This window comes from Bradyrhizobium sp. MOS002, assembly GCF_003020115.1.
Lineage (GTDB): Bacteria > Pseudomonadota > Alphaproteobacteria > Rhizobiales > Xanthobacteraceae > Bradyrhizobium.
Map to the genome: position 1 here is coordinate 1 of NZ_PYFX01000023.1, position 56776 is coordinate 56776.

Here is a 56776-nt window from a genome sequence, read left to right on the forward strand (position 1 = left end):
CACTCACTCTCATCAACATGGGACATTCGTGGGCTGGATTGCAGAGGCGTACGCACAGACATCTCCCGCGTAAAGGTCGGCACAAAAGCTTGACTCGTTGTTCTCTATTTGTTCTAGTGGAAAAAATCCCAGGTTGCCAATGCCCACACTCGAATATCTCCGCTCGGAAATCGAGCGCATGCGCTCGCAGGTAAGTCGCCAGCGCAAGGAAATCCTACAGCTTAATCGGGCTGGGTTATCGACCGCCTCGGCTGAGACCTTGCTTCAAAGGATGCTGAGTAAGGTTGATGACCTGTGCGCTGAGCGAGACCGGCAGGTGCAGGCGGCGAAGGAAAGCCCGACCTATGCGTCCGGCAAGCCGATAAGGGGCACTCCGGCGAACCGAAGGATGTGATGGATAACCTTCGGCGGTTTCCGGCGCCGTGGGTGATGGTGGAGGAGGAGCAATGTTTCCGCGTGAAGGACGCAAACGGCTTCTCCGTCTGCTCTGTGCCCCACCGAGAAGACCTTCACCGGCGCCCGTACCAGTACGCCGAGCAATTCCTAACCCGCGACGAGGCGAGAAGGATTGCAAAGGCAATCTCCCCGGCTGCCGGAGCTTTTGAAGAGGCCCCAGTACTGAGAGCGTTCCTCCTGAAGAACGCTGTATCACACCGCGTTCGCTAACCGTTCGGCGGCCGTTCTCTTTGACGTTGAAAATACAACCTGGAATCGCGACTGCGGTTGTATGAGAGAACGCGCGGGAACGCCGCGTGGGCTTCGCGGTTGGAGAGTCCTAGTAAGGTAGGTAGACTGCCCCGCCGTCGGCTCCCCCCCCACCGACGGCGGGCTTTTTGTGAGTTGCGTTAGTGGCAAAGCGTACCCGAGCATCGGCCAAGAAGCCGCGAGCTTCCATGCCGGGCTTTATCAGCCCCCAGCTTGCGACCCTGAAGATGAAAGCTCCTTCGGGGGCTCAATGGATTCACGAAGTCAAATACGACGGCTACCGTATCCAGCTCCACATCGACGGCAACAGCCGGAAGGCCTTCACCAGGAGCGGCCATAACTGGGTCGACCGGTTTTCGGTCATTGCGGGCGCCTTCGACATCGAAGGGCAAGCCATTGTCGATGGTGAGGTGGTCGTCATCCACGAAGGCCGCACCAACTTCTCCGAACTTCAGGCAGACCTCGGCAGAGGCGACCAGGACCGCCTCATTTTCTTCGCCTTCGATCTCCTGTGGCGGGACGGCGTTGACCTCCGCAAACACGCCCAGCTTGCCCGCAAGGAGCTGCTGAAGCGGCTGATCGAAGAGAACGGGCTGGAAGCACCGATCTTCTACAGCGAGCACCATGAAGGCGACGGTCAGGCGTTGTTCGAGGCGGCGAGCAAGCTGAACTACGAGGGCATCGTGTCCAAGCGGGTAGATGCGCCGTACAGATCTGACCGGGTGGAAGCCTGGCAGAAGATCAAGACGGTGCAGCGCGAGAAATTCCCTGTTGTTGGTTTCGTCAAGGACCCCTCAGGCGTCGCCGCGCTCTACCTCGGCAAGCAGGAAGGGAAGGAGCTGCGCTATAGGGGCAAGGTCGGGACCGGCTGGAGCCGGACGAAATCGGCGGAGATCCGCAAGGCTCTCGATACCGTCGTCAGCCCGAAGCAGAAGCTCACCAAGCCCGTCAAGAAACCGAAGGCGACGTGGGTCGAGCCGAAGTTCTACGCCGACATCGAATACCGTGACATCACCTCCGAAGGCCTGCTGAGAGCCAGCTCTTTCAAGGGGCTGAGCAAGGGAACGGGGCGTTCCTGACGGCGTTTTCTCCACCAGTGAGTGGAGTACCGGTATGCCGGATCGCGTAACCCGAGCGGTAAAAGAAGCCCAGGCCATCCTGGCTCGCTATGTCGAGCCGGGCCCGAGGGACGCCGAAAACACGATCAATGACCTGCTGGCCGTTCTCGATCATGAGCGGCTTGTACAGGCGATGGAGGAGGAGATGAGCGACAGTCTCACCAAACGGGACCAGCGCGACCGTAGCAAGATCAACATGCATGAAGACTTCGAGGTCAAGTATTGGACCAAGGCGCTTGGTGTCTCGAAGGACGAGTTGCAAAAGGCCGTCGACAAGGTAGGCAATTCGGCCGCCGCCGTTCGCAAACAATTGGCGGTGTAACCGAGGCGCGCGGTATGCTTGCGATCTCTGGAGCAAGGCCCGCGCGCTTTTCATGGAACGCCCAGTCCCGACTGTCCATCTTGCCTCGGCTTCTGCTGAGCGGGGCAAGTCGTGTTGTGGGACAACCGCGATCGGACGATACCAGAGGTCAGAATACCGATCCAGCGCGGTGAATTCCTGCCGCTCGATGTCGATGTCGAGCTGGTAGATCTCGGTTCTGAGGAAATGCAGCTCTGCGTCCAATTCCCCCTCGTCGAGGTCCAGGTACCAAGACTTCGCACGGCCGTCGGCACCGTCGCTCCAACGGTAGTTGCGGCGTTTCAGGGTGTCCTTCATCTGGAAGGGGAGACTGCAATGCCCAGATTGTCAATCGGCGTTCGACTGGGACCCCCTGGCGGCATCCAAAAGGGGCTCTGACGCAAGTTTGGTGCAGCGCCGGCTATTCTGCACCGATTAGTCTGGCTTGAAGCAGATCGAGTTTGCCGCGACCGTACATTTGACGTCGAACGAGCTTGAGGCGCGTAATCTGACCTTCGGTCTGTCCGTTCGACCAAGGTGAAGTGATTGCCGCCCGTACCGCATCCTCATCCTTCGCGACGCCACTGGCGAACGAGGCGACAAGGCTGGCGCGAGCGCGCTCGATCCATGGGATGAAGCCCGCCTCGGTCTTGCGCCGGATCATCAGGTGGAATTCGGCGATGATCTCGCGTGCCTCGACCAGAGTTGGCACGCCAGCTTCGATCGCCGCGACCGTGACGGTCTCCGCTTTCGTGAGCAGGTCCCGCCCGATGGTCACGAGGCGAGCGATTGTTCTGGCTGAAGGAATCCGCTGCAGGTTCTGTGCATCGGCCTTTTCGGCCTGTCGTCTGCGGGTCGCCCACTCGCTGACGACGCGGAGCGAGCCGCGGAAGCCGCGTGATGCTAGGCGGCGCCAGAGTTCAGCCCCGTTTCGACAACCGGACACCCATTGATTATCGAGCCATGGCAAATGCAGATCCAACGAACTTTGCCGGGTCCGAAAAACATCGGTGCGTTCGCCGCGGATCACCTGCCGTACCAGCTTCCTGCTATGGCCAGTCTGGCGCACGATCTGCTTGATGGGTAGGCCGCTCTTCGACAGAGCCAGGATGGCCGCATTGGTCTCCTCTCGGCGCAGGTAGCCTTCATACTGGAGGCGCTCGGCCGCTGTGAGCAGCGCGGGATCGATCGCGGTTGCACCGATGACGGTGCGAATCTGGCGCATCGATTTGCGGACGGCGTCAAGAAAGGCCCGACTGGCGTTCTCCATCAGATGCCAGCGGTCGGCGACTTGCACCGCGTGTGGCAAGGCTTTGGCTGCCGCTTCGCCATATCCGCCGCCACGATCGCGGGCGACGATTGCGATCGTGGGATGCGCAGCGAGCCAGGCTCGGGCGGTCGCGGGCTCACGATCCGGCAGCAGGGTGACTACCCGGCGCCTTTCCAGGTTGCAGACGATGCTGGCGTATCGGTGATTGCGACGCCAGGCCCAGTCATCGATGCCGATAACCTTGAGCGGCTCAGCCGGCGGACGGTGACGGCGTCGGACCACGCGCAGAAGCGTGTCCTTGCTCACCGGTAACATCAGCCGTTTTGCGAAGCCTGCCGCCGGTCGGCCGCCACGCGCCAGACCTAGGTGATGGACGATAGAGTCTAGCCTCGCCGTGCGTCGCGCTGATGGAGCCAATATCCCGTCGGAGAAACGCTCAGTGAAGATATGGCGCCCGCACAGGACGGCGTCGCAACGGAAGCGGCGGGCACTCACCGAGAGCTCTACGATCCGCCCCGAAAGCGGCAGATCAGTCACACGGCGCCGATAGCGGCTGTGGACACGGCGGGAAGCCGTTCCGCACGATGGACACACGCCGAAACTTCCGGACGCCCGGACCGTGATGACGGCCTTATCATCCTCGTAGCACGCACTCTCTACAACAAACCCACGCGGCACCAGACTGGAGCGGTGGAGTGCTTGCTGCATGGCGCTGATTCTCCTCCAATCAAAACGCCAGACATCCCTCGAACTGCATCAAAAGTGATGGTGTGGAACGGCCTTCGAACCGGCATCAAAAGTGCCTAACGTGGTCGCGTAGAGAGGCGCCACAAAGGAGGGACCGTTCCATGGAGAAAATTATCACAGTGGGTTTGGATTTGGCCAAGTCGATCTTTCAAGTTCACGGCACCGCCGAAAACGGGACAGTCTTGGTTCGTCGCACATTGCGGCGATCGCAGGTTCTACCCTTCTTTCGGAACCTTCCAGCTTGCTTGGTAGGTATGGAGGCCTGTGCGAGTGCCCATCACTGGGCGCGGGAGATAGCGGCGCTGGGCCACTCTGTCCGCATGATGCCGCCAGCCTGCGTGAAGCCTTACGTCAAACGTAACAAGACCGACGTGGCGGATGCTGAAGCCATTTGTGAGGCGGTCACCCGCCCGACAATGCGGTTCGTACCGGTGAAGACTGCCGAACAACAAGCAGCCAACATGATTTTGCGAACGCGAGAGATGCTAATGAGGCAGCGCAGCCAGACTGCAAATGCTCTGCGGGCTCATATGGCCGAATTGGGCATTATCGCTGGCACAGGCATGGCAAGCATCGCAAAACTCTTGGTGCTTCTCCGGGACGAAAAAGACACAAGGATCCCCGGCGCCGCCCGCTTTGCCCTGATCCTATTTGCCGAACAGATTGAGCTGCTGACAACCCGCATAGAGAAGCTCGACAGAGAGATTTTGGTTGCCGTCAAAAAGGATCCCGATGCAAGGCGTCTGATGAGCATTCCGGGTGTCGGTCCTCTCATCGCCGCTACCGTTCGGACATCGGTTTTGGATGCTCGCAATTTTGCGACTGCACGAGATTTTGCGGCTTGGACCGGGCTCACACCGAGGGCACAGTCGAGCGGCGGAAAAGAAAGGCTCGGCGCGATATCAAAGCGTGGAAATCGGCAACTACGGACGCTCTTGATCGTTGGCGCGACCTCTATCATCAAGCTTGCTAAACGAGGCTTGAAAGTCCCACTCTGGATTCGGACCATGCTGCAAAGACGGCCGGTCAAGGTCGTATCGGTCGCGCTCGCCAATAAGATTGCGCGCACGATCTGGGCCTTGCTGGTCAGAGGCGGCATCTATCAGGCGCCGGCCGCAATGCTGAAATCCTAATCTCAAGAGCTCTCCGGCGGAAGAAGAACGCTGCCGAGGAGGCAAGGTGCAAATCTGGATGAACCCCGAATGACGTCATTCCCGGTAGCAATCAGACCGCCTGACTCACTGCGCTTCGAGCGCGAGAAATTGATTGGGCGATTGCTTCCGCGGATATCATCGTGGCCAGCGGCCAGGCGCCGCTTCACAGGCCGAACATATGACCGCACCGTCATCCCTTGTTCTACCAGAAAAAAGATCTTGCAGCCCGGGCCGTTCCACATATGAGTCAGAGCCAATATTGCAAGCCGAATGACAGGAAAACTGGGGCGATGCCGCTTTGAAAGTGATGATTGCTCGATTGTACATTCGTCCGAATGCCGGCCGGCTGTCACTGGTGGCTCGGCCGGAAGCCTACCGGCTTCCGTGCGCATCCTGCACGGCAAGTGAGCGACAGAAACGTACGACCGCAATTAGCGAAGCGCAGAAACAACTCCGACGATTTGTCCGACAAACACCATGCCGTCTTGTCGACGTGCCGCCGCGGCTGCAAGTTGTTTTCCGTGATCGGTCTTAGCGTCTGCAATCACGAGGGTGTCGCCAGCTATCGCTGCGTACACAGCCGAGAACACCTCCTGCACGGAAGTGTCAACGATAAGGCGGTCGCCTAGAGAGAGAGAAAATCCGTTTGTCTGTGCTCGATTCGGAACGACGACCATGACGCAGCCCTTTGGCACCGCACGAAGAATCCCCTCAAGAAAGGCATGCGGCATGGACCAGCCAGGCAATAACGTCGGTCGTGTCGCCGTTCCGCTATCCGTAAGCAATTTCGCGAGGCCTGCGATCTCGAACTCCGGAATTTCGACGCCGCCGACCATGGACTGCGTTGAAAGCTCAGGTTGCGAGACGTCCGTGCTTGTAAGCGGCGGCGGTTGATATGATGGCAACCGCGCCGCCGCATCGTCCTCGTCGAGATTGTGATAATTAAGGTACTGTCCGATCAGTTTTTCGATTTCCGCGGGATAGCCGCTTGGTAGCGATCCCTCGATCAACCAAACGGGCTCACACCCGAACGCCTTCGCGTACTTCCTGGCGGAGACGAGATCGAAGCCATCGACGCCGCGTTCATGGGCATTGACGGTCGAGCGATGAAGCTTCGCAGCGGCTCCTCCGGCCGCGGCAGAACGAAAACCGGCAAGTCTTCGGGCGAAGCGAAGTCGTCGGCCCCGGTCTATGTCTTCCGTTTCTGCCGGCTGACGCTGTGCCTCCAAACGCAATTCAAGTTCTTGCACCCGAAGAGGGTCAACCTCGATGAACTTGTCCCGGAACGGCGGAAATGCGCCGACAGTTCCGTCTCGAAGCCACTCTTCTGAAACCGAGAACGCCTGCGCGTAATGACGCAGCACAGTTTCGTTCATGCCTCGAGCGGCACCTTCGTGAGAGCGAAGTCGAGCCACACTCCAGCCGAAGCGTTGGGCGGCATCAACGGCGGTTGCGAAGCCGGCCGCCGTGCGCGCGGCTAAAAGCCGAGCAGCCTGACCCGCATCACCGGAATAGCGCCAAGTCTCCGACATACGGTCGACCATCCTTGTAGGGTAGATTATCTGATTCACGTGGTGGGCCGACACCCAAAAATTGAATATTCTTAGAAGGTTAGGCGATCGTTAACCTTGAGCGGAAGGTTCGATGGACACGCTCGGGATCGTCCCGTAGAAAGGTTCCGTAGGGTCGAACGCCGCCCTACGGCCTGGATCTCCGGATCTTGATGGGGTCGGTGAGCGCGCAGCCGGAAGCGGAAGTTCACCAAAAGGCCTCCACCACTGATCCTGAGGTTCCGCGCCTTCTCATCGTTGGGGGCGCAAGTCGACTGAGGTTTCTTTCGTTTAACCCCGCGACTTACTCTCGTAAGCCGCACGTACCGTAGAAAATGACGGTACAGAAAGGAGAAGACTCCAATGAGGTTCCGCAAGCAGGGCCAGCCCTTCAAGTCGGTGACCGCCCGGAACACGGGCATCTCCCACTCCGACCAGGGGCGCTATCCGCTCCGCGGCGGAGACCCGTGGATGCGCACGCAGATCCGCGAAGCTCGCGAACGCGTTCGCCGCCCGGTGTCGCAGAAGTGGACCTGGCCGCCGGCGCAGCCGGATGTGTCCGAAGCGGGTCAGAGCGGCGTGGACACCGATCAGACGATGCCGAGCAACGGCTAGTCGGCGCACCCGAACCGACCGGGAGCCAATATGGCTCCCGGTCACTCCAGAAGAGAGATCGTCATGCAGAAGCACGCACCAGACCGGCGCCACCACCGTTGCGCGCCGAAGGACATGTCCACCTTCGAAACCACACCGTCGGAAGTGACGCCGGAGATCGAAGAGTTCCTCGCAACGGTCGGTAAAGGCGCTCCGCGGCTCGTTGATGTCGACGCGCCGCCTGACGCCCGCGCGGGGTGGTGCTTCCTCAATGTCGCCACTGAGGTCGCAGCCAAAGGAGGACGCCCGCTGCATGGCTGGATCATCTGGTTGGCTCGCGGCCTGTGGCTCAACGCGGAATTCCACGTCGTCCGGCAGAAGGATAACGGAGACCTGGTCGACGTCACGCCGAAGACGGACGGGGAGCACAAAGTGCTCTTCTCGCCTGACCCGCGTGATCCGGACTTCGATTTCTTCCAACGGCCGGCCAGCATCCGGATGCGGATCTACGACCATGACAAACGCCGCGATACCGTCGCCGACCTGCTCGCGAACTTCAGCGAAATACGTCTCTCCTATGAGACGCAGAAGGCCGCGAAGAAGGGGTTGACGCTCGTTCAGTCGTTGGGAATGGACGTCAAGCGCGACCGGCTCGCAAAGCTCATCGATGATTTGCTCGAAAACGTCGGCGTCCTCGAATCCATGCACGTGCCCACCTGGAAGGGCATGATCTGCAGGGATCCGCGGTGCGAACGTGATGTCGCCCGCCGCGTCCGCATCTTCGAGCGGCAGAAAGCGAAGCTGCACCGGATGATGGTCGCGGCAAAGGTGCACGGCACGAGCCGGGACATGTGGAGGGACTGACCGATGCGCGCCATCCTTATCGAGTCATCGGAACGCATCATCTCAGAGGCGGATCTCCCCGAGTTCAAGAGCGTCATCCGTCGCCGGTTTGACGGCGCCAAATTGATCCGTGTCGGTACGCTTCCGTCAGGAGATGGAGTGTACGTCGTGCCGTCCGAAAGCCGCGACCACTTCTTCACGATCGGCGGCTCGGGCCCGCACTACGGAACCGGACTGATCCTCGGAAAAAGCGGATGCTTCGGCGTGCTGGCGAAAGCGCTGACCGATTTCGAGGCCTTGGCCTCGATCGTGACCTTCGGTCCGCCGCCGTCCGGGGACCATGTGATCGAACGAGAGACAGAGCGATGATCATCATGATGCCCCCTCACAAAGTGAGGGGTGCCGCGAAACGGCTGCGCAGGTTCCTGCGTGAGCGCGGAATCAAGATCCGGCGCGTCGCAAGCCTCAACATCGCCGCTCGTCTGTGCGGTTTCGAACGCTGGGAGCACTATCTGGTTCGGGACATCCGACAACCGCTAAGCCCGTTCGACCATGACTTGGCCGAAGGGCGTTGGCGGAAAGGCGCGCCTTCCAGTTCGCCGTCATCGCGGCGGCTGGTTTGGAGCGCTTCGCGCAAGAGATTCTGAAGCAAGTTAATCCAACCGCCTCCTGGAAGACGGGGGCGGCGACGAGAAAGCATGAGCGGGATAGCAACGACGCCGATGGCGTCTGATGTTGCTTCTCTCACGCAAAGGAATGGCAGAGAGTTAATGGGTTCCGAGAAAGACACCGCGAAGAGCGCAGCGAGCGTTGCATCTTTAGACGCGGGCGTAGCGCCGAACTCCGCTCGGCGCAAAAGAGGCGGTCCGTCCGCAGGGAGCTTGCGGCGCGCAAAAAAGCGCGCGCATAGCGCAAATACTCATCGCTGGAGTCCGGCGGCTCTGCAGGCCGAAGAGGCTCGGCTGTTAAAATACCTCGATGACCGCAAGGCACAGGGGCTCGGTGTGCCCTCGTCGCCCACTAGGCCGGACGAACCGCACACGAGTCTGATCGCGGATCAGGCGGAAGTGCGGCGTCGCGCGATCTCTCTCGAGTCCGGTCACCTCAAGGCGGTCTTGCACGAATATATCGCGACGATGAAGTTGCAGCCGTGCGAAGTGACTGCAGGCTATCGCTTCGACCAATCCGAGGCCACGCGCAAAGCATTGGTCGGCTATATCGCGAGCCTTAAGGCTTCCGGCTCGGGACTGCCGTCGCGCAACGGTCGCCCCAATATGGCGGCGATTGCACGCGGCGCCGAAATCTGCGTCGATACCTTGCTCAAGGTGACGCACCGCAATCACACATTGATTAAGGAAGAATTCGAACTCATGGGGCCCGCCACGGAGGCTCCCAAGCGCGAAGCCGGACTAGTTCTCTCGGAGTTGCTCGAAGAGCTGTCGAGCGACAGAAGAGAGGTCCGCCCGTACCGGAAGAGCCTGACGCAATTGCGAAGCGCCGCTATTTTCGCTTCGTCTAGGCATTCGCTCGCCGACGAAGCGCCAGCGGTGGAGGCTCTTACGGACGCGCGCGATGCGGCGGAACGTGCTGATCTTAAGAGCCGACTGTCGAGCCTCATCGCCATTGCCACGAACATCGAGTCGAACGGCATCATCCCCGAAAGCTTCGCCGACGCCATCGCGTTCGGCTGTCGGCGGGCCAACATCCAGCTCCATGACCTGGTGCGGCCTCAGGACGAGGATGATCGCGAACGTAGGCATCCGAAGCGACCCTGCATCGGATGGAAGCTGCACGACTGGGTTCGCGGACGCTCGGTACCGGATCGCTTCACCTCGTTCGGCGACGTCATGGCGCTCGAGGACTCGCTTGAGTTCGATCGGGGCACGCTATGGACTCGGGTGCGCTTCCGGTCGTGCGCGTTAGGGACGATTCCGAAATCCTACTGGCCGGAGGAGATCCCCCAGGACCCCGTAATCAAGAAGGAGGTCAAGTTCTACCTCCCGGACGAGATCCTGACCTTGCCGCCATCCGAGCGCCACGAGCTCATGATGACGGCCTACGGCGTCGTCATGATCAAGCGCGCGAAGCACGTCGACGAGAACCACATCGCAAATTGCGCGGATCGTTACCGGCACAAGGCGCCGGCGTGGAGCCCGATGCTTGCGGAGGACATGGACGGGCTGATCGCGTTCCACAGCTTCAAGCCTGACATCGATGATGAGAGCGAGGACAATGACACGCTCTGGGTAAAGGGCACGCAGGAACGTAGCCTGACCTACGTCGAGAAGACCATGGGCGCCCTGCTCAGGACCAGGCCGACCTTTAGGGCCGAGGACCTCACGCTGGCTTTGTTCGCGATCCCGCAGGTGGGCAAGGATACGATCGAATTCGCTCGCTCTCGCCGGAGCCCGAAATCGTTCGAACTACATCCAGAACCGATCAAGCCTTATAGTGCCGAGGACATTCAGCTTTGCGTCTTCGCGAAGATGATGCTGGCGGAGGGCGGGTTCCTGCGGCAGCGACCGGAGTTCTTCGAAAAGTTGAACGCCGATGCGCGCGAAATGCTGGCGGTCAAGTTCAAACAGGCGCCCGACAATTGGGCGGAGATTTGCGCGGCCGGCGACTGGACGGCGATCTGCACCGCCGCCGAAGCATACTACGCCGCCCGAATCAAGAAGATCGACAAATGGATTACCGAGGTCGGCCCGCAGCTCAGTCGTCCGAAGGAGCGTATCTTCGAGGTCCTCGATGGCGACCTGCACGACTTCCGTGCGGCGTTCGGCAACATTCTCAAGAACCGCCTGGCGAAATGCGAGCCCGGATACCGCGCCTGGGCGTACGCGGTTCAGAACGTGGTCTATCACGAGATGATCGCTCAGTTTCCGCATCGCTCGAGGGCGATCGTGGAGACGACGTACGCGCCCGACCGGTCCGGCACGGTGCGGTACGTCGACGGTACGTGGTACTGGTACGTCCACTGGACATCCGTGAAGAACGGACGTCGAAACGGTTTATTCAAGAACAAGCAATGGTTCGTCGGAAAGCTCAAAGATACGAACGGTCTCTATGATGCGCTGGACCAGTACACCAGCGTTGATGGCGCCCGCGACTGGATCCTGGGAGGCCGTGCGTCGACGAGCTTCTTCGTGACGAGCAGCGACAAGCCGGAACTGAACGCCAACAAGCTTTACGCGAAGGTCGCATCGTCGACACTGTTCATCCTCTCTCAGATCGCCGATGAGCGCTGGTCGACGACCAGGTGTTACGGAGCGCACGCCGAGCGGAAGATCGGCTTCAATTCGGTTCTGGAGGAGGTTTCGTCGCCGGGCTACGAAGCGTCGTTCCTGAAGGCCTGCGGCATGCTCCTGATCACGCCGAAGGTCGCCGAGGACCACTACCTGTTCGCGCCGCCGGAGGAACTGGCCGCCGGTGTCGGCGACAAGCTCGACCGGGAGCGCCGCGAGCGACAAGCCCCACATTCGCTGCGCTGAAAAAGGGCGGGACCGCGGTCCCGCCCTTTTTCATTGATCGACTGCGACGGGTCCGTTGGGGAGGCAACGAGTAAGTTAAGGGGTGCCCTAGGGGTTGTAGCCCCAATGGATTTGGTTTGATTCAGGGCCTTAGATAGTTAACGTTCAACGAATCCGGTCGTGGTCGATCAAGTTGCAATCGATTGGAAGCAGGTTCACGGGCCATAATTGCTAGGACAACAACCAAGATCTGGCATCGAACGTTGAGCCAGCAGGCGATCCCCGGCCGTCACAAAGGCGGAAAGAAAACGAGCTAAGCAAATAGGAAAGCTCTCAGTGTAACGTGCGCGCTCCTCAAGTTGGAACCGGACCGTGCTCGTTGACATACGACTACCCTATTTGGAACGATTTATCCGCGAGGGCAGACGGAAAGCGGAATCCGAGTGGTTTCTCGAAATCGGCCCGATTGAGATCCCCCATATAAGCTCGGATTCGGCTCCGATCGCATATCAGATCGATCCTGGGCTCCCTGCTTTCGGACGGCCCGATTTGCCTTACGGTATCAGACGCTACGATGATCGGCTTTGGTGGCCTTTACTCAGTCGTGAAGGCGAGGTCGACGTTTCTCGATTCGTAAATCTTGCTGGGAAGGGCAAGCCCGAAGCACTTCTGGCGATTGACCCTGAGATACCGGTTTCCAGTACAAATTGGCCGACCGAGCTATTCGACAGTAAGGTAGGTCAGAAGGACGCAAAGGTGTTTCCCGCGAGACGTGATCCGTGGGTATCGACTAGGCGCAATTGTTTACGAGTCCTGTTCTGCGACAATAAAGTGCTTATCGAGGCTGGTGAGCCGATCGTCTACGCTCATCCTTGGAGTAGCCAATCCTACCAGATCCTGGTCGGCCATTCCGCGATGGACCGACGGGAGGGCGGGTTCTACCTACCCGGTCCAAATGCCGAAGAGCGGGTGCTATTCACGCAACAGGGACTTGCTTTCAGCATCAATAAATGGGCTTCGGAGGTCACCGGTCTCGTTAAAGGTGGAAACGTTGTGTCGTCGCTTCCGCGCATTGATATTCGGATCGAGTGCCATACACCAAGCGCGGCGCCGGCTCTTTGCGCTCGATCGCTCATCGAGTCCGTCCTCGTGCGGGGATTTCGTAGCGAGTACAGCGTCATTTTGGGCCGCGTCCTTCCTGAGCTCGCCGAGCGGCTTGTAGAGGCAAAAAAGGAACGGAAGTCGGCCCCCCTCTACCTTGAGATGGTGCAGGAAATAGCAGAGGTCGAAGCTGATGAATTCGTGGCCATCTTCGATCGCGAAAGATTGGTTGCGCAGGAAATCGTCAAGCGGCTAACGGCGGCCGGAATATCTCCTAGGCCATCCGAAGAGAGGCATGCCCTTGCATATGAGGATTATCAGGCCTTGGCGTCTTTGGCGCCGTAACTAGTCGCATTGAACCCGTACGGCCTTGACGCCTCTCTCTTGTCAAGGCGCCTCCAAAGGGGGCGGTCGATATGGCGCTTCGCCAACGACGGCGATGACCCACATCGCCGTCCAGGAATCCGTTAACGGCAAGAACGTGGACTGGCTCGAGAAGGTGAGCGACGACCAGTATCGGAAGTGATGCGCGGGCACCGTAGAGTGCGTGTACCGATCAAGATGAGAGCAGTCGGAAGAACTGCTCTCCCGCTCCCTGGAGGGACCACGCATGAAAGTGGAAGGGCAATGTCACTGCGGCGGAATCGCTTATGAGGCCGACGTCACGCTCGGAACGATAAGGATCTGCAACTGCGCTGATTGCCAGATGTTGTCGGGCTCTGCTTTTCGCATGAATATATCGGCCGCGTAGAGCAATTCCACCGTCTGAGAGGCGTGCCAAAAAAATACATCAAGGTTGCGGACAGCGGCGCTATGCGGATTCATGCCTTCTGCGACCATAGCGGTGCGCCGGTGTACTCATCGGGAGCAAATAGTCCGACCTCCTATTCTTTGCGGGTGGGCGCTTTGAAACAGCGTTACGAACTTGGCTTACCCGCGCCTGCATGCAGAACTGACACAGAATAATTATGCTTTGAACCAGATACTTAGCCGACAGATGTGTCAGTTGTCCGCGCCGGCCTTATTCACCGTGTTAGTAGTTTACTGACACAAGACACGCGAGGATTCCTGAACCATCGCGCTACCGCCGCCAAAGCCCGGGGCCGCATATCGCTCGAAGCGATTTGGGCGGACAGCCGGCGCGCCGATCAATAGCTGGGAGATTCCGTGACCTCTCTGCTCCCTCAGCCCCTCAGCCCGTGGACGGCCCCTATCGTCAGGCGGTCTGCCTCTCTGGACCATCTCTACGAGGCGGGCTAGTAAGGAGCTTACCCGCGTATTTCGGAGAATCGGCCTAATCTTTGCCCGTCAAAACAACCGGTCACTGACACGGGCGTTCGATTTTGCTGACGTTGTCAGCGACGGAATGAACCTGTGATCGTCGGAAACGGAAGGCACCGGACGCCTGACCTGAAACGCGTAGGGGCAATCCGCGGCCTGCATGCTCTTCCATATATCGCACGCCCCACGCGAGATAGCTTCCTGCAAACGGTGCGCTCGCGGGCCAGGGGAGGCTACCTGCGTCATGCTATGACGGTGCCGTGCTGGGCCTACAGCCGCGACGGCGTAAACGTCGAAAGACGCGTCGTAGATCTCGTGCCCAAATGCGAGGACATCCTGTGCCCGAGGTCGGGCCAGAGCCGGTGAGCTCAGGGCCCAGGTCGCGGTGGGCGAGGCGATCGTGCGGGCCCGATATGGCCGATCGTTCTGGATGGTCACAACGGAAAGGCCGTCCGGTAACCAGTCGCTCCTGCGCAGCGCCGCAATGCCTGTAAGCCAAAGACCGGTACAGTAGGCGAGCACAGCTGGCCGCGCGCAGCGGCGGAGGTCGCTCTGCGATGTTTCTTGACCGCACAGCAGTTCCAATCTTACAAAAATCGACGAAAATCTCGTTCGCAATCACGACGCCTCTAAACGAAGTCGGCAACCTGCGACACGGAAGGCTGCTTAGCGTTTGACTGATGGCGCACCACTGATGCCAGGCGGGCGCCGCACATGCTTTGCAGGAAACATCTAACTAACATCGTACATTTAGCCCTAGGGGGCGAAGCCACTTGCTTCATTATCGCCCGAGGGGGCAGCGCCGAACCGAGAGTTCACGATCAGAAGGCGCGCTTGCTTCGATAAAGAGTTCCACAGCCTGCCGCACGGCCGATTGAGTAACTCGAAGATGTGTTCTGTGGCGTCCCAGAATTCCTCAGTTGGCTCTCCGGGGCAGCAGCCCGACATCTCCCAATCGGGGAGCGACATCGACTCTGGTGACATTTCCAATCTGTCATATAGTTCCCCGAACGGTTCTCTCTTCCAGCAAGCTTCCGCGACCATACCCGCAACAGCAACCATCATACGCTTGCTTGCTTCGACACCCTCGACAAGGGGTTGAACGGATCCGACCCACTCTTTCTCAGTGTAGTCCTGAGGTTCGATCTTTCGTATTTCTGCCCACATTGTCGGAATCTTGAGATGCCAGGCTATGACAATGTGCCCCGCTTCATGCATCGCTGCAAGCCGACGGTCTCTTGCGGAATTTCGAATCCGCCGGGCAAAGGAGATCGAGTCCAAAGAAAATTCGCTCATGCTGGCTAGAATACCAAGCCATCCAGCAAAAGACCATTTAGCTTAGCCTTTGCGACCGTGCGACGATTTCGCGCCTCCTACGTACGAGTGCAACTGCCATCGTCCCGCGGCCAAACCGAAGCTAAGAAGAAGAGGGTCGAAGAAGCGCCCCAGGAGCCCGGAACTCCGAGTGAGGGGACGGCGCCGTTTATCACCGCGCTCGGCTCTGCCGGTGCAAACGAGCGACGATTTGCCTCGTGAGCCGCAAAGCATCCTTCCTTAAGTTCATCAGTCTGACCGGCAGCAAGCGGGCAGGCATCGGCCAGCTGATCGAACAACTTAGTTGCACTACCGGTGGAGAAGAGCCGGCGGAATGCAAGCCAATCAAGCGGTCTATGCACCGGGCATGCATGTCTAGTGCATCGGCCTTTGAAGGGAGGTGACGACGTCCCGTGCTCCGTAGTTCGAGAGCTAAATTGCTTGACGTTGCGGGGAGAGTGGGAATCTCTCCCCCCATGCCGGAAATGCGCGCAAACCCGCAGAAAACAAGGATTCCCGAAAAGGCCGGGCGACGTTTGTGACCACCGCCGTGTACCACTCGCGCGGCCGATTCGGCCGTCGATCTCGGTCGATTTCGAGACGCGCGGAGGCGGCTGGCGTCTCGCGCGCTCCGTCGGAGCGGGTACCGACCGGAGGCGGCATCTGCCTACCCTGGCGGCCTCGGCGGGTGACGAGCCGGCTTCGCCACGGAGCGGCGGTGAACAGGTCCCCCGGATCAATTGGGACTTTCCAAGCTCGGTAGCCGGCGCCACCAGCGCATCGTGCGACACTGACGATGAATCGATGGAGCGCTTCGATGCTTGACGCCGTTTGGCGTGGGGGTCAGCCCGCTGCGGGAGACGCCTCGATCACCGCAAATCGTCCCGCCGCCGTCACCGACGTCACGTGAAATCCGGTGTCGCCAAGCAGGTCCCGATACTGTGCCTCGGTGCGTTCCCTGCCACCCGGCCCCCGCAGCATGTTCAGGTCGCTCAACGCATGGGATCGGTGCAGTTCATTGCAGTCGGGGATGGTCGGCATGATGCGCTCGACCAGCAGCAGCGTTCCGTTCGCTGGAAGCGCTTGCCGGCAATTCTGCAGAATCGCGCAGCTGCGCTCAGCGTCCCAGTCGTGGATCACGCTCTTCAGGATCACACCGTCGGCAATCGCCGGGATGGACGCGAAGAAATCGCCGGCCAGGAAATCCGCGCGATCGGCCAGGCCGAGCTGCGCAAGATGCGCCGTTGCGGTTTCGGCGCAGCGAGCAAGATCGTACACGGTGCCGCGCATCCGTGGGTAGCGTCCGAGAATGGCGCCGATCAGCTCGGCCGATCCGCCGCCGACATCCAGGAGATGCGAAAACCGGTTGAAATCGTAGGCCGCCAGCACGTCAGCCGCGACCAGACGCGTCAGGCTGGCCATCGCGGCGTTGAAGACGCGGACATTTTCGGGCACGCGCGCCATTAGATCGAAGCTGTCGTCCAAGCCTTGTATTATTTGCGCAGCGGTCTTGCCGGACATAACGGTCTCGAGCAGGCCGTTCCACGACTTCGAAAGCATTTGCCCCTCGAAGATCGCCCAGGCTTTGCAGGACGACTGAGCGGCACCGGCCAGGGTCGCGCCGGTTTCGGTCAGGGCATACCGGTCGCCGCCTCCCGGCCGGCAGATGCCGATGGTGCGCAGCGCCGTGAGCAGACGCGCCAATGCTGCCCGGTTCGCACCGGTCGCGTCAGCCAAATCGTCGAGCGATCTCGGTCCATCGCATAGTCGATCTGCGATTCCGAGCTGGGCCGCGACGTAGATCACGGCGGTGATCCGATGCGACTGGATCAGGTCGAGAAGTGCGAGTGCTTCCGGCGACGACATCGTTGGTTCCTCCTGCGTCATCTCGCGTCGCGGATATCGACCAACCGACTTATTTCGGCGAGCCAGCTCCGCTGCCGCTCGATTCCGGCCCGCAATTCGTTTGCGGTTCCGGCAAGCACGTTGTGCCCGCCGGCTTCGAGCTTGCGACGAACCTCGCTGTCCGCGCAGATGGCGGCAACGTCGGCCGCGATCCGCGCCTTTACCGCCTCCGGCATGTTGCGGCCGCCGTAGATTCCGGCGAAACCATCGATCTCGAGTTCGGGGTAGCCAAGCTCGCGCACGGTTTTCACCTCAGGCAATACGGCGGCTCTGCTCGGATTGATAACCGCCAGGAAGCGCGCCTTGCCGGTTTGCACGGGAGATTGGGATGCCGTCAACGAGGTGACCAGCAGTTGGATTCTGTCCTCTCCCAGATCGGCTTGCGGCTGAGCTGCGTCGCGATAGCTCACGTGGTTCATCGAGAGCGAGCGACGCTTGAGGAAGCCCGCAAAGACGTATCGCGGCAGCGTTGGAGCTGAAGCCCAGGCATATTTGCCGGGCTGCGCCTTGAGCGCATCGATCAGTTCGGCGATGGTACCGACGCCAATGCCGTTGCTGACCGTGAGCGTGAGAACGATCGATGTGGTGGAGGCGATCGGCTGCAGATCGCGATCCACATCGTAAGGAAGCTTGTCGATCAGCAGCGGCGCGACCGTCACCGAACCGATTACGGTATAGAGCAAGGTGTGGTCGTCCTGCGCCGAAACGAACGCGCCGACCCCGATAGTCCCTTCGGCGCCGGTTCGATCTTCGACGATCACCGGTTTGCCCCACCGTTTGGAAAACGCGTCCGCGAAGATGCGTGCTGCCGCGTCGTTGGCGCTGCCTGGAGGGAACGTCACCACGATCTTCACGGCCCGTTCGGGCCATTCGGCCATAGCCGCCCTTGGCAGGACGGGCGTCAGGCTGCAAAGCAGCAACGTCAACAAGGTCCAGCGCCGAGGTCGCATGACATTCTCCTCAAGGCTTCGGATCTGAGCCGGACCGCTTTCGCGGCTTGCGCCGCCCGTTGCCGGAGCGGGCATAGCTCCCATTGGCGACGACGACCCGGACAAGCATATCGAGCAGAGCGACGCGCTCTGCCTTGTTCAGCGGACTCAGCAGCCGATCCTGCGCCTCGAGCATCGCGGGACGCAAGCGCAGGCGCAGTTCGGTTCCCCGTCGGGTGATGAAGACTTGACGGCCTCGGCGATCGGCCGGATCGGCCTGGCGCTTGACCAAGCCTCTTTGTTCGAGCACGTCGATCGTCTGCCCGAGCGTGACGACATCGATGCCGAGTCGTCTTGCGATGTACGCCTGAGCGCTTCCCGGCTCCTCCAGGACAGCTGCGAGGACGCTCCACTGCATCGGCGAGACGTCTTCGCCCTCGAGTATCTCGGCGGTCACGCCCAGGCAGATCTGATGAAACCGTCGTGCCAGATGGGCAGGCACTCGAAACGACGGAAGCACCGGCAACAGCTCGGCTGGTTCGCGGCGGTCCTTGGTCATACCGGGCCTACTCGTTAGAATTCTGATCATAAGAATATTTAGCACTGCGTCAAGAAGAGTTCGTAGCCGCGAGGGCGCTTGCAACGAACTCCGGCCCACTTGCAAATCTATTTCTGAAAAGGAGTAGCTGCTGAAACGCGCGTGCTCGATAATTCCACCTTATAAGCACAAGCGAACCAAAACTTGCATCCGGGCCCCGGCGCGCCCGAACCGCTTCGGCAGCCTTTGGTCGAGGAAGTTCCGGCCCAGATAGTCGCTGCGCCGCAGATTCCTCCGCTGCGGCAGGCCGCTGACGTGCCAAGCGGCGGCGCGAACGCCGCGAACGGCGGCGCGAGGGGCGCGAACGCTCGAGGGCGAACGCCTCCTGAGGCGAGATCGAGGGCGAGAAAGAAGCTCGAGACAAGGTTCGGCGACTTAGATTCGCGCGGACTATCGATGAGTCCCGCGCGAGGCCTACCTAACCGACGGCGGCTGACCACTAAGCCGGGCCTGAAATGACAGATGGGCCGCCAACACCTGATTGATTGAGAAGGCGCTCAATGTCCTTTACGATTCGCCTAGGTTAGAAAGCGCGAAGGCGGCAAGCAAGCCGACAACAACAAGCACGCCGGCCAGCTTCTGTTCGCCTTCGACAGCTTCCGGCACCATGGTGTTCACCACCATCGTGAGAAGAGCGCCGGCAGCTACGGCACTCACGGTGGCAACGACCTGAGGGGCAGCACCGCCTAGGAAAGCTGCTCCCAAGGAGGCGGCAAGTCCCGAGAGGACGGTGATAGCGGTCCAAAGGCCGAAGATGTAGGTCGCGGAACGGCCAGCAGCGCGCATGCCGAGGGCGCTCGAAAGGCCTTCCGGGAAATTGGACAGAAAGATAGCGGCGAGCATCGCGATGCTGATGCCCTTTCCGCTCAACAGCCCCAGACCCAGAACAACGCTTTCCGGAATACCGTCGAGAAGTGAGCCGACGGCAATCGCCAGGCCTCCGCCTTCGCTGGCGTTGACCTGCTGCCCCCCTGACCGCTTGCGGGAGCCCGCTCCTTCTCGGGAGACCGCCCAATCGGCAAGAGCATACGCGGCAGAGCCTCCGATCGCACCCGCAACGATGGGCCAGATGCCGCCTTCCTGGTATCCGTCCTCCAGAAGGTCATAGGCCACGGCCGAAATCAGCACGCCGCAGCCGAAAGACATGATTCCTGCAGTAACGTAGCGAGGCATCCTGAAGACGAATGCGACCGCTGCTCCCAGGAGCAACGATGAGGCCCCAAGCAGCCCCCAAAGACCCGCAGTAAGCCAGATGGGCATGGGAGCTACCGCGACTTTTCGGGGCGCGGCGAGGGCGAGGTCTGGCGAGGTGTTTTTTCCTCTTTTCTATGGCCCTTCTTCGGAAAGCTGACGGAATGGCGCTTCAGAGCGGACGTCAGTGCTCTCGCTACCTCGCGGGCGATCTTGCCTGCGCCCATTGCGCGTGCGCCATTTGGCAATGCTCACTCCTCCTCTTGCCTAACGACCCCATGCCGCAACACCCGCATGGTTTTAGCCGTTCCGATGGGCCGCTTACACTTTCGTTGAGAATGGTGGTGTGCGGCTGTGACTATCCCCCGCTCGCAAAGCCCGGGAAAAGCATCATGCCGCCGTCGATGAACAAGGTTGTGCCAACTACGTAGTCGGCCGCATCTGAAACCAGCCAGGCGACCGCCTGCGCGATATCATTTGGCTCACCGATGCGCCGATAGGGGACCAGTGTCATCAGGCTGTCGTAGGCTTCCCTGGTTTCCCAGGCGGGTCGGTTGATCGGTGTACGGATCGCTCCAGGCGCGACGCCATTGACCCGGATCGCCAGCGGAGCAACTTCTTGCGCCAAGCTTCGCATCATCTGCATGACGCCGCCCTTTGAGGCCGCATAGTTCGCATGACCCGCCCAGGGGATCTCCTGATGGACGGAGCTCATGCAGACGAGTTTGCCGGCTGCCGCTGAGACATTCTTCACTACACCTCGTCTCTTGAACTCACGGATCGCTTCTCTGGCGCAGAGAAATTGGCCGGTAAGATTGACGCCGATGACTTTGTTCCACTGTTCGAGCGTCATGTCGTGAAACGGCGCATCCCGCTGCAATCCGGCATTGTTCACAACGATGTGCAGCGTTCCAAAACGACCTATAGCGCTGGAGAACATCGACTGGACGTCCTGCTCATTGCTGACGTCGGCCTTGATCGTGATCGCCTTCCGGCCAAGTGCCTCGATTTGATGGGCCACCTCGTCTGCCGCTTCTGGGTCAACTACGTAATTGACGACCACGTCAGCGCCAGAGGCCGCGAGCCCAAGGGCCACCGCGCGCCCGATTCCCGAGTTTGCCCCCGTCACTAGCGCGGGCTGTCCTTCCAGCACGATCGGAAAGCGAACCGGCCCTTGAGGTCGCGCCTCCGGAGCCGGTGAGGCAGCAGGATCGATCGCCCTCTCTGTCATACGTGTCTCCTCCTGGTGGCCTTAACTTTCCTGTCCCTTGCTCGGGAGCGCTTTCTTGCTACCGCGGTGCTCCGAAGGCTTTTGGCGGTGAGTGAGATTGTGCGCTGTGTTCACCAGAGCGATGTGAGAAAAGGCCTGGGGGAAGTTGCCCACCAACCGACTTCGCCCGGTGTCGTACTCTTCCGACAGCAGACCGACGTCATTGCGCAGAGCAAGAAGACGCTCGAACAATGCCTTGGCGTCAGCATCGCGGCCGATCAGGTGATAGGCATCGGCCAACCAGAAGCTGCAGGCCAGAAACATCCCTTCGCCAGGCGGCAGGCCATCCTTGGTCGCCTTCGTATCGTATCGCTGCACAAATCCGTCCTTGAGCAACTCGCGTTCGATAGCTTCAATGGTCGAGATCACTCGGGGATCTTCGGGCGGCAAGAAGCCTACCGCCGGGATCAGCAGCAGGGATGCATCGAGTTGGGACTCACCGTAGACCTGAACGAAGGTCTTTCGCTGTTCATCGTAGCCGCGTTGGCAGACATCTTCCTGAATGGCGGCGCGCTGCGCTTTCCAATCGTCCACGGGACCATGCATGCCGAACTCGTCGGCCGATTTGATGGCTCGATCGAAAGCGACCCAAGCCATGATCTTCGAATAAGTGAAGTGTTTGGCGCCGCCTCGCACTTCCCAAATACCTTCATCCGGCTCCGTCCAGATTCCCTTGAGGTGATCGAGGAGGGCACAATGAATGGCCCAGGCTCGCTTGTTCTCGGCCAGACCGCCTCGGCGGGCCTGGTATAAGGCGTCCATCAACTCGCCATAGACATCAAGCTGAAGCTGGGTGTGCGCCGCGTTCCCGATACGCACCGGGTTTGAGTTTTCGTATCCCGACAGCCAGGGCACCTCCCACTCGGTCAGCCTGCGCTCGCCCGTGACGGCGTACATGATCTGCAACTGCTTCGGGCTTCCCGCCACGGCGCGGATGAGCCAGTCTCGCCAGGCGCGCGCCTCGTCGTAGTAGCCGGCCCCCATGAGGGCCAACAGAGTCAGCGTGGCGTCCCGCACCCAGCAGAAGCGATAATCCCAGTTGCGAGAGCCACCAATTTGCTCCGGAAGCGAGGTCGTGGCGGCAGCGACAATGCCGCCGCTGGGTCCGAACGTCAGGGCCTTGAGAGTTATGAGAGATCTCAGAACCTGGTCCGAATATGGCCCGGCCGCTTCACAGCGGCTGGACCAATCGCGCCAGAAACGTTCTGTACGATCCAGGAGAAGCCACGGATCGTCATGGGAGGCTGGATCTTCATACGATGTCTGGTAGGAGAGAACAAAGGCAGCGCGTTGGCCCGGTTCGACGGAGAACGCGCCGACTGTCTTCATCGAGTGGCCGTGCAGCGGCACCCCGGTCCTCAGCACCAGCATGGACGCTCCCGCGACCAAGCTGACTGCACCATCCTCCAGGCGGCTCACCCACGGTACACTGACCCCATAGTCGAACCGTGCGACCAGCTCGGTTCGCATCTCGACCGATCCTTCGATGCCCTCAACGATCCTGACGACGTTCGACACGCCCGTCTTGCGGGGCATGAAGTCGATGAGACGTGCACGGCCCGTCTCCGTCGCGAAGACGGTCTCCAGGATCAGCGTGCCTGGTCGGTAGCGACGCTCGGTCATATAACCTTCGACCGGGCGAAGGCTCCAATATCCGTTCTTCTCCTCCCCCAGCAGCCGCCCGAAACAGCTATCGGAATCAAACCGCGGGAAGCAGAGCCAATCGATTGAGCCATCGCACCCGACCAAGGCGCCGGTCTCGCAATCGCCGATAAGCGCGTAATCTTCGATCCGGGCCATCAGGACACCCTCGATGGTCAATGGAAGCCGCGCCATCCAGTTCCGACGTCAGTCAGTCCTGAGTATGTACTTTCGTTTAGATTGGCAACGCACCCGCGCCGTATCGCTGGTGCTGCCCGCTCCGCTGGCCCTACCACCCCCAGCACGCGGCATTTGAATGGAGGGGCTGTTTCCGCCGACGACAGCTGCGGTTTCAGCCGCGTTCGCGGATCGCGGACCACACCGAGATGAAGGCCGCTTGACCCACAGTAACTGCTTACATTTGCAAGGGATGCCGTGGCGGGTATAGGGTCACTCGATCGAGGTACCATGACGGCATTCACGGTCTACTCTTCAAAGAATGGGAAGACGGTCCACACCGTTCGGTTGAGCCCCGCCACAACCGTCGCCAAGGCGCTCGCCCTCCACAGCGAAGGCTGGCAGGTGCATATTACCGACTCCCATGGAAGGCGATTTGATCCCGCCGATTTCGACCAGGTGCTCGGCGCACGGATCGCCCCGGCTCCGGACCCGGTCTAGCTTCAAGGCGCACTCTCGGCCCCGTCGCACCGTGCCCCCACTATAGGGCCATCAAAGGTCCTCACGAAGGCCCTTGAAGAACGGATGCCTGACCCTACCCTCCGCCGACTTCGCCCGGTACTCGATTTCCGTCAGCAGCTTCGGCTCGACCGTGGGCGATCCGCTTGGCGTAGGGCTGCGTCTTCCGGACGAGCGGCTCCAACCGTCTCCGGAGCTCCGCCGTCCACGTCTTGTCGAAGCCATGATCGACCTTGCCGGCATAGACGAGATCGTTGGCCTTGCGTCGGCCGACGTAGAGGCCATCCCACTTGGTGCCATCCAGGGCGAAGCCGGCGATCGTCAGCTTCTACCGCTACGCGCAGGCTTTCTTGACCCAGTTGTTGCCGCAGACGCTGGCATAATCGCTGTCGCGGACATTCGACACCACGTCTTCGAGCCCGGCAGACGAAGCTTTGCTTCGATTAGGCGCGGTAGAGAAACAATGATGTTCCATTTTGCTCGATTATCGTAGCTGTCCTTCCGGTGCATCTAGAGCGCGAAGCGGCGGCTTCCATCGATGCCGCGCAGCCAAAAGCTTGGGGCTTCAAGTGCGCGACGGTCACTGGACTTCTCCGCGTCCGTCCTCACTCGATGAGGATTGGCGCGGCCAAGTCGATGCGCTCGCCCGGCTTCAGGTCGATTCCGAGGGACAGCGACCACTTGCCTTCGGTCGCGGCCGTTGTCCGGACCTTCCAGGTATCGGAGCTCACCCGCTCCGCGGTGGCGGCTATGGGTGGGACGTTCTTCTCGGGGTTTGACAACGTCACCGACAGCGCATCGACCGAAAGCGGCTTTTCGTCGCCGTCCTCCAATTTCACTAGGATCTCGACTGGTCCGTGGCGTCCTGGCCTGATCGTGACGTCCGCCGTCACCTGCGTCCCGCAGAGATGCGTGAAGAACGGCTCGTCCGCCGGTGCGGCTTTGATCGCAGGCACCACGACCGCTGTCGGGACGCTCGATGCGATCTGCAGCCTCGGGCCCTTGGCGCCGACGGGCCCCACCTCGAAATCGACGTCCACCCGTCCGGCACGCTCGAACCTCAGAGCGACCGGAATGCGCTGTCCCTCCTCGAAGGGCGCGGTGAGGCCGACGAACATGATGTGGTCTCCGCCGGGCGCGAGCGTTACCGTCTGATCCGGTGGAATCAGCAGGCCGTCTTCAATGGGGCGCATCGTCATGATGCCGTCCTGCATCGACATGCGATGGATTTCGACCTTGCCCGCGGACGCGCTCGACGCCGACAGCAATCTGTCGGGTGCAGCTCCGCGATTTTCGATCGCCAGATAGCCGCCCGCGACCTTGGCGCCCTTGGGGGTGGCGCGGCTCCAGGCCTGACCGACGACGACGTCATGGGCCGAGGTCGGGGCGGAGCCGATGAACGCCAGAGCGGCGGCTACGACGATCATGGCCTTGGGAATGTGGTGCAGCATGACTTGACCTCCGCACAGGTCCGGAACGGACTAAACGCCGGTCCCGGCTTTCGATCTAAGCTTCGCAGACGGGCGCGCCTTCGACGTTGACGCGGCGCAAGCTCGAACGGCTAGTGATCGACGAACCTGTCCTTTGCGGTCAGGACCACACCGCCGGTCTCGTCGCGAGCCGTGAACACCACGTCGCCCCGACCGTCCGCCGACCCCGTCAAAGTCACCCGCAACGCTTCGGATGTCTCGGGCCCCACCATGAAGGAGGAACCATTCTGGATGCCGACGATGGCGAGTTTGGCGTCGACGCCGCCGACGGATAGCGTGTAGCTGTGCGGAGCCGACGACTTGTTCAGAAGCTTGACCGTATAGGCGTTTCGCAGCGATCCGTCCGAGAGCTGGACGGCCACGGGATCGCGGTCGTGCTGAACGGAAAGGATGGCCGTTGTCTTGGTCGCGAACGCGACGCCTATCGTGGCGGCGAGCCCCACGCATGCGGCGGTCAAGCCGATCGTCTTCGGTCGTACCAGCCTGTTGACCGGCTGCTCCTTCCGATGGCCCCGCTCGATGTTGTTCCAGCTTTCGTAATCGATCAGACCGCGTGGGCGGCCGAGCTTGGACATGACCCCGTCGCACGCATCGACGCAGAGCCCGCAGTTGATGCACGCGAAGTTCGGGCCCTCGCGGATGTCGATCCCGATCGGACAGACGGCGACACACTGGCCGCAATCGACGCAATCGCCGGCCGGCCTGCCTTCGAGCCGGACCGCCGTGGACTTCTTGGCGGACATCCGCTGTTCGCCGCGATAGTCGCGATAGTTCACGGTATAGGCTTCCGGATCCCAGATCGCGCCCTGCAACCTTGGCCACGGACACATGAACGTGCAGACCTGATCGCGGGCGAAGCCGGCCAGCCCGTAGGTCGTGCCGGCGAAAACGACGATCCAGGTGGACGCGTTCGCGGACGCCTCTCCGGACGCGAAGCCCCGCAGCAGGGCCGGCGCGTCGGTGAAATAGAATATCAGCGTGCCGCCGGTCGCTAAGGAGATCAGCAGCCAGGCCGCGTGCTTCGCGGCGATCTGGGCGGCGCGTTTCGCAGTGAGCGGGGCATTCCTGTTTTTCAGGCGCAGACGGCGGTCGCCTTCGATCAGCCGTTCGACCAGCAGGAACAGGTCGGTCCAGACAGTCTGCGGGCAGGCGAAGCCACACCAAAGACGTCCCGCCAGCGCGTTGGTCAAGATCAGGATGGTCGCGGCGAACACCATGAGGCCCGTGACGAGGTAGAAATCCTGCGGCCAGATCTCCACGAAGAACGCGTAGAGACGTCCGTTCGCGAAATCGAGCAGGACGGCCTGGTCCGGCGCGTTGGGCCCGCGATCCCAGCGGATGAACGGGGTGGCGTAGTAGACCGACAGGGTCAGCAGGAGGATCCCCCACTTGATCCGTCGGATCGGCCCCTTGACGGACTGGGGTACGACGGGCTGCCCTGCGGCCGCTGCGGCCTTGGCTCGGGTCTTGGCGTGATCGATCTCGATCGTGAGGGCCATGGCGTCAGATCCCCACGGCCGACAGCGGGGTTGGCATGACCTTGCGAAATTCATCGAACACGGCGACCTCCGCACAAACAGGGCGTCGCCCGCTGAAGGATGGTCTCAAGTCCTGCACGCCGCGACGTTGTCGGGGCAAACTCGACTTCGAACGCGCCGTCCCGGCGCCAAAGGCAACTCAGTTCACGGCCGCGAACCCGAGTGAAGCCTTGATCGACGGCTCGATGAGATCGGGCGTCCAGGCCGGATCGAAAGTCATCGTCACGTCGGCAAAAACGACCCCCGGGACGGCAGAAGCGGCTGCCTGCGCCCCTTCCCTCAGAAAACCCGTCGCGGGGCATCCCGGGGTCGTCGCGGTCATGGTGATCCGGACTGCCCCCGCCTCGACGGCGATGTCGTAGACGAACCCGAGGTCGACGATGTTCTCCCCGAGCTCCGGATCGATCACGACCCGCAGCGCGTCGCGCACGCGGCCGACGAGCTCGCCGGTCACGACGGGGCCCGGACTGTCAATTCGTAGGTGGCGCCCTCCGGCGTGAACCCGCCCAGCCAGCGGAAGCCTCGCTTTTCCAGCTGCGGAAACAAGAACACCGGCTCCCGGCGCAGGAACGCCGACAGCGTTTCGCCGGGGCCGAGCTTGTCCGCTTCCGCGAGGATCCTGATCATGGGCTCCGGTGGGTCCAGATCCCTGTTGTCGAGCGTGACGGCGGGAGCCGGCCAGTTGTCGAAGCTCGATCCGGCCGCTGCGACCTCCTCGGGCCGGGGCTCCCCCGGCGTGAACAGGACTTCCCACTCGCCGCCTCCAAGGGCCTGCTCCGCATGAGCGAAACCTTTCTTCTCCATCACGGCGAACAGCGGGATCGGCTTAAAGGTCGCATAAAGACGCAATCCCTGTCCGGGCTCCAGGCCTTGCAGCGCCGACATGATCACCGAGAAAGGCTCGCCTCCAGCGCGCAGGATCGGGCGGACGTCGACGTCGATGTAATCGGTCATGGTGTTCCTCTCTCAGTTTCTTGCGAACAGAAGATGCGGCGGGACCGCCCCGGCGGGTAGCCGTAGCGGGCTCGCGACGTCGCAGAGCCGACGGATACGCACGATTTCATGGACGATGCCGACGACTCCGACGGTCATCGCAGCCGCCGCCACGCGGAATGCTGTCGGCTCGCCCGCCAACAGGGCCACGGTCCCGAGCCAGACCGCCGCGTAGTAGACGACGAACCATTTCGTCGCCCGATTCTCGGCGACGAGATCCTGGACGCGCGGCGTGGGAGCGCGGCCCATCACGGGGCCGTAGGTTTCCAGCCACGTTAGGAACGCGACGATCTTGTAGAGCTTCGCGAGCACCAGACCCGACAGCCACCCAAACACGGCGAGGAAAGCGAAGGCGCCGACATGCGGCGTGAAACCGTCGAAAAAGACGAGCGCGACCCCCAGAAGCGCCGCGCCAGCCAGGCTCGCGAACGAAAGCGTCGCCATCCGCATGTTGAGCTCGAGCTGGCGCCGTTTGCGGTTGCGGAAGATGCCGGCGACGTCGCGCCCGTACAAGCCGGCGCACACGAGGCCCAGAAGCGCGGCGATCGACAGCACGATCGGCAGACCGGCCGCGAGCCCGATCGCAAGGGCGCCGCCCGCCACGGCGAACGTGACGGCCATCGCTCCCATCGCGAGCGTGACACGGCTTTGCCGGTCGTCGACGTCCGGAGCCAGCATGAACATCGCCAGCAGACGGTAGCTGACGCCCATCGCCGTCAAGGTGAGCCAGCCTCCGAGACCGGCGATGGCGTGCAGCGGGATGCCGCTCGCGAGAACGGTATCACCGAAAGATCCGGCCCATCCCGAGAGTGCGAAAGCGAAGAACGATCCGAAGACGACGGTGACGCCGAGGCAAGCCAACCCGACGAGAACGAAACGCGCCGGTCCCGTCGGGCGCAGCCATGCCGTGAGCCCAAGGTCCACGACGACCAGACCGAAGCCGGCGACCAGCAGAACGGCGCCGAGCGGCAGCGACCAGAACGCCGTCGGAAGTCGGCCGTCGAGCGAAAGAAACCCTCCGAGCAGCGACAGGAGGCCCACGCTCAGCAGGGCAAGGGCCGGCAAGGCCCATTTCTCCGCGAACAGCGGCTTGGCCACCAGGACCGGAACGAACTGAAACAAGGCGCCGCACATGGCGAGGCTTAACCAGCCGATGCAGGTGACGTGAACGAGAACGAGCGTGTCGGGAGAAGCGATGTCGGCAGTGGGATAGCCGACGCCAACGACCATCATGAACAGCGCGACGAACAACCACGCGAGCGCCGCCGCGAAGTAGGTCATGGTCCATCGGGAGATGCTGGCGCCGATCATCGATCAGAACTTTCGCGTGCGGCAAAGCAGCGGTGCGTAGGCGAGAGCAAAGCCGAAGAAGGCGAACGTCCATGCGATGCCTGCCACCGCCAAAAGCGAGACGGAGTGGCTGGGCTCCACCGCCGCGCACATGCGCGCGAGAGCGGCGACCACGATGGCCGCGTAGACGGCCTGGACGAGCCCGGATGCCTTCAGCGCCTGACCCGTGTGTCCGAGCGAGGCGCGCGTCATCACCGCGAGAGTCATCGACCCGATAGCCCCGCCGGTCCAGGCGTGAATGCCGGCACTCGGGACGACGAGATCGACCGCGGAGAGCGCCGAGAGGAAGAAGCCGACGGGAACGAAGGCGTAGGCCACGTGCAGGATCAGGACGAGGCGATCGGAGAAGGTCCGCTCTCCTGCCCAGCGAACCAAACGGGCCAAGTGGAGAAGCCCTGCGACAGCGAGGGCGACCGCGGTCGACCGACCCGACGGATAGATCACCCATGCGGCCAAGGCGCAGAGGCCAGCGACCATCGCGAGCACGTCGAAGCGGTTGAATGGAACCGGATGGCGTCCCGGGGGGCGGCGCGCAAGCCAGTTGCGCGTGAAACTCGGCACGATCCTGCCGCCGATGACGCAGACCAGGGTGACGGCGAGGGCAACGCCGGCGCGCGTCGAAAACTCCGCGAGTCCCGTGATATGAGCCTCGATGTGGAAGGCGACGTTCGCGGCGGCGAGCAGCGAGACGATGGCGACGACCTTCAGGTTGTTCCACTTGCGTCCGGCTAGTATTTCGCGCGCGGCCGCCGCCGCGAGAAGAACCAGAAACGCGGCGTCGACCGCCAGCGCCATTCGCCAACCGATCACGTCGGAGAACGAGGTCGCGGCTCTTCCCGCGACCCAGGACCCGAACAGCACCGCCAGCGGCTTGCCCTGGATCGGCAGTCGTCCCGTCCAATTGGGAATTGCGGTCAAAAGGAACCCCGCTACGACGGCGCTGACGTACCCGAACAGCATCTCATGGACGTGCCAGTCCCGCGGCGCGAACGCGGTCGGCAACGAAAGGTCGCCGGCGAACGCCGCGAGCCATAACGGAACCGCCGCGCCGGCGTAGATCGCGCCGAACAGGAAAAACGGGCGGAAGCCGTGCGACAGCAGGGCCGGTCCCTCGTAGTCCCTCAATTTCTGCATCGTCGCCATGGCGCGCCTTCCAATCGAATTAACGCCAGAATAGGTGGTCGCCGTCGCCCTCTCTTTGTCGAGGCTCAAACTAGTGAATCATCCGCCCGCCTGTTTGATCGGCGACAAAGATCAGATCGGAGCCTGGATTATCTACGAACCGTCACAACGGAGAACGAGATGCGGATTTTCGAGAGACTGCGCGGGAAAGACCGGAGCGACAGCGGTATCGAGCGCAAGCTCGTCGGGAGCGTCGTGACCGACCTCATGGACCGCTTCGACGAAGAAGGTCCAAGGGAGGTCGTGGAAGAATCCAAACCGAACTGCTGCACATGCTGCTCGGCGGAGGTGAATAACCGATAGCCTGTCCGCGTCAGAAAGGGCCGGGCATCACATTCAATTGCGCGCTCGACTCCCTTTGCGTTTGGAGTCGTTCCCGAAATTCGCCAGGAGCAGAAGGAGGCGCGCCAGCCGTTTTTCACTGGAATTAAAGAGCTGGTCGATCAGATCTTCTTCAACACGACTGTTTCGGGTGAGCAGGTAACTCATGAACAGTTCGGAAAACTTGGAGCTGGTCGTGCAGCGCCGCGAGCATGGCCGTTTTCGTGATCACCGTGATCAGCGATGCCTCCATCGCTGTCGTCGTTGCACTCCGGAGCGAATGGCCGTTCATGCAGCCTTCGCCGAAGAATTGGCCTGGCTCCAGGATTCCGACAACGGCTTCCTTGCCTTGCTCGGACATGACGACGACCTTCACCCGGCCTTTTTGGATAAGGAAACCTAGTCAAACGTGATCTTTGGAGAGTGAGCAATTTTGCTCAGACATCCGAACGTGGACATGCAATTTCTGCCACCACCGGGGTTTTGCTCGCCCTCCCGGGGCTGGAAATGCCGCCGTCCGCGACGCATTTCAGCGGGCGGCGCTTTTTGCTAAGCGGCTAGACGCCTTCCCGATCGAACTTGACGATGACGTCCTCTCCGTTCTCACCTTGGAACGCCGCCGCGCAACGTGCCCTTTATGGTCTCGAGTTGTGGCCCTTGTCGGCACTACGAACTTGACCGTGTCACCGGTGCGATCTTGGCCAAGCCGACTCGAACACCATCGTGGCGCTGTCGGTGCCCTTCCTTGGCAACTTCTCCTCCACTTCGGCGGCGTGCGGGGCGCCGCGGCCAAGCCGAAGTCTGCCCAGCGTGGCGGTCTTTTCCATCTGTCTTTTTCATCTGTTTTTTCCCGAAAGGGCCGCCTGGTTTCGCCGGGCCTCGACAAGCCGATAGGCCGCACGGCATCTCCAAGATTGCGCCAGCGCAAGTTCCGGGAAGGCTTTCCGAAGTAGACAGCTGGCGCTGCCGTTGAGGCTTGCCCGGAGTGCGGGTAGTCTTTCGGCCGCACTCGAGGGGTTCCCATGGCCGCAATTGACCGGTCGCTAGTGGCCAATCTGCCGATGTTTGCCGGGTTGTCGCCCGCTGAGCAGGACGAGCTGCTGCGCGAGGCCCGCTCGGTCAGGTACTCGAAGGGCAGCGCGGTTTTCGACCAGGGCGCCCCCGCCGAGCGGTTCTTCCTTCTGCTGCATGGCCATCTTCGCGTCGAAAAGACGACCGCGCAAGGTCAGCAGACAGTGGTCCGCTACGTCTCCGCCGGCGAACTCTTCGGCGTGGCGCAAGCCATGAACATGACCCACTATCCCGCGACTTCCGTCGCCGCCGTCGACAGCATCGCGCTGTCGTGGCCCTCGTCCTCCTGGCAGCGGCTAATCGTCAAATATCCCACGCTTGCGGCGAGCGCGCTTGAGACGGTCGGCAGCCGGCTTCAGGACACCCAGGCGCGCGTCATCGAGATCTCGAACGAGCACGTGGAGCAGCGGGTGGCGCATGCGCTGCTGCGCCTCGCCAAGCAGGCCGGTAAGAAGGTCGATGCCGGGGTCGAGATCGACTTTCCGATCAGCCGTCAGGATATCGCCGAAATGACGGGGACGACGCTGCACACAGTCAGCCGGATTCTCAGCGCCTGGGAAACCGAAGGTCTCGTCGAGGGCGGCAGGCAGCGCATCGTGCTTCGCGATGCGCACCGCTTGCAGGGCCTCGCCGAAGGCGAAGAAGCCATACAGGTTCGCCGGCGCGGCCCCTAGGGGAACGTGCCCATGACCGGAGTCAACTAGAAGATGCCTCGTCCTGCGCCAGCCCGGTTGACGCGGACGCGATCGGCGGTTCTGCAGCTTGGTCGCAGCACGAAGCTGCCGGATCAGCGAAATCAGCCCAGAATCCATCGAATCTCGATCAGTTGGCGGGGCCTGTAAGCAGCTATGAGTACGTGATGGAGGACCAGAACTGCTGCTGGTCAACGCGCGGGCCGGAGCATCGCGGACGCAATCCATCTCCATCGCCGTCTCTGAATCTCCTCAGCAGCGATCGGCCGCCTTAGTCCTGGCTGAGCGAACGCAGCCAAGCCAAACGCGAGATCGCTCTCTCCGCGAGCCGCTGCAGCATTTCGACGCGCTCGGCATCGCCGGAGCGCTCGGCACCTTCGAGATAGGCGTCGGCCAGCGCCTCGGCGATCGTCGGCGCGTCCCGCTGCTCGAGCGTCTCCGGAAAGCTTCCGAAATCGCCGACCTCGTCGGCCATCCGCATGGTCGTTTCGCGGAGCTCGCGCGTGCGCACCGCAGCCGCCCCTTCCAGACGCCGCTCGAGCGCCGCAAGATGCGTCGCGAGGCAAAGCTCAAGCCTTCGCGCCTCGGTCCGCTCCGCGGGTAGGCGCGCTTCGTCTGCCCGTTCCCGTCCGTGCTCTCGATGATAGGCACGTCGCCGCTCCTTGCGCAGCGTCGCGACGTGGCCGAGCTCTTCCTTGGCCATCGCCTCCGAAGCCTTCTTGATCTCGGGATCCTTCGAATACGCGGCCAGATAGGACCAGAAGGCGAAGGCGCGTTCCTCGTTGCGCACCGCCATCGCGAGCGCGTGGTAAGGCGTCATCAGGTTCGAAGCCTTGATCTCGGCTGTGGCGTCACTGTCGAACGTCTCGGGCGCCTCCCAGCGAACAAGGGCTGGATCTGGCAGCTTCCCGCGGCGCGACTGTGACCAGCGCTGCACGCTGTCGACATGTTCGCGTTCGGCCGCCGCCAAATCGGAGAAGACCGTCAGCAGGTCGAAACGGTCCTGACGTCGCATCTCTTCGGCGAGTTCCCCGTACTTGGTCGCGGCCTCCTGCTCCATAGCGTTAGCGAGCGCAAACAGTTCGTCGAGCGACTGCAGCGTCCCCGCCGGTTCCATCTTCAAGAGCGTCGTTCGCAGCAACGGCATGATCATATTCCTCGGCTGTTTGATGCAGCGCAAATTGCGAGGCCATTCTTATCATTACATAGACCCTCTTGACGCAGCACGATTTGCGTTGGCTCAATCGGTCCGCCCGTCCGGCGTCAACGACGATCCCGGGACATCAAACATCAAAATTCGAATGGAATGAGCGTGCTCGGGCAGACCCGTTGCGCTTTGAGGTACTCCATGGTCCGGAGTTGTTTCGCTCACAGACGGCCTGCATCTGCAGCGGCATTCGCGGTCATTGTCGCGATCTGCGCGACGTTGTGGACACATGCGGCGCTCGCGGCCGGCGATCTCGCCACTTATCTGCCGAAGGTCGCGCCCGCCGACTTCTTCCAAGGCGCCGACCGATTCGGTCCGCCGCAGGGAGATCCGCCGATCGTTCCGGTCTACCGCGGCGAGCAGTTGCAAGGATTCGTCTACCTCAATTCCCAGTTCGCCAACGCGACAGGTTACTCCGGCAAGCCGATCCAGGTTCTGATCGGCATCGATACCAAAGGCGTGCTCAGGGGGTTCAAGCTGGTCGAGCACAAGGAGCCGATCGTTCTCGTCGGGATTCCGGAGAAGAGAATTCTGGATGCCGTCAACAAGCTGATCGGCGCCGACATGGGCGAGGTGGCGCGCGGTGCCGCGCAGGCGCCCCAAGTCGACATCGTCAGCGGGGCGACGGTCACGGTCCTCGTGTTCGGCGACAGCATCGTCCGTTCCGCGACGAAGCTGATCAAGAGCGGTCGACTCGGCGCCCAAGGCGATGCAGCCGCCAGCGCAGCGCCGCAAACGTCGAAAGCGATCGATCCCGGAATAAGCGAGGTTCGCGATTGGCAGACGCTCCTCGGTGACGGCTCGGTCCGGCGGCTTTTCCTCTCGGTTGCGGATATCAACAAGGCGTTCGAAAGCACGGGTAACGCCGCCGCGACCGCCCATCCGGAGGCAGGCGATCCCGACGACACATTCATAGATCTCTACGTTGCCGACGTCGCCGTTCCCACGATCGGACGCAGTCTGCTCGGAGACGACGGCTATCAGCGACTCGTCGGCCGTCTCAAGCCGGGCCAGCAGGCGCTCGTCGTCGCCGGATCCGGCCGCTACTCGTTCAAGGGAGCCGCCTACGTCCGCGGCGGAATCTTCGACCGCATCGAGCTGGTTCAGGAAACCAACAGCGTCCGCTTCCGCGACCGCGATCACACCCGGCTCGGCAGCCTAGCCGCCGAGGGTGCACCCGACTTTCCGGAAATCGCTCTGTTCACGGTGCCGCCCGAGCTTGCCTTCAATCCGGTCGAACCATGGATGCTGCAGCTGCTGGTGCAGCGCGTGGTCGGCGCCCGGGACAAGGCGTTGGTCACCTTCGATCTCGGCTATGCACTTCCCGAGGCCTACCTGAAGCGGCAGGCGCCCCCGGCGCAGCCTCCACAGGCGGCGGCTTCGAAGGCGTCGGCGACCTCGGTTGCCGAGACGCGCGAAGTCGGTACGCCGCCGCCCGCGTCCGACGAGGAGCCGCTGTGGATGCGGATCTGGCGCACCAACACCGTCAAGGTCGGCTTCACCGTGGCGGCGCTTGGCGCGCTCACCCTCATCTTCTTTTTTCAGAACGTGCTGGTTCGACGTCCAGCCGTGTACGTCTGGGTGCGCCGAGGCTACCTGCTCTTCATCCTTGTCTGGCTTGGCTGGTACGCGAACGCCCAGCTCTCTGTCGTCAACGTCCTGACCTTCGCGAACTCCCTATTGACCGGATTCAGCTGGGACTATTTCCTCTCGGCTCCCCTGATATTCATCCTCTGGGCATCGATTGCGGCCGGGCTGCTGTTCTGGGGCCGTGGACCGTTCTGCGGCTGGCTTTGCCCGTTCGGCGCCCTCCAGGAATTGCTCAACAACGTCGCGCAAGCGCTCAAGGTGCCTCAACTCCGCGTTCCCTGGGGACTTCACGAACGTCTCTGGCCGATCAAGTACATCATCTTCCTCGGCCTGTTCGGGATGTCGCTCTATTCTACCGCCTTCGCCGAGCAGCTCGCCGAGGTCGAACCGTTCAAGACTTCCATCATCCTGAAGTTCGCGCGGGAGTGGCCGTTCGTCCTCTATGCGCTGACCCTCCTCGCCGCCGGATTGTTCGTCGAGCGCTTCTTCTGCCGCTACATGTGCCCGCTCGGTGCGGCGCTGGCGATCCCAGGGCGTATCCGGATGTTCGAATGGCTGCGGCGCTGGCCGGAATGCGGCTCGCCCTGTCAACGCTGCGCCAACGAGTGTCCGGTACAGGCGATCCATCCGGAAGGTCACATCAACGTCAACGAGTGCATCTACTGCATGCACTGCCAGGAACTCTATTTCGACGACCACCGCTGCCCGCACATGATCCAGGTGCGGCTGAAGCGGGAAAAGCGCCAGGCGATGTCGTCGCCATCGATGCGCTCCGGCGCCAAGGGCCCGGACACGCTCATCATTGCGGGCGGGAAACCCGTTGGCGCGTCGCCCGCCGACACTATCACTCCACCTGCAACCTGAAACCGAAGCCGAGGAGACCGTCATGAGCGACAACGAAAATGGAAAGGGCGTCAGCCGACGAACCCTGCTGGGGACCACCGCCGCGGCTGCGGGCGTTGGACTCGCCGGCGGAGCTGCGATGAAGGACGGCGGCTTCGTCTCGGTCGCCGACGCGCAGACCAAAGCCGGCGCGCCCAAGGCGCCGCCGGCGCGTCCGGCTGTGCAGAAGACGGAAGTCGCGCCGGGCGAGCTCGACGAATATTATGTCTTCTTCTCGAGCGGCCAGTCGGGCGAGATGCGCATCGTCGGCCTGCCCTCGATGCGAGAACTGATGCGCGTCCCCGTCTTCAACCGCTGCAGCGCCACCGGCTGGGGACAGACGAACGAAAGCCTCAAGGTCCTGACCGAAGGATTGCAGCCGGAGACACGCGAGTTTCTAAAGAGCCGCGGCGGCACCTACATGAACGGCGACCTGCATCATCCCCATCTCTCGTTCACCGATGGGACCTATGACGGCCGCTACGCCTTCATGAACGACAAGGCCAACAGCCGCGTCGCGCGGGTGCGCCTCGACGTCATGAAGTGCGACAAGATCATCGAGCTGCCAAACCAGCACACCGTGCACGGCCTGCGCGTGCAGAAATATCCGCGGACCGGCTATGTCTTCTGCAATGGCGAGGACGCCGTTCCGCTGCCGAACGACGGCAAGATCCTCGACGACAGGAAGCAGTACCGTTCGATCTTCTCGGCGGTCGACGGCGATACGATGAAGGTCGCCTGGCAGGTGATCGTCGACGGGAATCTCGACAACGTCGATGCCGACTACCAGGGCAAATACGCCTTCTCGACCTGCTATAACGCGGAGGAAGGCGTCACCCTCGCCGAAATGACCGCCAACGAGCAGGACTGGGTCGTCATTTTCAACCTGAAGCGGATCGAAGAGGCCGTGAAGAAGGGCGACTTCAAGGAAATGAAAGGCGTGCCGGTCATCGACGGCCGCAAGGGCTCACCCTACACGCGCTACGTTCCGGTCTCGAACAATCCGCATGGCATGAACACCGCTCCCGACGGGATCCACATCGTTGCGGCCGGCAAGCTCTCACCGACGGTCACCGTGATGGACGTGCGGCTGTTCGATCAATTGTTCGACGACAAGATCAAGCCGCGCGACGTCGTCGTCGCCGAGCCCGAACTCGGCCTCGGCCCGCTGCATACGGCCTACGACGGAAGGGGCAACGCCTACACTACCCTGTTCCTCGACAGTCAGGTCTGCAAGTGGAACATCGACCTCGCCAAACGGGCGTTCAAGGGCGAGAAGGTCGACCCCATAATCCAGAAGATCGACGTGCACTATCAGCCCGGCCACAACCACTCCTCGATGGGGCAGACCAAAGAGGCCGACGGAAAATGGCTGATCTCGCTGAACAAGTTCTCGAAGGATCGCTTCCTCAACGTCGGTCCGCTGAAGCCGGAGAACGATCAGTTGATCGACATCTCGGGCGATCAGATGAAGCTGGTCCACGATGGTCCGAGCTTTGCGGAGCCCCATGACGCCACCATCGTGCACCGTTCCAAGATCAATCCGATCTCGATCTGGGATCGCGCCGATCCGATGTTTGCGGATGCAGTCAAGCAGGCCAAGGCTGACGGCATCGACCTGGAAGGTGACTCCAAGGTCATCCGCGACGGCAACAAGGTGCGTGTCTACATGACCTCGACGGCTCCCGCGTTCGGACTCGAGCAATTCCAGGTCAAGCAGGGTGATCAGGTCACCGTCTTCATCACCAATATCGATGCGGTCGAAGACCTGACCCACGGCTTCAGCATCGTGAACTACGGCATCCAGATGGAGGTCGCACCGATGGCGACTGCATCCGTGACGTTCACGGCCGACAAGCCGGGCGTGTACTGGTACTACTGCTCCTGGTTCTGCCACGCCATGCATATGGAGATGAAGGGCCGCATGTTCGTCGAGCCCAAATCCGTTTGATCGGGAGTAACTCCGTGCGTCTCCTGTCATGCATGTTTCCGGCGGCGCTCGTCGCCGCCGGATTGGCCGGCTCTGCCACTGCGGAGACGCTAACAGCTGTGCCAGGCCAACCGCTGCAAGCCTTGCTGGATCGCGCGCGCGACGGTGACGTGATCGAACTTGCCTCGGGAGACTACAACGGCGCGATCCACATCGATCGCGCTCTTGTGCTGACCGGGCGCGCCGGCGCCGTGCTCGACGGCGGAGGCGCCGGCAACGTCGTGACGGTGACTGCGCCGGATGTAACCATCAGCGGGGTGACGGTCCGGGGCTCCGGGCGCGACCTGCAGGCGATGAATTCCGGAATTTTTCTCCAGAAGACCGCTGAACGCGCGAAGATCGAGAACAACCGCCTGACGGGAAACCTCTTCGGTGTCTACGTGCACGGGGCGGCGGGGTCGCAGGTCGTCCGCAACACCATCGAAGGGATTCGCGGCGGCCGCCTCAACGAGGCCGGCAACGGCGTTTCGCTATGGAATGCACCGGACGTCACCATCGCCGACAACAATTTCCGTTACGGCCGCGACGGCATCTTCACCATTTCCAGCCGCAAGGACCGCTTCACGGGCAACCGCTTCGAGCAGGTCCGCTTCGCGATCCACTACATGTATACCAACGACAGCGAAGTCAGCGGCAATGTCTCGATCGGAAACCATGTCGGTTACGCCATCATGTACTCCAACGGGCTGCGAATCCGCGACAACATTTCCGAGCGGGATCGCGATCACGGCTTCCTGTTCAACTACGCCAACTACGCCGAGATCGAAGGCAACCGAGTGACGGGCGGTCCGCTGGATACCACCGTAGACAGAGGTGACGAGCGTCCCGACGACGAGCGCGGCATGATTCCGGAGGCGAGGCGAGAGCCGGGCCTGCGGAGCGGCCCCGAAAAATGCGTCTTCATCTACAACACGAACCACAACCGGTTCCGGAACAATTGGTTCGAGCGCTGCGCCATCGGCGTCCATTTCACGGCGGGGTCCGAGGGCAACGAGATCACCGGAAACGCCTTCGTCGGCAACCGGAATCAGGTCAAATACGTCGGCACCCGCGACCTCGATTGGTCGAAAGGCGGCCGCGGCAATTACTGGAGCGACAACCCGGGCTTCGACCTCGATGGCGACGGCATCGCCGACACGGCCTACCGGCCCAACGATCTGGTCGATCGGGTGCTGTGGACCGCGCCCTCGGCAAAGGTTTTGATCAACAGCCCGGCGGTCCAGGTTCTGCGGTGGGCCCAGGCTCAGTTTCCGGCGCTCTACCCGGGCGGCGTCATCGACAACCGGCCCTTGATCGCACCGCCCCCGCGTCCGTCGGGCAAGGAGCAGCGGCGATGAGCCCGACCGTCTCCGTCACCGGCATAGTGAAGAACTACCGCGCGGTGCGGGCCCTGCGCGAGGTTTCGTTCGAACTCGTCCCGGGACGGCTCAGCGCGCTGGTCGGGCACAACGGCGCCGGCAAGACCACGCTGATCAAGTTGTTGCTGGGGTTGATCCGTCCGGACCGGGGCTCCATCCGCGTGCTGGGCGAGGACCCCGCCGCCGGCGAATTTTCGGCCCGGCGACAGCTTGGATATCTTCCGGAGAACGTCGCTTTCAACGCGGCGCTGACCGGACGGGAAACATTGTCCTTCTACGCGCGCTTGAAGCGGGTCGAGGCGTCCAAGTCTTGGCCTTTTCTGGATCGCGTCGGGCTCACCGATGCGGCTGACCGCCGGGTCGGCACCTACTCGAAGGGCATGCGTCAGCGGCTCGGACTGGCGCAGGCGCTGCTCGGGCGGCCTCGCGTGCTCCTGCTGGACGAGCCGACGACTGGCTTGGATCCGGCACTGCGGCAGACCTTCTACGAAATCCTGAATGAACTGCGCGACGACGGTGCCACGGTGCTGATTTCGTCGCATGCGCTGAACGAACTCGAGGATCGCGCGGAGCACGTCCTGATCATGAACAGGGGCTTGCTCGTCGCGCAGGGCTCGTTGACGGAACTGCGCTCGATCTCGCAACTGCCGATCCGGGTGTCGCTGGATCTTGCGCCAGGCGCCAGCATACCCGCGGCATGGATGAACGGCGAGAGCCTCGCGACCGCGCGCGGACGCCTACTGCTGGTGCCCGACGAGAAGGGCAAGATGGACGTGCTGCGAGCTGCCGCCGGAAATCCCGACGTCACCAATATCGAGATCGCGGCGCCGACTCTCGACGAGCTCTATGCGCATTTCCTCAATTCGCAGGAGAGCGCAGCGTGAGAACGATCTTCATCATCGCCGTCAAGGAGATCCAGGAGGGGATGCGGAATCGCTGGGTTCTGGCAACCACGCTCCTTCTGGCCGCGCTCGCCTTGTCCTTGACGTTCCTTGGCAGTGCTCCTACCGGAAACGTAGGTGCCGGCGCGCTCGATGTTGTCGTCGTCAGCCTGTCGAGCCTCACGATCTTTCTGCTTCCTCTGATTGCGCTCCTGATCTCGCATGATGCCGTGGTCGGCGAGATGGAGCGCGGCACCATGACGCTTCTCCTGAGTTATCCGGTTGGACGCAGCCAGGTGATCCTCGGCAAGTTCTGCGGTCATGTCCTGATCCTCGCCTTCGCGACGGTGATCGGCTACGGCGCCGCGGCGGCCGCGCTGGCGATGACAGGCGCCTCGGTACTCGCCACGAGCTGGTATGCCTTCGCCGCGATGCTCGGAACGTCGATCATGCTGGGTGCGGCCTTCGTCGCGGTTGGCTACCTGATCAGCAGCCTGGTGCGCGACAGGGGCACCGCCGCCGGCCTCTCGGTGGGGGTCTGGTTGCTGATGGTGCTGGTGTTCGACATGGCGCTGCTCGGCATACTGGTCGTCGACCAGGGGAAGATCGTGTCGGCGCCCGTTCTGGAAGCTCTACTATTCCTCAATCCGACGGACTTGTACCGGATGACGAACCTGACTGGATTCAACGTCAGCCAGTTCTCGGGAATGGCCGGGCTTGCTGGAACTGCGACCACCAGCCTTGGTGCGCTACTGATGGGCCTGGCAGCCTGGGTCGTCGCGCCCCTCGGTCTCGCCGCCATGTTCTTCGCACGGAGAGAGTTATGAGGCGCTTCGGACTCGTTTTCGCTGTGCTGGCTCCGATCGTGCTTGCCGGCTGCTGGGAAAAGCAGACGGCCGAGCTTCCGCGCCCTGAGAGGATGACGGCCGAGGACATCGGCCACTATTGCGGCATGAACGTGCTCGAGCATCCGGGTCCCAAGGGACACATCTTCGTCGCGAGCCTGATCGAGCCGGTCTGGTTCTCCTCGGTGCGGGACACCATCGGTTTCACGATGCTGCCGGACGAGCCCAAGGACATTCGGGCGATCTACGTGTCGGACATGGGCAAGGCGCCGAGCTGGGAGAAGCCCGGCGCGGACAACTGGGTCGAGGCGCGGAAGGCGCTCTTCGTGATCGGCAGTCGTGCAAAGAGCGGAATGGGCGGAGACGAGGCCGTTCCGTTCGCTGAACGGGCGGACGCGGAGAAGTTCGTCGGTGAAAACGGCGGCAGGATCGTCGATTTCGACCAGGTGCCCCGCGACTACGTCCTGGCCTCGGCTGGCGTCCAGGGAGGCGCTTCCGCCGACGACGAGGCCGACCCGCGGCGCCAGAAAAGCGATTGAGGAGAACACCATGGCGGGGACGATATCGCGCCGACGCTTCGTCAGGATCAGTGCCGCCGCGGCGGGACTCGGCCTTCTGCCCTCCGGGCGAGCCGTTCATGCCGGCGCCCCGCCCGTGGTCTGGCGCGGGACCATGCTGGGTGCGATTGCCACGATGGAGATCCACGACGAGGATCGCAGACGAGCGGAACGGCTGATCTCTTTAGCCTGCGCCGAGGCACGCCGGCTCGAGCGGCAGTTCAGTCTCTACCTGAAGGACTCCGCTCTCGCCGAACTGAACCGGACCGGCATCCTGGTTGGCCCCGCGCCCGAAATGGTCGAACTCCTGACCGCGTCGCAACGCTACTCGGAGTTGACCGAAGGCGTGTTCGACCCGACGGTACAGCCGTTGTGGGACGTCTATAAGGACCACTTTGCGCGAGAAGGGGCGGACACCGCCGGTCCGCCGCCTGCGGCGATCCAGGCCGCGCTCCGGCGCGTCGGCTACCGCCGTCTGTCGGTCAGCCGCGACCGGATTGCGATGCCTCACGGAATGGCCGTGACTCTGAATGGTATCGCGCAGGGGTACGTGACGGACAAGATCGTCGAGCTGCTGCAGGCCGAGGGCATCTCTCACAGCCTGGTGGACATGGGCGAGATCCGGGCGATCGGCGCGCGGCCCGACGGCAGCGCCTGGGAAGTGGGCGTCGCCGATCCGGAGGTCGCGGGCCGCACTGAGGCTATCCTTCCGATCGTCGACCGGGCCGTGTCGACCTCAGGGAGCTACGGGTTTCAGTTCGACCCCCAGGGCCGCTTCAATCATCTGTTCGATCCCAGGACTGGCGGGTGCGCGCGGCGGTACCAAAGCGTGACGACCGTGTCCCGCAGCGCGACGGGGGCCGACGCGCTGTCGACAGCCTTCAGCCTGATGCCGGAAGAGAGGATCCGATCCCTGCTGCAGCGCGTGGACGTCGAGCGCGTTCACCTCATCGACGCCGCGGGCAAGCCGCTCGACATCGTTGCTTAATTTCGTGAGTTCTAAAAGCCATGGAAGGAAAACTCGAATGAAGCGAATCGCAATCGTTGCCCTGATCCTCGCCGCTGGTGTCGGCCAAGCCGGTGCCCAGGATGCCGCCGCGGGCGAGAAGGTCTTCGCCGTCTGCAAAGCCTGTCACCAGGTCGGCGACACCGCCAAGAACGTCGTCGGGCCCGTACTCAACGGGCTGATCGGACGGAAGGCAGGCGCGGTGGAAGGCTACAACTACTCCGAGGCCAACAAGAAGTCCGGGATCACCTGGGACGAGGCGACGTTCTCCGAATACATCAAGGATCCCAAGGCCAAGATCCCCGGCACCAAAATGGCGTTCGCCGGCATCAAGGACGAGCAGAAGATCAAGGACCTGATCGCCTACCTGCATACGTTCGACAAGGCTCCCGTCAAGCTGACGCAGTGAGCACTCCAGCCCCAACAAAGGATGCGGCATATGAGCGAAAATTGGCTACCGTCGTTGAAGACCGATACACCCCAGGCCGGCTTCGAACTTGCCGTAAAGCTCTCACGAATGGCGGTGAAGATGACGCAGCCATCGGACGAGGTCCGTACGCGTCTGCGGGCGGCCTATGAGCAGGACTCGGAGCAACTGATCGCAACATCCCACGTGGTGGCGGTCCACTTTCAGACGGTCGCCGCAGCCAACAATTGGTGGCGCTGATGAGACGCAGCCATCGCGCCTGCTCGGGAGCCGCCCGCCCCGCACTCCGGAACGCCTGCCCGCGTCCGTGGTTCACCAGGTCCCGGCGCGAGGTGCAGCGATGAGAGGTCTCAGTACCGGTCAAATCGTCTTGCTGGTCGTCCTGGGCGCCGTTTTGATCCTCACAGGCTTCTGGGCCGTGTCGGTGTGGAGTGCGAGCAGCGGCGTCGAGATGGGCAAGCACGGGTGGATCGCGTTGGGGCTAGGCACCTTCTTCTCGCTTCTCGTCGGGTGCGGGCTCATGGCCCTGATGTTCTTCAGTAGCCGCTCAGGTCATGACGACGCCGCCGATCCGTTCCGGCGCCGGGAGGGCGGCGATCCTTAGCCGTTGCGATCTGCCCGCGAGAGTTCCCCCCAGGACCGAGGGCCGAGCTCATGAAATGGCGGTGCTGCGCTACGACATCCGCAATCCGGACGGCGCATTCCCGGAACGCCGCTGGCGCCCGATCGACTCGCCGATTCACGACGGAGGACGGCACTTGCTTTCCTGCTGCACGTAGAGGACGTGACCGATCAGGTCGGGCGCCGATCCGTCTTCGAGCTCCGGCCCCTCGACGCAGCCGCACCGCTTCGACCGCCGAGCAGCCTGCCCGTGGCGGCATCCACCAAATGCAGCGACGCGCAGGCGGGGCACAGGACCATGACGTGCGTTTCCACGCTGCCCGCCGCATCGCCGGAAAGCGAATGTTGCACGTTCATGCCCGTCGTGGGGCACTTGAAGAGAATATTGCGGTCCATGGCGGCAGCTGCCCTCGTGCGATGTCGGCCCATACCGAGGGGCCGCCCACGTGGAATTGAGATGCGTCAAAGCGAACATGGCGCAGGCGGCGTAGAGTTGATTCCGTACCGAGCGGCATCGTCTAGCGTCGGTGCTGTTACGGTTGCGGAGCTCCGGACTCCTAGGCACTCCGGGCTCCGCGCCTCATTTGCGACCGCTATATGGGCCGGCTCGGCGAGCGTCTCCGCCGAACATGATCGGCGTTGCGGGTCGAAGGACCCACCGACAAATGCGTCCTGGTGGGCATTGCCGCCGGCCTAGTTATGTCCGGTCGACGGCCGGCACGTCGCTTGCCCGTCCGCGCCGCCTCAGTTCCAACATCCGGAACAAATCTCTTCGTCCGACGTTTAGCCCCCTCATTTACGCGCATTGGGGTGCCGCGTGCGGATACGAATTGCCATGGCATGGGTGGGGCTGGCGATCTCGGTCCAGACTTTTCCCGTTTTGGCTCAGACACCTGGTCACCCGCCCGACACGATGGAGGCGCGCGTCGAGGCGTGCACTCCCTGCCATGGCAAACAGGGCGAAGGCACCAGCGACGTCTACTTTCCCCGTCTGGCCGGCAAGCCCGCCGGTTATCTTTACAATCAGCTTCTCGCGTTCAAGAACGGCCGGCGGAAGTATCCGCCGATGAACTATCTGCTCGAATATCTCGGCGACCCGTACCTGCAGGACATGGCCGAATACTTCGCAGAGCAGCGTCCGCCGCTTCCCGCGCCCGCGCCGAGCGACGCCAGCAAGGAGGTCCTGCAGCAAGGCCAGTCCTTGGTCTCGCGCGGCGACCCGGTGCGGCAAATTCCGGCATGCGGCAGCTGTCACGGGCCAGGCCTCACGGGCATGGAGCCCGGCATTCCCGGTCTCCTCGGACTGCGCCCCAACTACGTCAGCGCGCAATTGGGCGCTTGGCGCTACGGCACGCGGACGGCGAAAGCTCCGGATTGCATGCAGCAGGTCGCGGCACGGCTGACGGAGGCGGACGTCACCGCGGTGGCTGCCTACCTCGCGACCCGGCCCGCTCCGATCGTCATCGCTCCCGCTCCGAAGGGCGCCTACGTTCTGCCCTTCGCGTGCGGAAGCGAACCGGATTGAGGAAGCGGCGATGCTTTCACGCGCACAAGTCCTTGGTCTTCTGTTCTCGTTGCTGGCGGGTTGTGCCTATGGGCAGCAGCAGAACTCCCCCAGCGACATCGTCAAGCGCGGCGAGTATCTCGCGCGCGCCGGCGACTGCATCGCCTGCCACACGGCTCCGGAAGGCCGCATCTTCGCCGGAGGGCGCGCGATGCCGACGCCGTTCGGCACGCTCTACTCGTCCAACATCACGCCCGATCGCGACACCGGCATCGGCAAGTGGACGACCGAGGATTTCTACAAGGCCATGCACACCGGCCGCTTTCCGGACGGCGGTCTGATGTACCCGGCGATGCCGTTCGCCTCGTACACCAAGGTGACCCAGGCCGACAGCGCCGCGATCTTCGCCTATCTGAAGTCGATTGCGCCGGTAAGCCAAAAGAACCGGGAGCACGACCTCCGCTTCCCCTACTCCAACCGGCAACTGATCCTCGGCTGGCGCACGCTCTTTTTCAGCGAGGGCGAATACAAGCCGGACCCGTCCAAATCGGCGGAGTGGAATCGCGGGGCCTATCTCGTCGAAGGACTCGGCCATTGCGGCATGTGCCACTCTCCGATCAACGCCCTCGGCGGCACGTCACAGTCGGACGCCTTCAAGGGCGGTCTCATTCCGATGCAGAACTGGTACGCGCCGTCCCTCACCTCCAACCGCGAAGCCGGGCTCGGCGACTGGAGCCTCAAGGACATCGCCGATCTCTTGAAGACCGGGGTGTCCGCGCGTGGCGTCGTCTACGGTCCCATGGCGGAGGTCGTCCACAACAGCCTGCAATACCTGACCGACGAAGACACGAACGCGATGGCGGTGTACTTGAAGAGCATCGCCGAACCAGCGTCGCGTCCGCCGACGACGTCTGCGACGTTGCCGACCACCGAGAGCAGCCTTCTGGTCAGCCTCGGCAAGACCGTCTACGACGCACGTTGCGCGAGCTGTCACGGCGCTCAGGGCGAGGGCAAGCCGCCGCACTGGCCTCCGCTCGCCAACAACCAATCGATCGAGATGGAGTCCGCCGTCAACGCGATCCGGATGGTGCTGAACGGCGGCTACCCGCCCGGGACCGAGGGCAATCCGCGCCCCTACGGGATGCCGCCGTTCGCAGGCCTTCTCTCCGACAACGAGGTCGCCGCCGTGGTCTCCTACATCCGTACCGCCTGGGGCAATCGCGGTGCGCCGGTCAGCGCGCGCGAGGCCAACGAACTGCGCTCCGCGCCGCTGAACTGAGGCCCAGATGATCAACACGGAGCTTCCCGAGCAGACCGAGTCGACGGCGGATGACCGCGTCGAGCGTATCGTGGCCGCCGGACCGGGCGGGGCGCTGACGGTCGCCGGGATAGCTACGGCGCTGGTGGTCGGGATGTGGTTCGCGTTCTACCTCTTCGTCTTTCTCCCTCGCGGAGCCCTGCAATGACCGTCGAGAACGGCCATCAAGGCGCCGAGGTCGCGGCGCGCACGGAGCGCCGTTGGGCGACCATCTCGGTGATCATCATCGTGGTGCTCGCCGTGCTGGCCGCGTTCGCCGGCATCCACCAGGTCACCATGCCGCAGCCGCGCGTCGAGACCATCGATCCGACCCGGCTGCACCTCTCGGGCGAGTTCGTCGAGTCCAATCTCGGCAGCGTGCTGGAGCCAACCGGCTCGGTGACCGTGCGTGCCATCGGCCAGCAGTATTCCTTTACGCCGGCCTGCATCCTGGTGCCGGCCCAAACGCCGATCACGCTACGCGCCACAAGCGCCGACGTGGTTCACGGGATTCTCGTCCAGGGCACCAACGTCAACACCATGCTGGTGCCGGGCTACGTCTCCGAGCAGCTCATGCGCTTCGAGAAGCCCGGCGACCACCTGATGCCCTGCCAGGAATTCTGCAGCTTCGGCCACGAAGGCATGTGGGGCAAGGTCAAGGTGATCGACAAAGAGGAGTTCGTGGCCAAGGCGAAGAGCGGCGGGAGGCTGAGCTGTGTTGGTGAATAGAAAGCTCGTCCTCGCGCATTTTTGGCTCGCCTTCGCGGTGTTCGGGCTCGCGCTCTTCCTCGGCGCCTGGCAGATGTTCGTGCGCAGCCCCCTGTATACCTGGATCAGCGATCCAGAATGGTACTATCGCTCGCTCACGGCCCATGGAACGGTCATGGGCTACGTCTTTCCGACGCTGGTCGCCATGGGCTTCGGCTACGCCATCTCGGAGTCGGCACTGAAGCAGCCTCTCGTCGGCGTCCGCTGGGCCTGGGCGGGTTTCTGGCTGATCGTTGTCGGAGCGGTCATGGCGATGGTCCCGGTCGCGCTAGGACGCGCCTCGGTGCTCTACACCTTCTACCCGCCGCTGATCGGCAGCGTGTTCTACTACATCGGTGTCGTGCTGGTCGTGGTCGGCTCCTGGATCTGGGTCGCGCTGATGTCCGTCAACCTGCGGGTATGGCGGCGCGAACACCCCGGAGAGCCCGTTCCGCTCGCGATGTTCGCCAACGTCGCCGGATCCTATCTCTGGGCCTGGACCGCCGTCGGAGCTGCGCTCGAACTCCTGCTGCAGATCATTCCGGTCGCGCTCGGCTGGAGGACGACCATCGACGCGGGTCTCGCGCGCGTGTTCTTCTCCTGGACGCTGCACGCCATCGTCTATTTCTGGCTGATGCCAACCTACATCGCCTACTACACCATCGTGCCGCGTGCGATCGGCGGGCGGCTCTACAGCGACACGATGGGGCGGATCGCGTTCATCCTGTTCCTGGTCGTCGCCATGCCGATCGGCATCCACCACACCTTCGCCGACCCGCAGGTCGGCGCCGGCTTCAAGTTCATCCACTCCGCCTTCACCGCGCTCGTCGCGCTCCCGACGCTGCTCACCGTGTTCACGATCTGCGCTTCGGTCGAGATCGCCGCCCGCCTGAGGGGCGGCCGAGGCCCGTTCGGCTGGATCGGGGCGCTGCCGTGGGACAATCCCATCATGCTGGCGGTCGCGTTCTCGTTCGTCCTGCTCGGCTTCGGCGGCGCCGGCGGGCTCATCAACATGAGCTATCAGCTCGACACGACGATCCACAACACGCAGTGGATCACCGGCCACTTCCACCTGATCTTCGGCGGCGCGATCGTGATCATGTACTTCGCCATCGCCTACGATCTGTGGCCCCACCTGACCGGTCGAGCCTTGCCCGATCTGAGGCTCGTGCGCGCCCAGCTTTGGCTGTGGTTCGTCGGCATGATCGTCACGACCTTCCCGTGGCACTGGGTCGGCATCCTGGGTATGCCGCGCCGCATGGCCTACTACGACTATTCCGACCCGGCCATCTCGCCGCAGGCTTTCTCGGTCACGCTGTCGGTGATCGGCGCCTTCGTCCTGCTGATCTCGGGCCTGCTCTTCCTGTACATCCTCGCGACCGCGCATCGGCAGCCGGCGGCGGACGCCGGCGCATACCGCTTCAGCGTGCCCGTTCACCCGGTCCACACCGTGCCGCTCGCGCTGAACAGCTTCGCGATCTGGGTGGCGCTGATGATCGGACTGACGGTCACGAACTATGCTTACCCCATCCTGACGCTGGCCGCCCGATCCGACACATCGGTGCCGGCGGTCTACGTGGGAGCGCAATGATGAGCGCCCGCGAACTGTTCACGTTTCGCAATCCGTACTTTTCCGCCGGTGTGGGGCTCGCCGCGGGCCTCTTCGTCCTTACCGCGCTCGGCGGCTTCATCGTGCTGCCCTATGCTCAGAAGGAGCTCAAATTCGCCGGACTGTGGGACGCGATCTGCAGCGCGGCCGGCGTGCCCCAGCGCTCCGCCTCCGTTCCGACCGCCAAGGTGGGACCGCGCCTGTCCGAGGCGGTCCTGACGCCGACGATGCTGGCGAGGCCGGGCCAGGAATCGATCGGCCGCGGCGCGACCCTCGCGCAGCGGTGCGCGATCTGCCACGGCCCGACCGGGATCAGCCGCGCGGACTCGCCTAACCTGGCGGGCCAGTATGCGAGCGTGATCTACAAGGAACTGCTCGACTTCCGCTCGGGCGCCCGTAGCAACGCCGTGATGTCGCCGTTCGCCGTCGACCTGAAGGACCAGGACATGGCCGATCTCGCCGCCTACTACGCCTATCTGCCGCGGCTGCCGGCCTACCACCCGACGCCGCAACTCCCCAGGCCGCGCATCGTGATCTACGGGGCCCCGGTCCGCGGGATCGCGCCCTGCGGCTCCTGCCACGGCAGCCTCGACAACAAGACCGGCAGCCCCTGGCTGGAAGGGCAGTCAGAGGCTTATCTGAAGGCGCAGCTTCAGGCCTTCGCGTCCGGCCGCCGCACCAACGACATCAGCCAGCAGATGCGCAACATCGCCCGCGCGATGACGCCCCAGGAGATCGACGAGGCGGCAGCATACTACGCTTCGCAGCCGACGGAGATCGTGAAGTCGACGGATTGATGCCTCGCTGAAGGCTGGTCACGGCGACCGGCCCGACAACCATTATTTCGGGTACCGCGACTCGGCTAGGCTGACGAAGAATTCGGGCTTTTTTCTCTCGGGTCTTCCTGGATCGCCGGCTCTCCTCGACTGATCAAAACTCCAATGCCTCAGATCCCGCTGGAGAACCGAGTGAAGGCGGTCAGCGTCTGCAGGCGCGGCTCGACGTCGTGCAGGTAGATCTCGGTCCGGAGAAATGCGAGCTCGGTGTCCAGCGCGGACTCGCAGACGTCGACGTACCAGGATTTTGGCCGGCCGTCCGTGCCGTCGCTCCATCGGTACCCGCGCTTCTTGAGCGAATCCTTGAGCTCGAACGGCGACTGCTCGGCCCAGACGCGCACCGTCGGCTTCCGCGCAGTCTCGAGCAGCAGCGCGAGTGCGGGCGCGCCGGTCGTTGGTAGGTCGAAGTCCAAGATCTCGAGCAGCGCGTGACAGTCGTCAACAGCGCGGTGCGCCTGGTGGAAATAACCGGCGCCATTCAGAAGGTAGCCGAGCTTCGCTCCATCGAAGCCGTGCTGCCGCCAATCCACCTCCGTCGCGGAGCATGCCCAGGCCTTCCGCTCGAAGACGGGCCAGTAGCGCTCGGCAAATTTGCGATCAAACCCGCTGTTGTGCGCAATGACGACGACTACGGAATCGTCGACGAAGGCGTTCACGGCTGCCTGGTCGATCTTGTGGCCGGCCACCATGTCGTCGCTGATGCCGGTGAGCGCCGCGATCTCGGCTGGGATCGGCTCGGACGGCTCATTGAAGCCGGAGAAGGTGTCCCTAACATCAATGATGCGCCCGTCGGGCGTGTAGCCGAACTTGACCATGCCGAGCTCGATGACTTCGTCCTTGCGGTGGTCGAGGCCGGTTATCTCGGTGTCGAGCAGGATGCCGATCTTGGTTTCCTGGCTGGAGGCCAGCATCGACGTTGGCCGTGGTACCAGGCGGCGCAGCACCCGGTAGTCGCTCGATCGGCCTAGTACCTCGGCCATCGCGGCCAGATCCGATGCGTCTTGAAACATCTCTTCTCGTGGTGAGCCGATGAGGTAGTCCCGTCAGGCCCCACAATATCGGGAGCTCCCGGCACGAGATATCTGAAAGACAAGCAATTCACGGGCTTTTCGGGAGGTCGGTGCAGTTGGATTCCGTTGCGGGACGTTCGGCAGGCCTCGATCACGAGCGCTCCGGAGGTCCCCGCCTATGAATGGGGCCGATCGGGCGGGGCATCTGCGGAGGGCTCGAGAGCATCTGCGTATGGTTGCCGGCCCGCATTGCTACGGTCTCGCTGCTGCGTGATCGTTTACGATCTGCAGCTACAATTGTATCCATGGATCCCCCGTACGACTGCGAGCGCGAGGCCGTCGCCGCAATGAAGCTTGCCGCCGAAGCCGATGGGCCAGAACGGCAGAGATGGATCACCGCCGCGCTGGCGTGGTCGGAGCTCACTCGCCTACGCGGGGCTGCCGAGGACAACCTGCCGGAAGGGCGCTCTCCGCGGCAGCTCATTATTGGTGCAAGGCGCAGCGCTTCCCACCTCAGTCCAAGCCGCTAGGATCGCGTTCAGGGGGAGGCGAAGCCGCACCCGCTCACGGCATCAAATCCTCCCCGGTGAGGCCAGAACCACCGGCTGGTGCGCAAGCTTGGTCCAGGGGAGGCGGCACTCTTCGCGCACTGCGGGACGGCCACCAGGCTTCATCGGCTGCGCGCTGCCGGACCCTCGAGAACGACGATAGGGGCGTGGGCGTCAGGTCTCGCCGGGTCCGGAGAAGCTCGATCCAGGCGGCGTCGTGCGAGGCCTCGGCAGCGGCCGCTCGGTCGGTCCGGATGCCGAGGGCTGTCCCCTGCTGTCATACCGGTTGGCGAGATCCAGGAGACGACTCCGGGTGAACGGATCGGCTTCTCCGCCATACCCCGGACCCTTTGGGCCAGACCTCGGTAGAACTCCTGCTCCATGACACGCCCGTCAACATCACCGCCCAGAGTTGAGTGCCGTGCGGCGGAGTCAAGAAGGCGCGCAACAGTGCGTGAACCCGACCTAATTTTTGTCGGCCAGCTTGAGCTCGCGATCTCGGCTGAACTAGAGTGCCATCGCAGGGGAAAAACAGATGGCCATGCTCCATCCGGTCCGGAAGGCGTGCCCGGCGTGCGGCAAGCCGATGAAGGCTGTGTCCGAGGAAGCTTCAGAACGGCCGCCGCGGTACGTGTGCACCAATTGCAACAATGACCCGCTACACGACCCCGCCGCCCGCAAATGGGCGGACGGTCCGCTGCGCCCCCCGGAGCCTTAGGCGTTCGAGCTGCGCGCGGTCTTGATGTCGAGCCATGGAACGGGCTCGGCCGGATTCGGTGGCGGGCCCGCGCAAATGCACGGCCCGCCATCAAGCCCCCCAGCCCTAAAAAGGCGGGGCCACGCTCATTCTTCCCGGTCATTGCGCAGAATTTTTCGTTGACCGTAACTTGCGTGAATCCCCGGCTGACGGGGTTCAGGCAGAATGCTGCTTTCGCTGGGGGAGACCTCCAATGTTCGATGCTGAAACGACCGCGCTTTTGCGCGCGGTTCTCGACGAGGTCTGCGAGAGCGTGTCTCGCTACGAGACTTCTGCCCGCACCCACGTGGCCTTTACGATCCTCGAAGCCGCCAGCAAGGGCGAGACCTCGGTCGACGGGCTGAAGCGGATCGGCGTCAATGCGCTTCGCGAGGCGCCAACCGTGCGGCATTGAGCTGCTCTCAATCGAGCGACGCTCGGCCAGCGCCGGACGCCCTCTAACTAAGGCGCGTAGTCATTAAGCGCTGGCCGTCTGATGTCCGGTTTGCCGTTAACATCTGCCCAAGGTGCGGATCGCCTCCGAGGTCGCACATGGGCCACAGCCCGAAGTCGGGGCTTGGCTGAAGAGACGGTGCACTGTCGTAATCTCAATGAACGGCGGCGTGCACAATCTCAAAGCGGAGCACTACGCGAAGCACAGGTCCCGAGCCATCCCGCACCTCTATTGAGAGGGTACGAACTACCGAGCCCGGCAGCACGTCCTTGGCGAAGTCTGCCATTGCTTCGGAGGCTGCACGCTTCACCTTCGCTAAGGTGGCGATTTCGACCCCGATCTCGTCAAGGACGAACTTGTCATTGTCGCGCGTGTCGAAATAGTAGTGGGACATGGCGGTCAAGACGCGGTCAGTGGGACACGCCGGTCAAGACGCAGCCGCGCTTGGTGTTCCTACAAAAAAAGAAAACGACTAGCTAGAACCGTCTTGATTCATCCCGAGCGGTAGCTGGGCCATCATAACGGCTCTGGTCGTCGGCCTATTCTTGTGCCGGCCGGGGAGCTTGCATAGGGCGGCGCTGGTCCCTCTCGGTCGCAGCGAGAATTTGCTGCGCTCGCTGGGCGATCGCTTCGTAGTTCTTCGCAACCTGGCGAAGCGTCGCTCTCGCCTGGACGTGTTCGCAGTTGTCGGCCTTGGTGTGAAACTCCTCAGCCCGTATGAGCCAGTATCTCGGTGAGTGCATTCGCTCGATGCCCATGGCCAAATCCCCGCAATCGGACCATTCAGACTATTAATGGACGTTCAAGCCAGCGGGTTCCCGTATGCAGCCAAAAATAGCGAAGAGCGAAACAGGCGCCGGGTCGGGACTGGCCAATGGCCAGCATCTCAGGCGCGAGGTCCGCCACACGGAGGACGCTCCCCTGGCCCGTCAGTCAGCACTGCGCCGTCAGGTCAGCGGGCCACAAACGGGAATGCCAAATAAGCAGCCCAAGCCTCGACGCGCAAGGACGGCTGAAGTTCACTCCCTCAGGCCAGCTAACTACAGCAGCGTTTTCCATTCTCCTGAATTGGCGGACAGGGAGCGGTGCCAAACGAGCGGAGCGCAACTGTCGCTAGGCAGCGGCTTGAGGCGCTCGCCCCGCCCTTTGCAGTCACAGAGAACTGGCAGGCGCTGGTCGGCATGACCTCGCCAGCAGCGGACTGCACTTCGGAAGGTGATGGTCGAACTGGGATGATCGCGGTGTTACCGTGCGCTGTGCGCGAAGCCGCGGGACCGTTTCGGGCAGGCTTATGAGTGCGATGGTGGGACTTGGTTGAGCAGCTGCGACACTGCCGTCACTACCTGAGCGGGTGCGAACGGTTTGCTCAACAGAACGCTATTGGGTACGCCGTGAGAAGGCCACTGATCGGCTCCAGCGCCGGTCATATATACCACCGGCATCTCTGGATTGATCTCCCGGGCTCGCTTCGCAACGTCCCAGCCGGTGAGCTTGCCTTGCAAATGAACGTCGGTGAGCAACGCGCTATATTTCGTAGGTTCGCCTCTGAGTAGGGCAACCGCTTCCTCGCCCGATGAAACGATCTCGGCCTCAAATCCCCCCTCGGCGAGGGCTCCCCCACGACTTCTCGGATCAGAGCTTCGTCCTCTACAACGAGGACTAGCAATAATTGGCTATTTTGCACCGGCGCAGCCTCATCGCGCGACCACCGCGCAGCACAGGTAAGTACAAAAGTGTACAAAGGTTCCCGCGCCGACTTCACTCCCAGAGGTCGCCTGCTCCCCTTCAATGTGGGGACGGTCGCCGGCGATCGAGGTCCAGTAGTTTGTTCGACTTGTCCAGGAGAAGCAGACTCCGCGCCAATATGACGTATGTGTCGACCATCGCATGACGCTGTTGATGCGCCGACGAGTCGGCAGTCGTCTCAGCAGCCAACTCGAGCTGGCTTGCAAGCTTGAGATATTCGGTCGCGCTCATCATCGGCAGTCGCAGCGTTGCCTCTCGCGCGCCATTTTGCGGCGGTCGACCTTAGGCAACGGATTGCAGATGTTCAATGGCGGAACCTTCGCTTCGCATTGCACTCCCTCTGCGTGTGCCGACGCTAACCGCTTGGCGTTAGATGGAGATAGGTCCGATCGAACCCTGCCAACTCTTTCAAGCGTTCCTGGTCGAGCAGGTTGAAGCCGGATCTGTCCGTTTCGACCAACCGTTCCCCGCGCAGAGCTTGGAGGGTACGGTTCGTATGGACCACTGAAAGTCCCAAGCAATCGCCAAGGTCGATTTGAGTGATGGGCAAGCTAAACTCTCCGCCGCGAGTGCGCCCGATTGCTTCAAGCCGCTCGTGCACTTCGATCAACAGGTGAGCCATTCTCGGCAGCGCGGCTCGCCGCCCAACATTCACGATCCATTCTCGGAAGATGGAACCATCGATCAGCGTCTCTCGCCACAAGGCCGCGGCCAAGTGCGGGTGTCGCGCCGTCACCTGCGTCAGCTCGGCATGCCTTGGATGCCGATAAGGGGTCCCACTCGAACGCCGATTGACAGGCCGTTTCGCCGCTCGCAAGTATGAATAGGGCCAACACGAGCTCGCGACGCTGCCGAACGTCACCATAATCAGGCCGCCGATGGTAGGCCCTGCGTGCCGCGCGAGCTGCTCCGTCCCGCGGCGGATCCACTCCGCCGGAATAGCAATCGCCGCGGCGCTGTCGCAAAACGCAGCACCGGAGGCGCGTCCATGTAGGCGGCGCCGAGGGAGAGCGCGATCAGAACGAGCAACAGCAGGACCACCATTGATGGTCCATGGTGTCTACCTCCCGCAGCAGTGATCACGCCCTTGATGGTGGAGTCGTCTGCGTTCGCTCTGGGACCAGCGTTCGCAGTTTTCTGCTTCGGGCCATTGTCTCCAGCAGTGCATAAATCATGACGCTGATCGGAGCCGCGAAAATGACGCCCGCCGCCCCGAAAAAGCTGCTGACAGCCAAGATGCTGAATAGGATCATGGCTGGAGGAATGGCGATGAGGCGCCGTTGGATGATCGGGAGCAGCACATTCCCCTCGATTTGCTGAATTGCAAGGTAGGCCAGCACGGTCCAAAGCAGGGGGGACCATCCTTGCGCTGTCGCGACGAGCAGCGCAGGGACCGCGGCGATGAAAGGCCCTGCGTACGGGATGAATTCGGTAAGCCCCGCGATGACGCCCAAAGCCAGCGGCGACGGCAACCCGATCAGCCAGACTGCCGCTGTAGTGAGCGCTCCCACCAGCACCATCTGGATGGCCTGACCGATACTCCAGAGCTGGAGTGATTGGATGATGTGCTTGGTTACGGCTTCGAGCGGCTTGGCCCATCTACGAGGAAGCAGCTTGCGGACTTTCCTTCGATATACTCCTGGCTGAGTGGCCATATACGCTCCCATCGCGATCATGACCACCAAGGACGCGAAAACGCTACTGCTCACGCTGACGATGTTGCCGGCCCAACTTGTGAGCGAGAGTTGGCAGGCGTCCATGTGCTGCAGGAGCGAGGCGCCCCACGCGGATTTCTGCGAGGCGTCTGCGATTGTTTTGGCTGCGATATCCGCGCGCTTCAGCACGTCTTCCATCTCGCTCGACAGCGTGGTGCCGAACAAATACGCGATCACGCCGAGCGAACCGAACAGAAGAAGCATGGTAAGGCCAACTGAGCCCGCTCTCGGGACTCGGCACCACTGCAGGGGCTGGCACAGAAGGTCAAGGACGACCGACAATAGGATAGCGCCAACCGCAACCAGCAGCACCGAGCGGAGATACCACAAAAGGAAAGGTGCGGTCGCGATCGTGACCGCGATCGCGACCCGTTTCGTGAACTCGCCTGTCTCCATTCAGCTAGGTCCCTCGACAATCGGGCCAGCCGGTTTGAGAACGGAACGCCCGGCCGCAGTGGCAATCAGGGGCACGGATGCCGCGCGCCGTCATAACCGAGGTAGGTCCCGGATGCAGGGTCATAGGATTTATAGCGTTGCGCGCAGTAGGCGCTGCTGTCGGCTCTCGCCTCGCTGTTCGCAATTGCGCTCCCGATGAGAGCTCCGGCGGCGAGACCTCCAATCGCGGCAGCACCAGGCCCGTAGTGGCGATGCCAGTGCGGACGATCCCAGCCATGATGCCAATGCCGGTACTGCACCTGCTGAACGGATGCCAACGTTGGCGCGATCGACGCAGGCGTCATCGGTGCTGCGAGCAATGCGGAGCTAGAGCCAAAAGAAATCGCGACAGCGGTAGTGAGGACGAGAAAAGGACTTCGCAAGCTCATGCATGTCTCCTTCGTTGACGTTGAGTACGGGT

At 62.5% G+C, this 56776-nt stretch carries 53 protein-coding genes and 4 pseudogenes (1 of these 57 cut by a window edge); 31 read left to right on the top strand and 26 right to left on the bottom strand.

What is annotated here, in order from left to right; all coding sequences use genetic code 11:
• Positions 1 to 893: 893 nt before the first annotated feature.
• Positions 894 to 1784, top strand: a complete 891-nt coding sequence (ligD, locus tag C7G41_RS33055; protein ID WP_106946460.1) for a non-homologous end-joining DNA ligase — start codon at positions 894 to 896, stop codon at positions 1782 to 1784.
• A 184-nt stretch (positions 1785 to 1968) separates the two neighbouring features.
• Positions 1969 to 2145 carry a DUF3606 domain-containing protein gene (locus C7G41_RS33060; protein ID WP_106946516.1) on the top strand — a complete coding sequence of 59 codons (177 nt, stop codon included), beginning with the start codon at positions 1969 to 1971 and terminating at the stop codon, positions 2143 to 2145.
• Positions 2146 to 2584: 439 nt separating this feature from the next.
• Here the strand turns inward: C7G41_RS33060 and C7G41_RS33070 are convergent, their stop codons facing one another.
• Positions 2585 to 4141: an ISL3 family transposase gene (locus C7G41_RS33070; RefSeq protein WP_106946462.1), complete on the bottom strand. Its 1557-nt coding sequence runs from the start codon at positions 4139 to 4141 to the stop codon at positions 2585 to 2587.
• A gap of 140 nt (positions 4142 to 4281) precedes the next feature.
• On the opposite strand from C7G41_RS33070, the gene C7G41_RS33075 reads away from it, so the two are divergent.
• A complete protein-coding gene (locus tag C7G41_RS33075) occupies positions 4282 to 5313 on the top strand; it encodes an IS110 family transposase (protein ID WP_106946463.1) in 1032 nt (343 codons plus the stop codon).
• A gap of 452 nt (positions 5314 to 5765) precedes the next feature.
• Here the strand turns inward: C7G41_RS33075 and C7G41_RS33080 are convergent, their stop codons facing one another.
• Complete coding sequence (locus C7G41_RS33080) at positions 5766 to 6866, bottom strand: hypothetical protein (RefSeq protein ID WP_146159847.1); 1101 nt, start codon at positions 6864 to 6866, stop codon at positions 5766 to 5768.
• Between the two features lie 381 nt (positions 6867 to 7247).
• Between C7G41_RS33080 and C7G41_RS33085 the strand changes: the two genes are divergently transcribed.
• The 8 genes and pseudogenes from C7G41_RS33085 (at position 7248) to C7G41_RS39120 (ending at position 13858) form a co-directional block, all read left to right on the top strand.
• Positions 7248 to 7499, top strand: coding sequence for a hypothetical protein (locus tag C7G41_RS33085; protein ID WP_106946465.1), 252 nt, complete (start codon positions 7248 to 7250; stop codon positions 7497 to 7499).
• A 63-nt stretch (positions 7500 to 7562) separates the two neighbouring features.
• Complete coding sequence (locus C7G41_RS33090) at positions 7563 to 8342, top strand: hypothetical protein (RefSeq protein WP_106946466.1); 780 nt, start codon at positions 7563 to 7565, stop codon at positions 8340 to 8342.
• A gap of 3 nt (positions 8343 to 8345) precedes the next feature.
• Positions 8346 to 8690, top strand: coding sequence for a hypothetical protein (locus tag C7G41_RS33095; protein ID WP_106946467.1), 345 nt, complete (start codon positions 8346 to 8348; stop codon positions 8688 to 8690).
• Positions 8687 to 8968: a hypothetical protein gene (locus C7G41_RS37140; RefSeq protein WP_146159848.1), complete on the top strand. Its 282-nt coding sequence runs from the start codon at positions 8687 to 8689 to the stop codon at positions 8966 to 8968. Before C7G41_RS33095 ends, C7G41_RS37140 begins: the two co-directional genes overlap by 4 nt.
• A 123-nt stretch (positions 8969 to 9091) precedes the next feature.
• Positions 9092 to 11812 carry a hypothetical protein gene (locus tag C7G41_RS33100; RefSeq protein WP_146159849.1) on the top strand — a complete coding sequence of 907 codons (2721 nt, stop codon included), beginning with the start codon at positions 9092 to 9094 and terminating at the stop codon, positions 11810 to 11812.
• Positions 11813 to 12190: 378 nt separating this feature from the next.
• The gene (locus tag C7G41_RS37145; RefSeq protein WP_146159850.1) at positions 12191 to 13237 is read left to right on the top strand and encodes a hypothetical protein; all 1047 of its coding nucleotides are present in this window, start codon (positions 12191 to 12193) and stop codon (positions 13235 to 13237) included.
• Positions 13238 to 13307: 70 nt separating this feature from the next.
• Positions 13308 to 13418 (top strand): annotated as a pseudogene (locus C7G41_RS38485) (cupin domain-containing protein); the annotation flags it as partial.
• 173 nt (positions 13419 to 13591) lie between these two features.
• Positions 13592 to 13858 (top strand): GFA family protein, encoded by a 267-nt coding sequence (locus C7G41_RS39120; protein WP_199198743.1) that lies wholly within the window; start codon positions 13592 to 13594, stop codon positions 13856 to 13858.
• Between the two features lie 1071 nt (positions 13859 to 14929).
• Here C7G41_RS39120 and C7G41_RS33120 read toward each other — a convergent pair.
• The 7 genes from C7G41_RS33120 to C7G41_RS33150 form a co-directional block, all read right to left on the bottom strand.
• Positions 14930 to 15469, bottom strand: a complete 540-nt coding sequence (locus tag C7G41_RS33120; RefSeq protein WP_146159851.1) for a hypothetical protein — start codon at positions 15467 to 15469, stop codon at positions 14930 to 14932.
• A gap of 861 nt (positions 15470 to 16330) precedes the next feature.
• Complete coding sequence (locus tag C7G41_RS33125; protein WP_158268067.1) at positions 16331 to 17293, bottom strand: methyltransferase; 963 nt, start codon at positions 17291 to 17293, stop codon at positions 16331 to 16333.
• 77 nt (positions 17294 to 17370) lie between these two features.
• Positions 17371 to 18342 (bottom strand): tripartite tricarboxylate transporter substrate binding protein, encoded by a 972-nt coding sequence (locus tag C7G41_RS33130; RefSeq protein WP_106946472.1) that lies wholly within the window; start codon positions 18340 to 18342, stop codon positions 17371 to 17373.
• A gap of 10 nt (positions 18343 to 18352) precedes the next feature.
• Complete coding sequence (locus C7G41_RS33135; RefSeq protein WP_158268068.1) at positions 18353 to 18880, bottom strand: MarR family winged helix-turn-helix transcriptional regulator; 528 nt, start codon at positions 18878 to 18880, stop codon at positions 18353 to 18355.
• 546 nt (positions 18881 to 19426) lie between these two features.
• The gene (locus tag C7G41_RS33140; protein WP_306768075.1) at positions 19427 to 20065 is read right to left on the bottom strand and encodes a ZIP family metal transporter; all 639 of its coding nucleotides are present in this window, start codon (positions 20063 to 20065) and stop codon (positions 19427 to 19429) included.
• A 403-nt stretch (positions 20066 to 20468) separates the two neighbouring features.
• Positions 20469 to 21341 carry an SDR family oxidoreductase gene (locus C7G41_RS33145; RefSeq protein WP_106946475.1) on the bottom strand — a complete coding sequence of 291 codons (873 nt, stop codon included), beginning with the start codon at positions 21339 to 21341 and terminating at the stop codon, positions 20469 to 20471.
• A 21-nt stretch (positions 21342 to 21362) separates the two neighbouring features.
• On the bottom strand, positions 21363 to 23183 hold the full coding sequence (locus C7G41_RS33150; RefSeq protein ID WP_106946517.1) for a glycoside hydrolase family 15 protein: 1821 nt from the start codon (positions 23181 to 23183) through the stop codon (positions 21363 to 21365).
• Positions 23184 to 23489: 306 nt separating this feature from the next.
• On the opposite strand from C7G41_RS33150, the gene C7G41_RS33155 reads away from it, so the two are divergent.
• Complete coding sequence (locus C7G41_RS33155; RefSeq protein ID WP_106946476.1) at positions 23490 to 23699, top strand: hypothetical protein; 210 nt, start codon at positions 23490 to 23492, stop codon at positions 23697 to 23699.
• Positions 23700 to 23750: 51 nt separating this feature from the next.
• Here C7G41_RS33155 and C7G41_RS38490 read toward each other — a convergent pair.
• The 7 genes and pseudogenes from C7G41_RS38490 to C7G41_RS33190 all read right to left on the bottom strand — a co-directional run.
• A pseudogene (locus tag C7G41_RS38490) lies at positions 23751 to 24150 on the bottom strand (DNA ligase); the annotation flags it as partial.
• A 172-nt stretch (positions 24151 to 24322) separates the two neighbouring features.
• Positions 24323 to 25168 carry a copper chaperone PCu(A)C gene (locus C7G41_RS33165; RefSeq protein WP_106946477.1) on the bottom strand — a complete coding sequence of 282 codons (846 nt, stop codon included), beginning with the start codon at positions 25166 to 25168 and terminating at the stop codon, positions 24323 to 24325.
• Between the two features lie 110 nt (positions 25169 to 25278).
• The gene (gene ccoG, locus C7G41_RS33170; protein WP_106946478.1) at positions 25279 to 26706 is read right to left on the bottom strand and encodes a cytochrome c oxidase accessory protein CcoG; all 1428 of its coding nucleotides are present in this window, start codon (positions 26704 to 26706) and stop codon (positions 25279 to 25281) included.
• A gap of 178 nt (positions 26707 to 26884) precedes the next feature.
• The gene (locus tag C7G41_RS38035) at positions 26885 to 27199 is read right to left on the bottom strand and encodes a metal-sulfur cluster assembly factor (protein ID WP_199198744.1); all 315 of its coding nucleotides are present in this window, start codon (positions 27197 to 27199) and stop codon (positions 26885 to 26887) included.
• The gene (locus C7G41_RS33180) at positions 27196 to 27699 is read right to left on the bottom strand and encodes a DUF2249 domain-containing protein (RefSeq protein WP_106946479.1); all 504 of its coding nucleotides are present in this window, start codon (positions 27697 to 27699) and stop codon (positions 27196 to 27198) included. Before C7G41_RS33180 ends, C7G41_RS38035 begins: the two co-directional genes overlap by 4 nt.
• Before the next feature lie 12 nt (positions 27700 to 27711).
• Positions 27712 to 29049, bottom strand: a complete 1338-nt coding sequence (locus tag C7G41_RS33185; protein WP_106946480.1) for a hypothetical protein — start codon at positions 29047 to 29049, stop codon at positions 27712 to 27714.
• 3 nt (positions 29050 to 29052) lie between these two features.
• The gene (locus C7G41_RS33190; protein WP_106946481.1) at positions 29053 to 30231 is read right to left on the bottom strand and encodes an NnrS family protein; all 1179 of its coding nucleotides are present in this window, start codon (positions 30229 to 30231) and stop codon (positions 29053 to 29055) included.
• Positions 30232 to 30390: 159 nt separating this feature from the next.
• On the opposite strand from C7G41_RS33190, the gene C7G41_RS33195 reads away from it, so the two are divergent.
• Positions 30391 to 30573 (top strand): hypothetical protein, encoded by a 183-nt coding sequence (locus C7G41_RS33195; protein WP_106946482.1) that lies wholly within the window; start codon positions 30391 to 30393, stop codon positions 30571 to 30573.
• A gap of 66 nt (positions 30574 to 30639) precedes the next feature.
• Here the strand turns inward: C7G41_RS33195 and C7G41_RS33200 are convergent.
• Positions 30640 to 30988: pseudogene (locus C7G41_RS33200) on the bottom strand (Crp/Fnr family transcriptional regulator); the annotation flags it as partial.
• 625 nt (positions 30989 to 31613) lie between these two features.
• Between C7G41_RS33200 and C7G41_RS33205 the strand changes: the two are divergent.
• Positions 31614 to 32336: a Crp/Fnr family transcriptional regulator gene (locus C7G41_RS33205; protein ID WP_106946483.1), complete on the top strand. Its 723-nt coding sequence runs from the start codon at positions 31614 to 31616 to the stop codon at positions 32334 to 32336.
• A gap of 289 nt (positions 32337 to 32625) precedes the next feature.
• Here C7G41_RS33205 and C7G41_RS33210 read toward each other — a convergent pair whose 3' ends face one another.
• Positions 32626 to 33501 carry a ferritin family protein gene (locus C7G41_RS33210; RefSeq protein WP_106946519.1) on the bottom strand — a complete coding sequence of 292 codons (876 nt, stop codon included), beginning with the start codon at positions 33499 to 33501 and terminating at the stop codon, positions 32626 to 32628.
• Positions 33502 to 33702: 201 nt separating this feature from the next.
• Here C7G41_RS33210 and C7G41_RS33215 point away from each other — a divergent pair, with 201 nt between their 5' ends.
• From C7G41_RS33215 to C7G41_RS33260, 10 genes are all read left to right on the top strand, one after another.
• Positions 33703 to 36015, top strand: coding sequence for a NosR/NirI family protein (locus tag C7G41_RS33215; RefSeq protein ID WP_106946484.1), 2313 nt, complete (start codon positions 33703 to 33705; stop codon positions 36013 to 36015).
• A gap of 22 nt (positions 36016 to 36037) precedes the next feature.
• Positions 36038 to 37984, top strand: a complete 1947-nt coding sequence (gene nosZ / locus C7G41_RS33220) for a TAT-dependent nitrous-oxide reductase (protein ID WP_106946485.1) — start codon at positions 36038 to 36040, stop codon at positions 37982 to 37984.
• A gap of 32 nt (positions 37985 to 38016) precedes the next feature.
• On the top strand, positions 38017 to 39360 hold the full coding sequence (locus tag C7G41_RS33225; protein WP_199198747.1) for a nitrous oxide reductase family maturation protein NosD: 1344 nt from the start codon (positions 38017 to 38019) through the stop codon (positions 39358 to 39360).
• Positions 39357 to 40265: an ABC transporter ATP-binding protein gene (locus C7G41_RS33230; RefSeq protein WP_106946487.1), complete on the top strand. Its 909-nt coding sequence runs from the start codon at positions 39357 to 39359 to the stop codon at positions 40263 to 40265. Before C7G41_RS33225 ends, C7G41_RS33230 begins: the two co-directional genes overlap by 4 nt.
• On the top strand, positions 40262 to 41089 hold the full coding sequence (locus tag C7G41_RS33235; protein ID WP_106946488.1) for an ABC transporter permease subunit: 828 nt from the start codon (positions 40262 to 40264) through the stop codon (positions 41087 to 41089). Before C7G41_RS33230 ends, C7G41_RS33235 begins: the two co-directional genes overlap by 4 nt.
• Positions 41086 to 41646 (top strand): nitrous oxide reductase accessory protein NosL, encoded by a 561-nt coding sequence (locus C7G41_RS33240; protein WP_106946489.1) that lies wholly within the window; start codon positions 41086 to 41088, stop codon positions 41644 to 41646. Before C7G41_RS33235 ends, C7G41_RS33240 begins: the two co-directional genes overlap by 4 nt.
• A 10-nt stretch (positions 41647 to 41656) precedes the next feature.
• Positions 41657 to 42652, top strand: a complete 996-nt coding sequence (locus C7G41_RS33245; RefSeq protein WP_106946490.1) for an FAD:protein FMN transferase — start codon at positions 41657 to 41659, stop codon at positions 42650 to 42652.
• A gap of 37 nt (positions 42653 to 42689) precedes the next feature.
• Positions 42690 to 43079, top strand: coding sequence for a cytochrome c family protein (locus tag C7G41_RS33250; RefSeq protein ID WP_106946491.1), 390 nt, complete (start codon positions 42690 to 42692; stop codon positions 43077 to 43079).
• A gap of 30 nt (positions 43080 to 43109) precedes the next feature.
• Entirely contained in the window at positions 43110 to 43337 is a 228-nt protein-coding gene (locus C7G41_RS33255; RefSeq protein WP_106946492.1) for a hexameric tyrosine-coordinated heme protein, read from the top strand.
• 100 nt (positions 43338 to 43437) lie between these two features.
• Positions 43438 to 43701 carry a hypothetical protein gene (locus tag C7G41_RS33260; RefSeq protein WP_106946493.1) on the top strand — a complete coding sequence of 88 codons (264 nt, stop codon included), beginning with the start codon at positions 43438 to 43440 and terminating at the stop codon, positions 43699 to 43701.
• Positions 43702 to 43889: 188 nt separating this feature from the next.
• Here the strand turns inward: C7G41_RS33260 and C7G41_RS33265 are convergent, their stop codons facing one another.
• A complete protein-coding gene (locus tag C7G41_RS33265; protein WP_106946494.1) occupies positions 43890 to 44114 on the bottom strand; it encodes a hypothetical protein in 225 nt (74 codons plus the stop codon).
• 439 nt (positions 44115 to 44553) lie between these two features.
• On the opposite strand from C7G41_RS33265, the gene C7G41_RS33270 reads away from it, so the two are divergent.
• The 6 genes from C7G41_RS33270 to C7G41_RS33295 are packed head-to-tail and all read left to right on the top strand — an operon-like array spanning position 44554 to position 49672.
• Positions 44554 to 45243 (top strand): c-type cytochrome, encoded by a 690-nt coding sequence (locus C7G41_RS33270; protein WP_106946495.1) that lies wholly within the window; start codon positions 44554 to 44556, stop codon positions 45241 to 45243.
• A gap of 10 nt (positions 45244 to 45253) precedes the next feature.
• Positions 45254 to 46501: a cytochrome c gene (locus C7G41_RS33275; protein WP_106946496.1), complete on the top strand. Its 1248-nt coding sequence runs from the start codon at positions 45254 to 45256 to the stop codon at positions 46499 to 46501.
• A 7-nt stretch (positions 46502 to 46508) separates the two neighbouring features.
• Positions 46509 to 46688, top strand: coding sequence for a hypothetical protein (locus C7G41_RS33280; protein WP_106946497.1), 180 nt, complete (start codon positions 46509 to 46511; stop codon positions 46686 to 46688).
• The gene (locus tag C7G41_RS33285; RefSeq protein WP_106946520.1) at positions 46685 to 47248 is read left to right on the top strand and encodes a cytochrome C oxidase subunit II; all 564 of its coding nucleotides are present in this window, start codon (positions 46685 to 46687) and stop codon (positions 47246 to 47248) included. The genes C7G41_RS33280 and C7G41_RS33285 overlap by 4 nt, the downstream gene beginning before the upstream one ends.
• Complete coding sequence (locus C7G41_RS33290) at positions 47235 to 48857, top strand: b(o/a)3-type cytochrome-c oxidase subunit 1 (protein ID WP_106946498.1); 1623 nt, start codon at positions 47235 to 47237, stop codon at positions 48855 to 48857. Before C7G41_RS33285 ends, C7G41_RS33290 begins: the two co-directional genes overlap by 14 nt.
• On the top strand, positions 48857 to 49672 hold the full coding sequence (locus C7G41_RS33295) for a c-type cytochrome (RefSeq protein ID WP_199198745.1): 816 nt from the start codon (positions 48857 to 48859) through the stop codon (positions 49670 to 49672). The genes C7G41_RS33290 and C7G41_RS33295 overlap by 1 nt, the downstream gene beginning before the upstream one ends.
• Before the next feature lie 149 nt (positions 49673 to 49821).
• On the opposite strand, the gene C7G41_RS33300 is transcribed toward C7G41_RS33295, so the two are convergent.
• Positions 49822 to 50721, bottom strand: coding sequence for a 3'-5' exonuclease (locus tag C7G41_RS33300; RefSeq protein WP_106946500.1), 900 nt, complete (start codon positions 50719 to 50721; stop codon positions 49822 to 49824).
• Between the two features lie 722 nt (positions 50722 to 51443).
• Positions 51444 to 51652, bottom strand: a pseudogene (locus C7G41_RS38495) (hypothetical protein).
• Positions 51653 to 52219: 567 nt separating this feature from the next.
• On the opposite strand from C7G41_RS38495, the gene C7G41_RS33320 reads away from it, so the two are divergent.
• Entirely contained in the window at positions 52220 to 52420 is a 201-nt protein-coding gene (locus C7G41_RS33320) for a hypothetical protein (protein ID WP_106946503.1), read from the top strand.
• Between the two features lie 193 nt (positions 52421 to 52613).
• Here C7G41_RS33320 and C7G41_RS33325 read toward each other — a convergent pair whose 3' ends face one another.
• The 5 genes from C7G41_RS33325 to C7G41_RS33360 form a co-directional block, all read right to left on the bottom strand.
• On the bottom strand, positions 52614 to 52853 hold the full coding sequence (locus C7G41_RS33325; RefSeq protein ID WP_106946504.1) for a hypothetical protein: 240 nt from the start codon (positions 52851 to 52853) through the stop codon (positions 52614 to 52616).
• An 895-nt stretch (positions 52854 to 53748) separates the two neighbouring features.
• On the bottom strand, positions 53749 to 54129 hold the full coding sequence (locus tag C7G41_RS33340) for a response regulator (protein ID WP_306768077.1): 381 nt from the start codon (positions 54127 to 54129) through the stop codon (positions 53749 to 53751).
• Between the two features lie 431 nt (positions 54130 to 54560).
• Positions 54561 to 54920 (bottom strand): Crp/Fnr family transcriptional regulator, encoded by a 360-nt coding sequence (locus C7G41_RS33350; RefSeq protein ID WP_245446835.1) that lies wholly within the window; start codon positions 54918 to 54920, stop codon positions 54561 to 54563.
• Between the two features lie 364 nt (positions 54921 to 55284).
• Positions 55285 to 56316, bottom strand: coding sequence for an AI-2E family transporter (locus C7G41_RS33355; RefSeq protein WP_106946508.1), 1032 nt, complete (start codon positions 56314 to 56316; stop codon positions 55285 to 55287).
• A gap of 65 nt (positions 56317 to 56381) precedes the next feature.
• Positions 56382 to 56776: the 3' portion of a BA14K family protein gene (locus C7G41_RS33360; protein ID WP_373681179.1), read on the bottom strand. The gene runs 10 nt beyond the window's last position; 395 of the gene's 405 nt are visible here — the last part of the coding sequence; its start codon lies off the right edge, out of view — the gene reads right to left on this strand; its stop codon occupies positions 56382 to 56384.

Excerpts from the sequence above, each read along its gene's own strand:
- ligD (WP_106946460.1), top strand. The coding sequence starts at position 894 with ATGCCGGGCTTTATCAGCCCCCAGCTTGCGACCCTGAAGATGAAAGCT.
- C7G41_RS33060 (WP_106946516.1), top strand. The coding sequence starts at position 1,969 with ATGAGCGACAGTCTCACCAAACGGGACCAGCGCGACCGTAGCAAGATC.
- C7G41_RS33070 (WP_106946462.1), bottom strand. The coding sequence starts at position 4,141 with ATGCAGCAAGCACTCCACCGCTCCAGTCTGGTGCCGCGTGGGTTTGTT.
- C7G41_RS33075 (WP_106946463.1), top strand. The coding sequence starts at position 4,282 with ATGGAGAAAATTATCACAGTGGGTTTGGATTTGGCCAAGTCGATCTTT.
- C7G41_RS33080 (WP_146159847.1), bottom strand. The coding sequence starts at position 6,866 with ATGTCGGAGACTTGGCGCTATTCCGGTGATGCGGGTCAGGCTGCTCGG.
- C7G41_RS33085 (WP_106946465.1), top strand. The coding sequence starts at position 7,248 with ATGAGGTTCCGCAAGCAGGGCCAGCCCTTCAAGTCGGTGACCGCCCGG.
- C7G41_RS33090 (WP_106946466.1), top strand. The coding sequence starts at position 7,563 with ATGCAGAAGCACGCACCAGACCGGCGCCACCACCGTTGCGCGCCGAAG.
- C7G41_RS33095 (WP_106946467.1), top strand. The coding sequence starts at position 8,346 with ATGCGCGCCATCCTTATCGAGTCATCGGAACGCATCATCTCAGAGGCG.
- C7G41_RS37140 (WP_146159848.1), top strand. The coding sequence starts at position 8,687 with ATGATCATCATGATGCCCCCTCACAAAGTGAGGGGTGCCGCGAAACGG.
- C7G41_RS33100 (WP_146159849.1), top strand. The coding sequence starts at position 9,092 with ATGGGTTCCGAGAAAGACACCGCGAAGAGCGCAGCGAGCGTTGCATCT.
- C7G41_RS33120 (WP_146159851.1), bottom strand. The coding sequence starts at position 15,469 with ATGAGCGAATTTTCTTTGGACTCGATCTCCTTTGCCCGGCGGATTCGA.
- C7G41_RS33130 (WP_106946472.1), bottom strand. The coding sequence starts at position 18,342 with ATGCGACCTCGGCGCTGGACCTTGTTGACGTTGCTGCTTTGCAGCCTG.
- C7G41_RS33135 (WP_158268068.1), bottom strand. The coding sequence starts at position 18,880 with ATGACCAAGGACCGCCGCGAACCAGCCGAGCTGTTGCCGGTGCTTCCG.
- C7G41_RS33140 (WP_306768075.1), bottom strand. The coding sequence starts at position 20,065 with ATGTCTTTCGGCTGCGGCGTGCTGATTTCGGCCGTGGCCTATGACCTT.
- C7G41_RS33145 (WP_106946475.1), bottom strand. The coding sequence starts at position 21,341 with ATGACAGAGAGGGCGATCGATCCTGCTGCCTCACCGGCTCCGGAGGCG.
- C7G41_RS33155 (WP_106946476.1), top strand. The coding sequence starts at position 23,490 with ATGACGGCATTCACGGTCTACTCTTCAAAGAATGGGAAGACGGTCCAC.
- C7G41_RS33165 (WP_106946477.1), bottom strand. The coding sequence starts at position 25,168 with ATGCTGCACCACATTCCCAAGGCCATGATCGTCGTAGCCGCCGCTCTG.
- ccoG (WP_106946478.1), bottom strand. The coding sequence starts at position 26,706 with ATGGCCCTCACGATCGAGATCGATCACGCCAAGACCCGAGCCAAGGCC.
- C7G41_RS33180 (WP_106946479.1), bottom strand. The coding sequence starts at position 27,699 with ATGACCGATTACATCGACGTCGACGTCCGCCCGATCCTGCGCGCTGGA.
- C7G41_RS33185 (WP_106946480.1), bottom strand. The coding sequence starts at position 29,049 with ATGATCGGCGCCAGCATCTCCCGATGGACCATGACCTACTTCGCGGCG.
- C7G41_RS33190 (WP_106946481.1), bottom strand. The coding sequence starts at position 30,231 with ATGGCGACGATGCAGAAATTGAGGGACTACGAGGGACCGGCCCTGCTG.
- C7G41_RS33195 (WP_106946482.1), top strand. The coding sequence starts at position 30,391 with ATGCGGATTTTCGAGAGACTGCGCGGGAAAGACCGGAGCGACAGCGGT.
- C7G41_RS33205 (WP_106946483.1), top strand. The coding sequence starts at position 31,614 with ATGGCCGCAATTGACCGGTCGCTAGTGGCCAATCTGCCGATGTTTGCC.
- C7G41_RS33210 (WP_106946519.1), bottom strand. The coding sequence starts at position 33,501 with ATGCCGTTGCTGCGAACGACGCTCTTGAAGATGGAACCGGCGGGGACG.
- C7G41_RS33215 (WP_106946484.1), top strand. The coding sequence starts at position 33,703 with ATGGTCCGGAGTTGTTTCGCTCACAGACGGCCTGCATCTGCAGCGGCA.
- nosZ (WP_106946485.1), top strand. The coding sequence starts at position 36,038 with ATGAGCGACAACGAAAATGGAAAGGGCGTCAGCCGACGAACCCTGCTG.
- C7G41_RS33225 (WP_199198747.1), top strand. The coding sequence starts at position 38,017 with ATGTTTCCGGCGGCGCTCGTCGCCGCCGGATTGGCCGGCTCTGCCACT.
- C7G41_RS33230 (WP_106946487.1), top strand. The coding sequence starts at position 39,357 with ATGAGCCCGACCGTCTCCGTCACCGGCATAGTGAAGAACTACCGCGCG.
- C7G41_RS33240 (WP_106946489.1), top strand. The coding sequence starts at position 41,086 with ATGAGGCGCTTCGGACTCGTTTTCGCTGTGCTGGCTCCGATCGTGCTT.
- C7G41_RS33245 (WP_106946490.1), top strand. The coding sequence starts at position 41,657 with ATGGCGGGGACGATATCGCGCCGACGCTTCGTCAGGATCAGTGCCGCC.
- C7G41_RS33250 (WP_106946491.1), top strand. The coding sequence starts at position 42,690 with ATGAAGCGAATCGCAATCGTTGCCCTGATCCTCGCCGCTGGTGTCGGC.
- C7G41_RS33255 (WP_106946492.1), top strand. The coding sequence starts at position 43,110 with ATGAGCGAAAATTGGCTACCGTCGTTGAAGACCGATACACCCCAGGCC.
- C7G41_RS33260 (WP_106946493.1), top strand. The coding sequence starts at position 43,438 with ATGAGAGGTCTCAGTACCGGTCAAATCGTCTTGCTGGTCGTCCTGGGC.
- C7G41_RS33265 (WP_106946494.1), bottom strand. The coding sequence starts at position 44,114 with ATGGACCGCAATATTCTCTTCAAGTGCCCCACGACGGGCATGAACGTG.
- C7G41_RS33270 (WP_106946495.1), top strand. The coding sequence starts at position 44,554 with ATGGCATGGGTGGGGCTGGCGATCTCGGTCCAGACTTTTCCCGTTTTG.
- C7G41_RS33275 (WP_106946496.1), top strand. The coding sequence starts at position 45,254 with ATGCTTTCACGCGCACAAGTCCTTGGTCTTCTGTTCTCGTTGCTGGCG.
- C7G41_RS33280 (WP_106946497.1), top strand. The coding sequence starts at position 46,509 with ATGATCAACACGGAGCTTCCCGAGCAGACCGAGTCGACGGCGGATGAC.
- C7G41_RS33285 (WP_106946520.1), top strand. The coding sequence starts at position 46,685 with ATGACCGTCGAGAACGGCCATCAAGGCGCCGAGGTCGCGGCGCGCACG.
- C7G41_RS33295 (WP_199198745.1), top strand. The coding sequence starts at position 48,857 with ATGAGCGCCCGCGAACTGTTCACGTTTCGCAATCCGTACTTTTCCGCC.
- C7G41_RS33300 (WP_106946500.1), bottom strand. The coding sequence starts at position 50,721 with ATGTTTCAAGACGCATCGGATCTGGCCGCGATGGCCGAGGTACTAGGC.
- C7G41_RS33320 (WP_106946503.1), top strand. The coding sequence starts at position 52,220 with ATGTTCGATGCTGAAACGACCGCGCTTTTGCGCGCGGTTCTCGACGAG.
- C7G41_RS33325 (WP_106946504.1), bottom strand. The coding sequence starts at position 52,853 with ATGTCCCACTACTATTTCGACACGCGCGACAATGACAAGTTCGTCCTT.
- C7G41_RS33355 (WP_106946508.1), bottom strand. The coding sequence starts at position 56,316 with ATGGAGACAGGCGAGTTCACGAAACGGGTCGCGATCGCGGTCACGATC.